The sequence below is a fragment of the Streptomyces phaeoluteigriseus genome (genome assembly GCF_001896135.2).
GTDB classification, from domain to species: Bacteria; Actinomycetota; Actinomycetes; order Streptomycetales; family Streptomycetaceae; genus Streptomyces; species Streptomyces phaeoluteigriseus.
On sequence record NZ_MPOH02000017.1, the window covers coordinates 296,385 to 341,074 of the forward strand.

At 70.3% G+C, this 44,690-nt stretch carries 45 protein-coding genes and 4 pseudogenes; 20 read left to right on the forward strand and 29 right to left on the reverse strand.

Annotation, left to right across the window (positions count from 1 at the left end; genetic code table 11):
* Positions 1-255 precede the first annotated feature (255 nt).
* Both BM536_RS28800 and BM536_RS28805 read left to right on the forward strand, forming a co-directional pair.
* Positions 256-459, forward strand: a complete 204-nt coding sequence (locus BM536_RS28800; protein ID WP_073497059.1) for a cold-shock protein — start codon at positions 256-258, stop codon at positions 457-459.
* Between the two features lie 285 nt (positions 460-744).
* The gene (locus BM536_RS28805; RefSeq protein ID WP_045563097.1) at positions 745-915 is read left to right on the forward strand and encodes a DUF5670 family protein; all 171 of its coding nucleotides are present in this window, start codon (positions 745-747) and stop codon (positions 913-915) included.
* A 98-nt stretch (positions 916-1,013) separates the two neighbouring features.
* Here the strand turns inward: BM536_RS28805 and BM536_RS28810 are convergent, their stop codons facing one another.
* Entirely contained in the window at positions 1,014-1,532 is a 519-nt protein-coding gene (locus BM536_RS28810) for an ATP-binding protein (RefSeq protein ID WP_073497067.1), read from the reverse strand.
* Between the two features lie 174 nt (positions 1,533-1,706).
* Here BM536_RS28810 and BM536_RS28815 point away from each other — a divergent pair, with 174 nt between their 5' ends.
* A complete protein-coding gene (locus BM536_RS28815) occupies positions 1,707-2,078 on the forward strand; it encodes an STAS domain-containing protein (RefSeq protein ID WP_073497057.1) in 372 nt (123 codons plus the stop codon).
* A 264-nt stretch (positions 2,079-2,342) separates the two neighbouring features.
* Here BM536_RS28815 and BM536_RS28820 read toward each other — a convergent pair whose 3' ends face one another.
* Both BM536_RS28820 and BM536_RS28825 read right to left on the reverse strand, forming a co-directional pair.
* Positions 2,343-2,837 (reverse strand): ATP-binding protein, encoded by a 495-nt coding sequence (locus BM536_RS28820; protein ID WP_073497055.1) that lies wholly within the window; start codon positions 2,835-2,837, stop codon positions 2,343-2,345.
* A 240-nt stretch (positions 2,838-3,077) separates the two neighbouring features.
* A complete protein-coding gene (locus tag BM536_RS28825; protein ID WP_425444694.1) occupies positions 3,078-3,359 on the reverse strand; it encodes a MarR family winged helix-turn-helix transcriptional regulator in 282 nt (93 codons plus the stop codon).
* On the opposite strand from BM536_RS28825, the gene BM536_RS44995 reads away from it, so the two are divergent.
* Both BM536_RS44995 and BM536_RS28835 read left to right on the forward strand, forming a co-directional pair.
* A complete protein-coding gene (locus BM536_RS44995; RefSeq protein ID WP_425444695.1) occupies positions 3,240-3,797 on the forward strand; it encodes an MBL fold metallo-hydrolase in 558 nt (185 codons plus the stop codon). The genes BM536_RS28825 and BM536_RS44995 overlap by 120 nt on opposite strands.
* Before the next feature lie 135 nt (positions 3,798-3,932).
* Positions 3,933-4,823, forward strand: coding sequence for a GlxA family transcriptional regulator (locus tag BM536_RS28835; protein WP_425444690.1), 891 nt, complete (start codon positions 3,933-3,935; stop codon positions 4,821-4,823).
* 191 nt (positions 4,824-5,014) lie between these two features.
* Here BM536_RS28835 and BM536_RS28840 read toward each other — a convergent pair whose 3' ends face one another.
* Positions 5,015-6,004, reverse strand: a complete 990-nt coding sequence (locus BM536_RS28840; RefSeq protein ID WP_094103683.1) for an ornithine cyclodeaminase family protein — start codon at positions 6,002-6,004, stop codon at positions 5,015-5,017.
* A gap of 730 nt (positions 6,005-6,734) precedes the next feature.
* Here BM536_RS28840 and BM536_RS28845 point away from each other — a divergent pair.
* Positions 6,735-7,055, forward strand: coding sequence for a hypothetical protein (locus BM536_RS28845; RefSeq protein WP_073497049.1), 321 nt, complete (start codon positions 6,735-6,737; stop codon positions 7,053-7,055).
* Between the two features lie 248 nt (positions 7,056-7,303).
* Here BM536_RS28845 and BM536_RS28850 read toward each other — a convergent pair whose 3' ends face one another.
* Positions 7,304-8,266 (reverse strand): alpha/beta hydrolase family protein, encoded by a 963-nt coding sequence (locus tag BM536_RS28850; protein ID WP_211362966.1) that lies wholly within the window; start codon positions 8,264-8,266, stop codon positions 7,304-7,306.
* Positions 8,267-8,431: 165 nt separating this feature from the next.
* Here BM536_RS28850 and BM536_RS28855 point away from each other — a divergent pair, with 165 nt between their 5' ends.
* Entirely contained in the window at positions 8,432-8,737 is a 306-nt protein-coding gene (locus BM536_RS28855; RefSeq protein ID WP_073497047.1) for a hypothetical protein, read from the forward strand.
* A 604-nt stretch (positions 8,738-9,341) separates the two neighbouring features.
* On the opposite strand, the pseudogene BM536_RS43290 reads toward BM536_RS28855, so the two are convergent.
* The 8 genes and pseudogenes from BM536_RS43290 to BM536_RS28890 form a co-directional block, all read right to left on the reverse strand.
* Positions 9,342-9,509 (reverse strand): annotated as a pseudogene (locus BM536_RS43290) (fibronectin type III-like domain-contianing protein); the annotation flags it as partial.
* A 296-nt stretch (positions 9,510-9,805) separates the two neighbouring features.
* Positions 9,806-11,770: pseudogene (locus BM536_RS28860) on the reverse strand (glycoside hydrolase family 3 C-terminal domain-containing protein); the annotation flags it as partial.
* Between the two features lie 228 nt (positions 11,771-11,998).
* Positions 11,999-12,619, reverse strand: coding sequence for an MBL fold metallo-hydrolase (locus BM536_RS28865; protein ID WP_094103684.1), 621 nt, complete (start codon positions 12,617-12,619; stop codon positions 11,999-12,001).
* A complete protein-coding gene (locus BM536_RS28870) occupies positions 12,619-13,704 on the reverse strand; it encodes an S-(hydroxymethyl)mycothiol dehydrogenase (protein WP_094103685.1) in 1,086 nt (361 codons plus the stop codon). The genes BM536_RS28865 and BM536_RS28870 overlap by 1 nt, the downstream gene beginning before the upstream one ends.
* Positions 13,705-13,771: 67 nt before the next feature.
* Positions 13,772-14,989, reverse strand: a complete 1,218-nt coding sequence (locus BM536_RS28875; RefSeq protein WP_094103686.1) for a cytochrome P450 — start codon at positions 14,987-14,989, stop codon at positions 13,772-13,774.
* A 100-nt stretch (positions 14,990-15,089) separates the two neighbouring features.
* Positions 15,090-16,076: a PDR/VanB family oxidoreductase gene (locus BM536_RS28880; RefSeq protein ID WP_425444691.1), complete on the reverse strand. Its 987-nt coding sequence runs from the start codon at positions 16,074-16,076 to the stop codon at positions 15,090-15,092.
* A gap of 68 nt (positions 16,077-16,144) precedes the next feature.
* The gene (locus tag BM536_RS28885) at positions 16,145-16,957 is read right to left on the reverse strand and encodes an IclR family transcriptional regulator (protein WP_094103700.1); all 813 of its coding nucleotides are present in this window, start codon (positions 16,955-16,957) and stop codon (positions 16,145-16,147) included.
* A 30-nt stretch (positions 16,958-16,987) separates the two neighbouring features.
* Positions 16,988-17,210: pseudogene (locus tag BM536_RS28890) on the reverse strand (hypothetical protein); the annotation flags it as partial.
* A 318-nt stretch (positions 17,211-17,528) separates the two neighbouring features.
* Between BM536_RS28890 and BM536_RS40880 the strand changes: the two are divergent.
* Both BM536_RS40880 and BM536_RS28895 read left to right on the forward strand, forming a co-directional pair.
* Complete coding sequence (locus tag BM536_RS40880) at positions 17,529-17,699, forward strand: hypothetical protein (protein WP_158086551.1); 171 nt, start codon at positions 17,529-17,531, stop codon at positions 17,697-17,699.
* 147 nt (positions 17,700-17,846) lie between these two features.
* Positions 17,847-18,725 carry an alpha/beta fold hydrolase gene (locus BM536_RS28895; protein WP_073497038.1) on the forward strand — a complete coding sequence of 293 codons (879 nt, stop codon included), beginning with the start codon at positions 17,847-17,849 and terminating at the stop codon, positions 18,723-18,725.
* 164 nt (positions 18,726-18,889) lie between these two features.
* On the opposite strand, the gene BM536_RS28900 is transcribed toward BM536_RS28895, so the two are convergent.
* Together BM536_RS28900 and BM536_RS28905 are read right to left on the reverse strand one after the other, a co-directional pair.
* Positions 18,890-19,255 (reverse strand): VOC family protein, encoded by a 366-nt coding sequence (locus tag BM536_RS28900; RefSeq protein ID WP_245873851.1) that lies wholly within the window; start codon positions 19,253-19,255, stop codon positions 18,890-18,892.
* Between the two features lie 200 nt (positions 19,256-19,455).
* Positions 19,456-19,908 carry an ATP-binding protein gene (locus tag BM536_RS28905; RefSeq protein ID WP_094103687.1) on the reverse strand — a complete coding sequence of 151 codons (453 nt, stop codon included), beginning with the start codon at positions 19,906-19,908 and terminating at the stop codon, positions 19,456-19,458.
* A 211-nt stretch (positions 19,909-20,119) separates the two neighbouring features.
* On the opposite strand from BM536_RS28905, the gene BM536_RS28910 reads away from it, so the two are divergent.
* Positions 20,120-20,482, forward strand: coding sequence for an STAS domain-containing protein (locus BM536_RS28910; protein ID WP_073495949.1), 363 nt, complete (start codon positions 20,120-20,122; stop codon positions 20,480-20,482).
* Between the two features lie 250 nt (positions 20,483-20,732).
* Here BM536_RS28910 and BM536_RS40405 read toward each other — a convergent pair whose 3' ends face one another.
* Both BM536_RS40405 and BM536_RS28915 read right to left on the reverse strand, forming a co-directional pair.
* On the reverse strand, positions 20,733-20,885 hold the full coding sequence (locus BM536_RS40405) for a hypothetical protein (protein ID WP_158086552.1): 153 nt from the start codon (positions 20,883-20,885) through the stop codon (positions 20,733-20,735).
* 125 nt (positions 20,886-21,010) lie between these two features.
* A complete protein-coding gene (locus BM536_RS28915; protein WP_073495950.1) occupies positions 21,011-21,484 on the reverse strand; it encodes a nuclear transport factor 2 family protein in 474 nt (157 codons plus the stop codon).
* A 144-nt stretch (positions 21,485-21,628) separates the two neighbouring features.
* Between BM536_RS28915 and BM536_RS28920 the strand changes: the two genes are divergently transcribed.
* The 3 genes from BM536_RS28920 (at position 21,629) to BM536_RS28930 (ending at position 24,079) form a co-directional block, all read left to right on the forward strand.
* A complete protein-coding gene (locus BM536_RS28920; protein ID WP_073495951.1) occupies positions 21,629-22,237 on the forward strand; it encodes a TetR/AcrR family transcriptional regulator in 609 nt (202 codons plus the stop codon).
* A gap of 256 nt (positions 22,238-22,493) precedes the next feature.
* Entirely contained in the window at positions 22,494-23,087 is a 594-nt protein-coding gene (locus BM536_RS28925; protein ID WP_211362967.1) for a helix-turn-helix domain-containing protein, read from the forward strand.
* 119 nt (positions 23,088-23,206) lie between these two features.
* Positions 23,207-24,079: a class I SAM-dependent methyltransferase gene (locus BM536_RS28930; protein ID WP_094103688.1), complete on the forward strand. Its 873-nt coding sequence runs from the start codon at positions 23,207-23,209 to the stop codon at positions 24,077-24,079.
* A 604-nt stretch (positions 24,080-24,683) separates the two neighbouring features.
* On the opposite strand, the gene BM536_RS28935 is transcribed toward BM536_RS28930, so the two are convergent.
* Positions 24,684-24,926 (reverse strand): DUF6411 family protein, encoded by a 243-nt coding sequence (locus BM536_RS28935; protein WP_073495977.1) that lies wholly within the window; start codon positions 24,924-24,926, stop codon positions 24,684-24,686.
* 172 nt (positions 24,927-25,098) lie between these two features.
* Between BM536_RS28935 and BM536_RS28940 the strand changes: the two genes are divergently transcribed.
* The gene (locus tag BM536_RS28940; RefSeq protein ID WP_073495953.1) at positions 25,099-26,322 is read left to right on the forward strand and encodes a phospholipase D-like domain-containing protein; all 1,224 of its coding nucleotides are present in this window, start codon (positions 25,099-25,101) and stop codon (positions 26,320-26,322) included.
* Between the two features lie 67 nt (positions 26,323-26,389).
* Here the strand turns inward: BM536_RS28940 and BM536_RS28945 are convergent, their stop codons facing one another.
* Positions 26,390-27,349 (reverse strand): helix-turn-helix transcriptional regulator, encoded by a 960-nt coding sequence (locus BM536_RS28945; protein ID WP_094103689.1) that lies wholly within the window; start codon positions 27,347-27,349, stop codon positions 26,390-26,392.
* Between the two features lie 223 nt (positions 27,350-27,572).
* On the opposite strand from BM536_RS28945, the gene BM536_RS28950 reads away from it, so the two are divergent.
* Together BM536_RS28950 and BM536_RS28955 are read left to right on the forward strand one after the other, a co-directional pair.
* Positions 27,573-28,259 carry an alpha/beta fold hydrolase gene (locus tag BM536_RS28950; RefSeq protein ID WP_073495957.1) on the forward strand — a complete coding sequence of 229 codons (687 nt, stop codon included), beginning with the start codon at positions 27,573-27,575 and terminating at the stop codon, positions 28,257-28,259.
* Between the two features lie 507 nt (positions 28,260-28,766).
* Positions 28,767-29,216, forward strand: a complete 450-nt coding sequence (locus BM536_RS28955) for a spore-associated protein (protein ID WP_073495959.1) — start codon at positions 28,767-28,769, stop codon at positions 29,214-29,216.
* 417 nt (positions 29,217-29,633) lie between these two features.
* Here the strand turns inward: BM536_RS28955 and BM536_RS28965 are convergent, their stop codons facing one another.
* Complete coding sequence (locus BM536_RS28965) at positions 29,634-31,439, reverse strand: serine/threonine-protein kinase (RefSeq protein WP_094103690.1); 1,806 nt, start codon at positions 31,437-31,439, stop codon at positions 29,634-29,636.
* A 774-nt stretch (positions 31,440-32,213) separates the two neighbouring features.
* Between BM536_RS28965 and leuE the strand changes: the two genes are divergently transcribed.
* Entirely contained in the window at positions 32,214-32,864 is a 651-nt protein-coding gene (gene leuE / locus BM536_RS28970; RefSeq protein ID WP_073495965.1) for a leucine efflux protein LeuE, read from the forward strand.
* Between the two features lie 715 nt (positions 32,865-33,579).
* On the opposite strand, the pseudogene BM536_RS28975 reads toward leuE, so the two are convergent.
* The 5 genes and pseudogenes from BM536_RS28975 to BM536_RS29000 form a co-directional block, all read right to left on the reverse strand.
* Positions 33,580-33,909 (reverse strand): annotated as a pseudogene (locus BM536_RS28975) (MFS transporter); the annotation flags it as partial.
* An 818-nt stretch (positions 33,910-34,727) separates the two neighbouring features.
* Positions 34,728-35,399 (reverse strand): DUF3618 domain-containing protein, encoded by a 672-nt coding sequence (locus tag BM536_RS28985; protein ID WP_073495967.1) that lies wholly within the window; start codon positions 35,397-35,399, stop codon positions 34,728-34,730.
* Positions 35,375-36,496 carry a phage holin family protein gene (locus tag BM536_RS43295; protein WP_245873852.1) on the reverse strand — a complete coding sequence of 374 codons (1,122 nt, stop codon included), beginning with the start codon at positions 36,494-36,496 and terminating at the stop codon, positions 35,375-35,377. Before BM536_RS43295 ends, BM536_RS28985 begins: the two co-directional genes overlap by 25 nt.
* A gap of 810 nt (positions 36,497-37,306) precedes the next feature.
* On the reverse strand, positions 37,307-37,516 hold the full coding sequence (locus BM536_RS43300) for a hypothetical protein (RefSeq protein ID WP_245873853.1): 210 nt from the start codon (positions 37,514-37,516) through the stop codon (positions 37,307-37,309).
* Complete coding sequence (locus BM536_RS29000; protein WP_245873854.1) at positions 37,513-38,163, reverse strand: hypothetical protein; 651 nt, start codon at positions 38,161-38,163, stop codon at positions 37,513-37,515. The genes BM536_RS43300 and BM536_RS29000 overlap by 4 nt, the downstream gene beginning before the upstream one ends.
* A gap of 687 nt (positions 38,164-38,850) precedes the next feature.
* On the opposite strand from BM536_RS29000, the gene BM536_RS29005 reads away from it, so the two are divergent.
* Together BM536_RS29005 and BM536_RS29010 are read left to right on the forward strand one after the other, a co-directional pair.
* On the forward strand, positions 38,851-39,084 hold the full coding sequence (locus tag BM536_RS29005; protein ID WP_073495981.1) for a hypervirulence associated TUDOR domain-containing protein: 234 nt from the start codon (positions 38,851-38,853) through the stop codon (positions 39,082-39,084).
* Positions 39,085-39,091: 7 nt separating this feature from the next.
* The gene (locus BM536_RS29010) at positions 39,092-39,439 is read left to right on the forward strand and encodes a DUF3140 domain-containing protein (RefSeq protein ID WP_281258601.1); all 348 of its coding nucleotides are present in this window, start codon (positions 39,092-39,094) and stop codon (positions 39,437-39,439) included.
* A 167-nt stretch (positions 39,440-39,606) separates the two neighbouring features.
* Here BM536_RS29010 and ppk2 read toward each other — a convergent pair whose 3' ends face one another.
* Together ppk2 and BM536_RS29020 are read right to left on the reverse strand one after the other, a co-directional pair.
* Positions 39,607-40,596, reverse strand: coding sequence for a polyphosphate kinase 2 (ppk2, locus tag BM536_RS29015; RefSeq protein WP_073495969.1), 990 nt, complete (start codon positions 40,594-40,596; stop codon positions 39,607-39,609).
* 308 nt (positions 40,597-40,904) lie between these two features.
* Positions 40,905-41,405 carry a hypothetical protein gene (locus tag BM536_RS29020; protein WP_079275103.1) on the reverse strand — a complete coding sequence of 167 codons (501 nt, stop codon included), beginning with the start codon at positions 41,403-41,405 and terminating at the stop codon, positions 40,905-40,907.
* 97 nt (positions 41,406-41,502) lie between these two features.
* Between BM536_RS29020 and BM536_RS29025 the strand changes: the two genes are divergently transcribed.
* Positions 41,503-41,748: a hypothetical protein gene (locus tag BM536_RS29025; RefSeq protein ID WP_073495970.1), complete on the forward strand. Its 246-nt coding sequence runs from the start codon at positions 41,503-41,505 to the stop codon at positions 41,746-41,748.
* On the opposite strand, the gene BM536_RS29030 is transcribed toward BM536_RS29025, so the two are convergent.
* A complete protein-coding gene (locus tag BM536_RS29030; RefSeq protein ID WP_073495972.1) occupies positions 41,735-43,435 on the reverse strand; it encodes an alpha-amylase family protein in 1,701 nt (566 codons plus the stop codon). The two genes, BM536_RS29025 and BM536_RS29030, sit on opposite strands and share 14 nt — an antisense overlap.
* Positions 43,426-44,430 (reverse strand): TIGR03885 family FMN-dependent LLM class oxidoreductase, encoded by a 1,005-nt coding sequence (locus tag BM536_RS29035; protein ID WP_073495974.1) that lies wholly within the window; start codon positions 44,428-44,430, stop codon positions 43,426-43,428. Before BM536_RS29035 ends, BM536_RS29030 begins: the two co-directional genes overlap by 10 nt.
* Positions 44,431-44,690: the final 260 nt, after the last annotated feature.

Below are 44,690 nucleotides of genomic sequence, written 5' to 3' on the forward strand. Positions count from 1 at the left end.
CCACCGCCAGACTGAGCCAGCCACCCCCGCAGGCAGGCCGTGAAGAGACCCGTACATCGGCTGTATGGCGTAGTCACTGGTGGTCGACGCGCATGACGTGTAGCGTCACCAACAGCTGTCGTGGTTCCGAAGTACCTTCCGCCCGTGAGCAATCGCACGGGCGGTTTTGCTGTGTAGCACCGCTGAGGACCCGTCGATCACCTTCGGCTTCCGCGCTGTGCGGAAGCCCCCTTCGAGTCCCCATGGAGGACACACATGGCCACCGGAACCGTGAAGTGGTTCAACGCCGAAAAGGGCTTCGGCTTCATCGAGCAGGACGGTGGAGGCCCGGACGTCTTCGCCCACTACTCCAACATCGAAGGCCACGGATTCCGTGAGCTTCAGGAGGGCCAGAAGGTGTCGTTCAACGTCACCCAGGGGCAGAAGGGCCCCCAGGCGGAGAACATCACCCCGGCCTGACACCCGTAGAAAAGCCGTGCCCCGTCTCGTCTCCTACCGCGCGGCGAGACGGGCACCGAAGCTTTCCCGCAGGCCCCGAAGCGGCCGCCACCTCGTGTCGCCGCATCACGCTCGCCGCAGAGGCGGCACGCTCTGTCGAATTTCCTCCCGGCTGCAAAGGTCCGGTGGGCAGAGCAGCAGTGGACAAAATGAGGTCACTTCCCGCGATATCGGTGAAGAAACCATGTGGATCAACCGTGTGTTCCTCCATTCCGCGGGCACAAGGAGCCACGGAGGTTGATATCTATGGTTCCCCTGCTTCTCGTTCTACTGCTGGCTCTGATCCTCTTCGGCGCGGGCTTCGCGTTGAAGGCCCTGTGGTGGATCGCGGTGATCGTGCTGGTCGTCTGGCTGCTGGGCTTCGTCATGCGCTCCGCGGACACCGGCGGCCGCAGGGGTCGCTGGTACCGCTGGTGACCCGCTGAGGCAGCAGCAGGCCTGCGGGCTCCGGGTGCTTCCGGAGCCCGCAGGCCTTCTTGTCCCCTGTCAGGACACGATCCTGGCCGGCACGAGCCTTACGGCGGCGGGTGAGGGAACCCGGTCCTGGACGGGGTTCTCCCGTCACGCCCGGGCGCGGTACCACTGGTGGGCGCGTCGGCGAGGGCGATGCGGGCCGTGATGCGCTTGCCCAACGGCTCCTGGCGCACGGAGAGGTCCTCGCTCACCGCTTTGACGATTTCCAGGCCGTGCTGGCCGATTCTGCCGGGATCCACGGCTCGGGCCGAGGGAACGGTGGGGTCGCTGTCCCACACGATCACCTCCACGCTGTCGACGGTGACGCGTAACTCCATCAATACGGGACCAGGGGCGTACTTGCGGGCATTGGTGACCAGTTCGCTGACCACCAACCGGGTGACATCCATCGCGCGGGCGGACACGGGCAGGCGATGACCGCTACGGGCCTGTTCGAGGAAGGCGGTGGCGTGGTGCCGGGCATCGGCGATACACCCGTCGTGGCCGCCCAGAGCGAAGCCGGCGCGCAGAGGATGGTCGCCGGACCCCGTACAGTCGCCGTCCTCGGCTTCGAGTCCCACCGGCATCGCCTCATTCCCCGTCCACGCGAGCCTGCATCTCCCACCGGATGCCTACGGGTGCCCCGGATCCACCGTCCGATACAGCCGATCGCGTGCACCCTGCGCAGGCGGTGAGGCAGAATCGCCCACGCATGCTCCTGACTCGGTGCAAGCGTAAAGGCAGTCGAGGAGACAGTGAACGACATCCCGAAAGCAGACCGGCCGAACGGGCTCTCCGTCGAACAACAAGTGGTCGAAGGCGTCCGTGTCGTCGCCGTGCGCGGCGAGATCGACCACGACGTCAAGGACGTGTTCAGAGAGGCCCTGCTGCCGCAGAACGAGGCGGTTCCGCCCTCGCGGATCGTGCTCGACCTCAGCGACGTCACCTTCATGGACTCCAGCGGCATCAACGTCCTCGTCGCCGCCCATCGGGCCGTCGCCGGCGACGGGTGGCTGCGCATCGCCGGAGCACAGCCGTCCGTTCTACGGGTCCTGCTCGTCGTCGGGATCGATGAGGTCATCTCCTGCCATGCCACCGTCCGGCAGGCCATGAACCCCGGTTCGTGACACGTCGCCCGCCGCTCGAGCTGTCGTCAGTCCGCAGCCGCGGTCGCACGCATCGCCCCAGTCCAGGCGGAGGCGGCTCAGCGCGCGGCGTCTTGGCAGCCCAGTTCACCGATCTGCGTGCTTTCGGCGGCCGATCGCGACGGGGAGCGCGGATGATCCGGCTGGGTACCGGGTTTCCGGCACGGCACGGTCGCACGCGAAGGCCCCTGACATCGGTGTTCGCCGGGTTCCCGCGGTCGGCGAGGCGGTGCTCAGCCCTCACGATCAAGCCGGAACAGCGGTGCCGCCGAGGACGCTGGTCGTCGGGTTCGGCGCCAGAGACAGATGAGCAGTGATCCGTTTCCCTGTGGCACGAAGGGCGACGACCACTCGGTCGCTGACCGTGTGCACCATGCGCAGTCCGTGACCGCCGATCCGGCGCGGATCGGCCGGCTTGACCGCCGGCTCATCGGTCGAGCTGTCCCACACCGTGATCGTCAGTTCTTCGCGGGACAGCTGCAAAGTCATCCCGCAGGGCCCCGGAGCGTGCCGGACGGCGTTGGTGACCAGTTCACTGGCGGCCAGTTCGGCGTCCATGGCCAGGGTCGGCGGCGTCGACGGGAACCCCGTTCGCGGGGCATGGCCCAGGAAGGCGCGCAGGTCCTGGCGGGCGTTCGCAGCGCAGGCCGCGCCATCTCCCCAGATGGTTCCATAGCGCAGTGCGGTGTCCTCCTCCGTGCTCTGCTGATCGGGCGTGTGCTGCCTCTGCGGGATGGTCATGTGGACTCCTCCGTCGAGTTGCCCCTCGGCGCTTGCATGTCCTACGCGTACCCGGGTGACGAGCCGACACGCCGTGCGGGCTCTGGATGCCGCCGTCGGGGTGACGCCCCGCGCGTGGCTCAGGCCGTCCGAGCCCTCGCCAACGCCTCGGCCCCGTCCCGCGAGCAGCCGCCGCGCGCTGCCGTCAGGCCAGGCTCGCCCGGTGCGGGGGTGGCGGCGCGATGCCGTGCGTCCGAAGGCTCACTTCTCCTTGAGGTGGGCGTTGAGGCGGGCCAGCAGGTCGACGCCGTCGCGCAGTCGCCGCCGTTCGTCCGGGCTGAGCGCCCCACCGATGGCGGTGTCGAGCCGGCCGGAGCGTTGATCCCGTTCGGTGCCGAGACGGGCCCGTCCGGCGTCGGTGATGTGCACCAGGAGTTTGCGCCCGTCGGTGGGGGGAGGTTCGGTGCGGACGAGACCGTCGGCGAGAAGCTCCTTGACCGTCTTGGCCGCCGACTGGTGCGTGACTCCTCGACGGTGTGCCAGCTCGGCCGTGGTCTGCGGCCCGCCTCGGTCGAGGTGCCCCAGAACGGCGGCCTCTTCGACGCGGAGCTGATCGCCGCGGCCCTGGACGCCAGGCCCGAGCTGCGGGTCTACGGCACCGCCTCCGTCGCGGCCACGCTCGGGAGCCATGGCGGCCGCGTCCGCACCGTCACCGCGGACTATGCCTTCGCGGTCGGCTCCTTCTCCGTGACCGTCCATGGCCGACGCCACGCCCTGATCCACCCCGACATTCCCTGCCCCGACAACGTCGGATACCTCGTCGACGCCGCTCTCTACCACCCGGGCGACGCCTACTTCGTCCCGGACGCATCGGTCCGCACGCTTCTGCTGCCCACCAGCGGGCCCTGGACCAAGCTCGGCGAAGCCGCCGACTTCGTCCGCGCCGTCCAACCCGACCGGATCGTCCAGACACACGACTGATGCTGAGTGAGCTGGGTCGGAACTCCACGGCCACCCTTCTCGGCGAGAATGGCCTGACCGGCACCCCTCTGACTCGCCTGAGCCCCGGTACCACCATCGAGCTGTAACGGACGAGACAAGCAGCGGAAGAGTCAAGTGGACCCGAAGAAGGCACACCATGTGGGCGTCCTCGTCTTCGACGAGATGAAGATGCTCGATCTGTCCGGACCGGCGGAGGTCTTCAGCGAGGCCAACCGGTACGGAGCGAACTACCGGCTGAGCATCGTCTCGGTCGACGGCACCCCGGTACGCACCTCCATCGGCCTCCAGGTGCCGGTGGACACGGATGCCGCGTCGGCCCCCGCCTTCGACACCCTGCTGGTCACGGGCGGCGACCTGCTACCGGGCCGCCTCGTCGACCCGAACCTCAGCGCCGCAGCGAGCCGGCTCGCTGCCACGGCCGGACGGGTGGCGTCGATCTGCACCGGTGCCTTCATCCTGGCCGCGGCGGGACTGCTCGACGGCAGACGGGCGACGACGCACTGGCAGCACACGGCTTCGCTGGCCCGCGGCTATCCGTCGACACGCGTGGAGCCAGATGCCCTCTATGTCAAGGACGGCACGCTCTACACGTCGGCAGGCGTCACCGCGGGGATCGACCTGGCGCTGGCTCTGCTGGAGGAGGACCACGGCCCCGGACTAACCCGCGACGTCGCCCGCTCGCTCGTGGTGTACATGCAACGGCCCGGCGGACAGTCGCAGTTCTCCGCCTCGCTCCAGGGCCCCGCCCCACGGACCCCCGTCCTGCGACAGATCCAGGACATGGTGCAGACGGAGCCGACCGCCGACCACAGCCTGAACGCGCTCGCCACACGGGCCCGGGTCAGTCCCCGGCACCTGACCCGCATGTTCCGCACCGAGGTGGGCACCACACCGATGAAGTACGTGGAAAGGTCATCCAGAACTCCGCCTGGCCGGAGTAGACCGTGCCGAGGAACCGCGCCGGACCGGCCGCGGTCCGCTCCGGCACGCTGGTGGCGTTCGTGAAGTGGTGCCGACAGCAGCCCGCCCGGTGGCCGCAGCCTGGTCGAGTGCACCATCCTGTGGTGCGCGGAGCAGTTGGCCTCCGTCTCGCAGGCCCGCGCCCACTCCCCCGCGCCCGCGCCCGCGCCCACTCCCGCGAGAATCGTCCCCAGCCGATCCTGGGCGAGGACCGGGAGCGCCACCTGCGTAGCGGCTCACCGCAGCGTGATCTCCTCGCCGATCGACTGCTCGCGGGCGGCGGCGACGACCAGAGCCGTGGCCGCGGCGTCCTGCGCTGCCACGCCGACCGACTTGTAGAGGGTGATCTGGTCCGGTGTGGTGCGCCCCGGTCTGCTGCCGGCAATGAGTTCGCCCAGCTCGGCGTGCACGTGATCGGCGGTGATGAGGCCGTCGCGGATGGGCATGAGCAGGTCGTTGCTGCCCGCGGGGGGTGGGGCAAGCACTGCCTGGCGCGATTCGACGCACACCAGTGCCTCGATGACCGTGGCGTCGTCGATCTCGCGGCCGGTCGGGTTGTATCCGACGGACGTGACGTGCACCCCGGGTGTCAGCCAGGCACGCCGGATCACGGGTTCGACGGCATGCGTCGTCGCGGCGGCGATGTCCGCGCCGTCGAGTGCTTCGGCGTAGCTGGACACTGCGCGGACGTCGCCCTCCAGCACTGCGGAGAGTTCCTCGGCCAGGGCAGCGGCTTTCGCCGGATCGCGGCCGGCGATGCGGATCTGGCGGATCGGGCGGACCCGACAGAGGGCGCGGGCGTGGGACCGGGCCTGCACGCCGGTGCCCAGCACTGCCAGCACGGTCGCGTCCTCGCGGGCCAGCAGCCGCGCCGACAGCGCGGAGCAGGCGCCGGTCCGCGCTGCGGTGATGGCCGTACCGTCCAACAGCGCAACGGGCTCGCCGGTGTCCGGATCGAACGCCACGACCAGCGCCTGGTGTGTGGGCAGCCGTGCCCCGTCGTTGTGCGGGAAGAGTGACACCAGCTTGGTCATGAGCACTCCGGCCGACGGCAGGAAGCCCGGCATGGCAGCCAGGAACGCGTCGCGTTCGGGCACCAGAGCGGCGACGCGGTCGGGTACCGAGGCGCGGCCCGCACTGAGGTCCGCCATCGCCGGGGCGAGCACATCGATCAGCGCGTCCACGTCGAGCAGGGCCTCGACCTGCGAGCGGCCCAGAAGCAGCATCCGCCTCGACCTCCTGACGCCGGTCGTCCGGCCGGCCACACAGTCACATTGTCAGCCGCGGCACCTGTTGTTCCGACGGTGACACACAGCCCTTCCCGAGCACATTCATCCGTACGCGCCTGAGCACTCCGGCCACCGGCGCCTACGTCGACGGTCGCGACCACAGGCCCGTCCGTCGCAGGTCACGGCGTTGCACAGAACGCCCCGGCGATTGCACAGGGCCCTCGCAGAGGACTGGTCGCCGGCCGTCGGACGGATCAGCGTCAGCGGCTTCCTCATCTCCTTCGCCCTCGCCCCCACCTGACCACCGTGCCCGGTTCACCGATGGGAGAGCCAGGCACCGAGGCCGTACCGACCTCAAGCACGCGCGGCCCCCGGTCCGCTGGAAGCCGAGGCACCCGCGTGCCGCGTTCGCGACGCCGGGCGCTCAGCAGACCGGACGGGATTCGAAGGGTGCAGCTGGACAGATCGAGCCCCGCTGGGTAGACAGGCACACGATGCTCCGGGTGGAGGCCGCAGATGGATCTGGTCGGCCGCTCATCAACCAGGAGCTTCCCCCCTCCTTCCGCACTCGGCTCAGCACCAACTCGGCCCGCGGGCAAGCAGGTCGAAAGACCGCTCGCGCCTCACCGATCCCCTGAGAAAGGGCTCCGATGAAGGTCTCGTGGCCCGTGATGGTCACCTTCGCTGCGATCACCGTCGTCAGCCCGGCGGCCGGAATGGCCGGCTCATGAGCACCCGTCGGCCGATCATCGTCGCCTGGGCGGGACTGTGCCTGGTCGGTATCGCCGCCACCTCCGCACTCAACGCCGCGCCGTACACGGACAATCCGGTGTCCCCCGTCGAGGAGCCGACACCTACAGACATGTACGCCGTCGACTGCCAGGAGATCGCCGACGAGATGGAACAGGCCCGCGCCGACGCCAAGCGCGAGCAGCAGGAAGCGCTCGACCCGTCCGCGACTCCTCGGCACCAGGTGACAGTCAGGGACTGGGCGGTGCCGGAGGAATGCGCGGACGTACTCGACGACCGTGGCCTGAGGGAACGCTGACGACGGCGCATGCTGCGACCGCGTACGACCACGGAGTCCACCCGTCGACGAGAGGGTGGCACGAAGACAAGAGCCACGAGAGGACCGAGGCGATGGTCGGCGCGGTCACCGGCGCCCTGGCCGCTCCCGATGCCCTCCTGCGCAGCAGACCGCCGGACCGCCGGCGACAAGTTCCTCGGGCCTCACGCGTGCGGCCCCCGAAGTAGCCCTGCATGCGCGCGAATGGGGACGTGGCCGCCTGTGAGGGACTACTTGAATTCGACTCGCCCTATCGGATCGGGGTCGGTCGTCAGTGCCTGGCATGCGTCCTGCCAGGTGGGAGCCCCGAGACGAAGCTGGTTGCGGAGGTAGGCCGCGGTGAGCTGGGCGAGGCCGGCGACTCGTTCGGGGTTCTCGTCCGTGGTCTCGGCGGCGTCGAATCCGGCGATCCCGCCGAGACCGTGCTCCGCGCCGAACAGGGTGAGCAGGGTCTTGGGTCCGGGGGCGAGGGTGTAGGGGTCGGCGTGCCAGTCCGGCCCCATGTCCGTGAAGTGGCGGGAGTCGTCCTTGTCGCCGACGACAACCAGCGTGGGTGTGGTCATCGTGGAGAAGTCGATGGTCCGGAAGACCGGCAGTGCGTCAGCCATCGGCCCGTTGAGTACGTCACCCCTGCCGGGTGCGGCGAGCAGCACGCCCGCCTTGATCCGGGGTTCGAGAAGACTCACCTCTCCCCCTTCGTCGGGGTCGGTGACCCGGGCCCCGAGCAGGAGGCTGGAGGTGAAGCCACCGAACGAGTGGCCGGCGACGGCAATCCTGGTGTGGTCGATCCGTCCGGAGAGCAGCGGTACGGCCTCCTCGATCATGTCGAGTCGGTCGATGATGTGCGACATGTCCTCGGAGCGCGAACGCCAGAAGAAGGGCGCTCCGGGGGCGTCGGCGACCAGGTGGCTCAGCGTCCTGGAGGTGAGGTGGGTCGGCTGGATGACCACGAATCCTTGGGCGGCCCAGGAGTTGACGAGCGGCCCGTAGCCGTTGAGCGAGGAGAGGTTGTTCGAGGGGCCCTGCCCGTGGGAGAGGAGGACGACGGCAAGTCCGGTTCCGGTCGCGGGTGCGGAGACGCGCAGTTGGAGGTCGACGGGACGTCCGGGCACGGAGAGGGTCACGGGGCTGTAGGACTGGACCGGGACGGGCGTGTTGAAGGCGTCGGCACTGGTGACGATGGATGTGCTCACGATGTGGGTTCCCTTTCGGTGCACCTGCTGCCCGCAGGTCTCCTGCGACCGACAACGGACACGGTGGTCAGGGGCATTCCGTTCGACCAACCCGAAACGGAACGCCGCTCCGTTTAGTATCCGGAACGGCGCTCCGTTTTGTCAATCGCGTGGGAGGGATGTGCGATGGCCATCGGCAGGGCTGAAGAGCAGTCGCCGTCCCAGGGCAAGCTGGCCGACGCACCGCGCGACCGGCCGACGGTACTCACTGCCGCCGCCGAGGTGTTCGCCATCTCCGGCGCCGACGCACCGATCCGCCGGCTGCACACCTACTTCCTCGACCGCCTGCTGCCCGTCTGCACCCGGCTGCTCGACGCCGCGGTCGAGGCCGGCGGCATGAGGCCCGGCACGCAGCCGTACAAGCTGACGCACGGTATCGGCAACCTCTCCATCGGAGATGACGATGACCCCCGCTACGACCCCGACACCTGATCGCTCTCCCTCTCCACCGACTGCAGCGACCTCTCACGCGTCCTGATGCCGATGAAATGAGGGGCCGTCCCGCACCGAGTTGGACTTCACGAGGCATGCGCGGCAAGCCGGTTGGCCGTTCCCGCGGCGACCTTCCTCCTTCGACCAACCAGATGACGCGGCCACCAGGTACGCGCAGGGTGTGGTCTCACGCCGCAGCGCAGGCCGAGCGCGATCGGGTGCGCATCCGAGCCTTGGACTGCACCATTACTGCAACCGACCCGCGGCTGGGCTGCACCACCAGCCTCACCACAGGCGCCGACCGCCGGATACTGACGGCTCGGGCGAGCGGGCGGGCGGGCGACCGCAGGACCGACGTATGCGAGATGGTGGCGACCGTCCGCCGAAGTCATCCCTACCGGCCGTGACGCCCATTTGACGCTCCGGACGTTCGGGCGGTCGCCCAGCTGCGTGCGAGGACGGAGCCGGGCAGGCGCTCGGTGACTGGCACGGCCGGGCTCCGGAAGTGAGAGCGTGGCTCACCACCGGCGTGAGCCGATGAGGGCACGACTGCTGCTCACGCCCCCAGGCGAGTGGGGACGTGAGCGCAGACACTGAACCGAGGTCAGCTGATGGTGAGGGTCCGCTGTGCCGTCAGGCTCCGGGACGAACGTGCGGTCGCGAAGGTGTAGGAACCGGGTACGAGCGTCCAGGCGCCCGCATTCCAGACGGTGAGGTCCTGCGTGGGGACGGTGAGGGTGAGCCGCTTGGACCCCGCAGCGGGAAGGGTGACCTTCTGGAAGGCGACGAGGCGGCGCGGTTCGCCGCCGCCGCCGTCGGCAGGGTGGCGTACACCTGGACGACGTCGGTGCCCTGGCGTCGGCCCGTGTTGGTGACCGTGACGCTGAGGGTGATGCGCGCGGCCCTCTGGTCGTAGGCGGCTTCGACGGAGCCGTGGGCGAAGGTCGTGTAGGACAGACCGTGGCCGAAGGCGAAGCGGGGCTGCCGGCCGTTGGCGTCGTAGTAGCGGTAGCCGACGGCGATGCCCTCGTCGTAGGAGACGGTGCCGTTCGTGCCGGGGTAGGTGGCGGTCGTGGTGCCCGGTCCCTGGCCGGCGTCGGCGGGGAAGGTGACCGGCAGGCGGCCGGAGGGGTCGCTGTCGCCGAAGAGGACGGCTGCGAGGGCGGTGCCCATGCCGCGGCCTCCGTACCACGCCTGGATCACGGCTTCCACGTCGTCCAGCCAGGGGGTGGCGACGGGTCCGTCGGTGTTGAGGACGACGATCGTGCGGGGGTTGGCCGCTGCGACGGCGGAGATCAGCTGGTTCTGGTCGCCGGGGAGTTCGAACCGTTCGTGGTCCATGGCTTCACCGGCGACCCGGTTGACGACGACGACCGCGGCGTCGGCCGCGCGGGCCGCCGTCACCGCGGAGGGGATGAGCGAGTCGGGCTGCCAGCCGAGGGTGAGGCCGCAGGTGCCGGGTTCCGCGGTGGCGTTGGTGTAGGTCAGCTCGACGGTGACGGGGCGACCGGCGGCCAGTTCCGCGATGCCCTGGAGGGGGTAGTCGTAGGGGCCGAGGAAGAAGCGGCGCATCTGCCGGGTACCGGAGACGACCGTCCTGCCGTTGATCTTGAGCGCGGTGGTCCCTGCGGGCAACAGGGAGAAGCGATGCAGGCCCGTGACGGTCGGCGTGAGGGTGCCGGTCCACTTCGCGGACCAGACGCCGGGCAGCGCGTCGACGGGAGCGGTGGTGAAGTCGACCGTCGCGTCGGTGCGGGTGGCGAGGGGGGTGCCGGTGGTGTCGGCACCCGCGTAGTAGGTTCCGGTCAGACCGGCCGTCCCGGCGCTAGTGCGCAGGACTGCCGAGGGGACCGTGGTGAGGGGGACGTCACCCTTGGTGCCCTGCGCGTGCGTGACCTCGAGTGAACCGCCCGCGCGGGCGCGGATGGCCTGGAGCGGCGTCGTCCAGGCGCCGGGGTCGACGTACGTGGATCCGGAGACGCCTGGAAGGACGTCCTCGCCGGCGGGGCCGATGATCGCCAGCGACTTCAGCGACGCGGGCAGCGGCAGTGCCGCGGAGCGGTTGTGGAGCAGCACCGTGGAGGCGACCGCGGCCTCGTGGGCGAGGCTCTGGTGTTCCGGCGTACTGACGTCGTCGGCCGGGGCGGGGACGGCGTGGTCGAAGAGACCGTTCGCGAACATCGTGACGAGGATGCGGCGGGCCGCGTCGTCGAGACGTGAGCCGGGGATCGCGCCGCCGGTGAGGGCGCCCGCCGGGATCTTGACGGCGCCGGGCCCGAGTCCGGCGAGGTCCATGCCGGCGCGGGCGGCGGCGATCTGGTCGGAGCCCGCCCAGAAGTCCGGCACCGTGTAGCCCTGGAGACCGATCCGGTTCTTCAAGTCGTTGAACAGGGACGGGTGCTCGGTCGCGAAGGTGCCGTTGATCTTCGGATAGGCCATCATCACGGAGGTGGCCGGTGCGGCGGCGACGACGCGGCGGAAGGGCGCCTGGTAGATCTCGTGCAGGGCGCGGTCGGAGACCCTGGTGTCGGTGAAGAAGCGGTTGGTCTCCTGGGTGTAGGCGGCGAAGTGCTTGACGGTGGCCGCCACGTTCTGGCTCTGCATGCCGACGGTGAGGGCCGCGCCGAGACGGCCGGCCAGCAGCGGGTCCTCCCCCATGGCTTCGGCCTGGCGGCCGAAGTGCCAGGTGCGGATCAGGTCGACGGTGGGCCCGAGGAGGTTGTTGTAGCCCTTGCCGCGGCCTTCCGCGCCGATGGCGCGACCGATGCGGCCGGCCAGGTCCTCGTCGAAGGACGCGCTTTGAGCGACGGGCACGGGGAAGGCGGTGACGCCCTTCTCGCCCCGGAGCCCGGCCGAGGCGTCGACCATGGCCAGCGCCGGAACGCCCAGGTGGGCGACGCCCGCGAAGTCGCACCGGACCAGCGCCTCCTTTTCGGCGGCTGTCATCCGGGCGAGCAGGGCGTCCGCTCGCTGCTGTGGGGTGGTGCGGGAGGCGGCGGCCGCCTGGTCACTCACGGCCGGGGCCATGCTCATGGCCAGGGCGGTGAAGGTGGCGGCCGAGAGGAAGGTGCGTCTGTTCACAGCGGCTCTCCGAGCGGACAGGGCGGCTACCGACGGGGTGCCGCGGGGTGGGGAGGGGGCCGAGAGGGGTCAGCTTCACGGTCGGCCCGAATGACTTACATCCAGGCGATGGATGCCACGACCGAAAAACCGGACGACAGAGAAGTCCGGCGTGTTCATTCACAAGGGAATACATCGGGCTCAGGGAATTTCCTGCGCCACGCTTTCCAGAAGGCACCGGCGGCCTGTTTCGCCAAGTCCGGCACTGCGGCTCGCACGATCAGTCCCCGTGCCGGTCATCTCCCATGCCGACGAGACAGTCCCGTAGGGGGTGTCCCTCCGGCCGGAACCGGTCGTACGACGATCCACGACGAGGGTGTCGCCGGTGAAGACGGCGCCGAGATCCGGGAGGTGGAGACGGATCGCTCCCGGCGTGTGCCCGGGGGTGTGGAGCACCCGCAGCCGCGTGCCGGCGACCTCGACGCGCTGGCTGTCGGAGAGGTAGCCGTGGGGGGCGCGGTCCGAGCGGGTGTGCTTCCACAGCAACCGGTCGTCAAGGTGCAGCAGGATGGGCGCGCCGGTCGCCGCGGCGAGCGCCGGGGCCGCGTTGACATGGTCGTCGTGGGTATGGGTGCACACGACGGCGGTCAGCCGCCGGTCGCCGACCGCGGCGACGATGGCGTCGGCGTCGTGGGCGGCGTCGACGACGAGCGCCTCGTGGTCGTCGCCGACGCTCCAGACGTTGTTGTCGACGTCCCGGATGCCGTCGTCCGGCGTGAAGACGCCCGAGGTGACGAACCGTTCGATGCGCACGCCGGTCATCAGAGGATCACCACAGAGCGCAGGACGTCGCCCTTGTGCATGCGGGCGAAGGCGTCCTCCACCTCGTCCAGGGCGATGGTCTCGCTGACGAAGGCGTCGAGGTCCAGGCGGCCCTGGAGGTGGAGGTCGATGAGCATGGGAAAGTCACGGGACGGGAGGCAATCGCCGTACCAGGAGGACTTGAGCGCCCCGCCGCGACCGAACACGTCCAGCAGCGGCAGTTCGAGTCGCATCTCCGGGGTGGGCACGCCGACCAGGACGACGGTGCCGGCCAGGTCGCGGGCGTAGAACGCCTGCCGGTAGGTCTCCGGTCGGCCGACGGCCTCGATCACGACGTCGGCACCGAAGCCACCGGTCAGGTCACGGACGGCCTCGACCGGGTCGGTCGTGCCGGAGTTGACCGTGTGCGTGGCGCCCAGGGACCTGGCGGTGGCCAGCTTGCGGTCGTCGATGTCGACGGCGATGAGCTTCGCCGCCCCGGCCAGCCGTGCGCCGACCACGGCCGCGTCACCCACACCACCGCAGCCGATGACCGCCACGGTGTCGCCCCTGCCGACGCCCCCGGTGTTGATCGCGGCACCGATGCCCGCCATCACCCCGCAGCCGAGCAGCCCGGCGGCGGCCGGGGACGCGGCCGGGTCGACCTTGGTGCACTGACCGGCGGCGACGAGCGTCTTCTCGGCGAAGGCACCGATGCCGAGGGCCGGCGACAGCTCGGTGCCGTCGATGAGGGTCATCCTCTGGCGCGCGTTGCGGGTGTCGAAGCAGTACTGCGGGCGCCCGCGCCGACAGGCCCGGCAACGGCCGCACACCGCACGCCAGTTGAGGATCACGAAGTCGCCCAGAGCCACGTCGGTCACGTCGGGTCCGACCTGCTCGACGACACCTGCCGCCTCGTGGCCGAGGAGGAAGGGGAAGTCGTCGTTGATGCCGCCCTCACGGTAGTGCAGGTCGGTGTGGCAGACGCCGCACGCCTGCACCCTCACCACCGCCTCCCCGGGACCGGGGTCGGGTACGACGACCGTCTCGACGCGTACCGGTTCGCCTTTCGCGCGGGCGACGACGCCATGTACGTGCTGGGGCATGGGGACAGGTCCTCTCGGTGGGGTGGTGCCTGCGGGTGGGTCGGGGGATCCGGATGCCCCGTGGTGGTCAGCCGGCAGGACGGATGCGCACGGGAAGGGAGGCCCAGGAGCGCAAGGTGTTGTTGAGGTGTCGCCTCGGCTCGCCGACCAGTTCCAGGTGTGTGACGCGGCGGGCGAGGGCGGTCAGCAGGGACTCGGCCTCCAGGCGGGCGACGTGCTGGCCGACGCACTGGTGGATGCCCATGCCGAAGCCGACGTGACCCGAGGGGTCGCGGGTGAGGTCGAAGCGGTCGGGGTCCGGCCAGCGCTCCGGGTCGCGGTTGGCGGAGCCGAGGAACATGAGGATCTTGCCGCCCTCGCGGATGCGGGTACCGGCGATGTCGACGTCGGTGGTGGCGGTGCGGAAGAAGGTCTGCACCGGGGACTGCCAGCGCACCGCCTCGTCGAACGCCGTCCGCGCCAGGTCGGGACGGGCGCGCAGCCTCTGCCACTGCTCCGGATGCGTCGCGAAGGCGTACAGGGCGGCAGCCAGGCCGTGCACGGTGGTGTCGACGCCGGCGGTCAGCAGCGAGCGCACCACCAGGGGCGCCTGCGCACGGGTGAGGTCGCCGCGGTCGGCGGCGGCCCAGATCCGGGCACCGAAGCCGTCCTCACTCAGCGCCTCGCGGGCGCACTGGGCGTTCACCCAGGCCGACAGGTCCCCGACCCGGTGCGCGTCGGATTCGACGAGGGCGTTGCGCGGTCCGAAGGCGTTGAAGGCCATGTTCCCGTAGGGCAGCAGGTTCTCCCGCCCGTGCGGGCCGAGACCGACCGCGTCGGGGAAGACCCGCAGGGGGAATGCCTGCGCCAGGGCTGCGAAGGCGTCGAACTCCCGCCCCCGCTCGGCGAGTACCGTCTCGACGAGTTCCTCGGCGACCGCCTGCCACGTCTCGCACAGCCGGCGCAGGGCGAGCGGGGCGAGGATCTCGCGCAGCACGCGGCGCGGCGCATCGTGGTGGGGCGGGTCCGCCTCCAGCAGCAGGCTCGGCGGGCGCCACGGCTTCTCGTGGCGGAAGTTGGCCAGTCCCACTCCGGCACCGGACTGGAAGGTCTGCCAGTCGACGAGGGCGGCGTGCACCTCCTGATGGCGGGCCAGGGCGTGTACGTCGTAACGGGACAGGCGGACGACGGGGCCGGCTTCGCGCAACCGCCGGTGCAGTGGCTCGGGGCGTTCCAGGTTTTCGGCGGCGAACGGGTCGGCGTCACTGATCGGCGGCGACGCGGGAACGGCGGCTGTCTCGGTCATGGCGGCTCCACGAAAGGCGGCTCGGGGCAGGAGGGTTCGAGGCAACGGTGGCCGGAAGCCCCGCGGCGCGCGGCTCAGGTCGGCCGGAGGTTCGGAACGCTCAGAGGTCCAGGACCAGGCGGTCGGAGTGTGAGCGGGACACACAGGGCATCATGCAGTCGCTTGCCGCGCGTTCGTGGTCGGCCAGGACCGCGTCCCGGTGGTCGGGGGTTCCCTCCAGCACCGGGACGAGACAGGTGCCGCAGGTTCCCTGCTCGCAGGAGGACAGCACCTCGGCGCCGGCCCGGCGCACGGCGTGCAGCACGGAGACGTCCGGGGTGACGGTCACGGTACGGCCGGTGCGCCGCAGTTCCACCTCGAAGGGTGTCCGGCGCACGGACTCGGACCGGTCGGCGGCGGCGGCGAACCGTTCGGTGCGCAGGCTGTGGTCCGGCCAGTGGGCGCACGCCTCCTGGACGGCGGCCAGGAGGGGGGTCGGTCCGCAGCAGTACACCTTGGTTCCGGGCAACGGCTCGCTCAGCCAGGCCGCCAGGTCCAGCAGGCCGAACTCATCCTGGGGCCTGACGTGGACACGCTCGCCGTAGGCGTGCGTGAGGTCCGCGCGGAAGGCCATCGATGCGCGGGTGCGGCCGCCGTAGAGCAACTGCCATTCGGTGCCGGCCAGTTCGGCCTGCTGGATCATCGGCAGCAGCGGGGTGATGCCGATGCCGCCCGCGATGAACAGGTACCGGTCGGCCGGCACCATGGGGAAGTGGTTGTGCGCCCCGCCGACGCCCACCCGGTCACCGGGCATCAGCCGGTCGTGCACGTCGGCCGAGCCTCCGCGCCCGGCGGGCTCGCGCAGGACGGCGATGCGGTAGGTGTAGGGGTCCCATCGGTCGCCGCACAGGGAGTACTGCCGAGTCGTCCCGTTCGGCAGCATGAGATCGATGTGCGCCCCGGGCGACCAGTCCGGCAGCCGCCCGCCGTCGGGGTGGTCGAGGGCGAGGGACACGACGCCGTCCGCGACGACGTCCTTGGCACGGACCCGCAGGGACAGGCCGGGGGTGGGCCGGGGAGTCGCGGGCAGCAGATTGTGTACGACCACGTTGTCGCCTCCTGTCCGGGGATTGCAGGAAGGATGCGCGTGGCCGCCGTCACAGTGCGACGGCATTCTCACTCAATGAGAGACGAAGTTCGCGCCGATGTCACACCCCCGTGCACACCGGCCCCCTCACGCCCGGTGGGCGCCCCGAGCGCGCGGGACACACCTCGGGCGGCCGTGCGCACGACGGGAACGACCGCCTTGGCGCCCGCGTCGTTGGGGACGATGACCGACAGCGCCGCCACCACCTGGCCGTCCGCGCCACGAACCGGGGCGGCCACACCGAGGGCCTCCTCGTGGACGTAGCCGGGGCAGTAGGCGTAGCCCCGCTGCCGGACTTCGGCCAAGGCCGCGCGCAGCCGGGTGGGCGTGGCCGGGGTCTTTGGCGTGTGTGCGGTGAGCGGGCCGGCCAGCAGCCGTTCCTTGAGATCTGCCGGGCCGTGGGCCAGGAGTACCAGGCCGCTGGACGAGGCGTACAGGGACAGGCGTCCGGCGATCCGGGTGTAGTTGACCACCGCGTTCGGCGCCGAGAGGCGTTCGAGGAACAGCACCTCCTCGCCGTCGAGGACCCCCAGCTGCACATGGTGGCCCACCACGTCGTGCACGCCCTCCATGAACGGCATCGCGGCGTCCCGCAGGGACAGTGCGGGCGAGGCCCGGACGGCGAGTTCCCAGAGACGGACACCGATACGCACCCGGCGATCGTCGTCCCGGCCCAGGAAACCGTGGGCGACCAGTTCGCCCACGAGCCGGGAAGCTGTGGCCACGTGCAACCCGGTGCGGCGGGCGATCTCGGAGACGGTCAGCGCCGGCTCCTCCGGGCCGAACGCCTCCAGGATGCGAGCGGCACGGGACAGGACCGACTCCTGGTGAGGCGCCTTCATCGTGTCACTCCTCGTCCGTACGGCGCGTTGTGCCCCGACGCGTGCGGCCGTCTCGCGCAGCCGGGTGTGGGGCCGAGGCGTGGGTGTGGGCGGGGTGCCACCACAGGGCCTCGCGCTGGGGTACCGTCTCGCGCACGAGTACCACGTCGCGCACGGGTACCGCCTCGTAGGGCGGCTCCACCACGCGTACGGCGGAGAGCGGCGCGAGGAGCCGGGCGAGGCGGCCCTGGACGAGGGCGACGCGGCGGGTGCCGGGCTCGTCGTAGAGGTGGGTGGCGGGGAAGTCGCTGATGACACCGTGCGGCATGAGCAGGGCGACGACGGGCTTGAGGTCGAGGCGGGCGAGGTTCACGGATCGGCGGTCCCTTGGGGTGGGGCGACGAACGGTGGAATAAACGCGGTGGATGCCGATCATCCACGCAATCTATATCCGTGATCATGGGCAGCGGGTCCAGATTAGTCCCACCACGATCAGGAGGACATGTTCGTGCAGCCGACGCCGGTCGACGGCGGCCTCACCGCACCACGGCGGGCTCAAGTCGGTCTCCGACGCGCTACGCAAGGACGTCTCGTGAAGCGGCTGGAGGGCACGGTCGTGCTGCCCTTCGGCACGGCCCACGTAAGGACCGGGCCGCCGCTGCGGTTCGCGGCCGAGGGCGCGCTCGTGGGCGGCGGCGACGCGTATCGCATCAAGCTGCCCTACCGCATCCGGTGGCCTGCTGCAGACCTGCTGCACGAGTAGACCCTTGAGACGCAGCGGCTGATCGCCCGCGAGGGCGGCACGGCTGTCACTCCCGGTCGATCGACCTCATGTACACCCTTGCCCTCCCCATGGCATGCACAGCGCGCTCCGGGGCACGGGACAGGGACGTGCGAGTGGGGAGTCTGCGTGTTCGACGGCTTTGAGCTGACACGATGCGAGGGAAACGGCGCTTACCTGAGAGTGCGTCACGGCGGCAGCGGTCCCGCGGTGCTGCTCCTGCACGGCCATCCGCGCACCCACGCGACCTGGCATCGCGTCGCCCCGCTGCTGGTTGAGGCCGGCCGCACGGTTGTCTGCCCCGACCTGCGCGGCTACGGCCAGTCCGACAAGCCACCGACCGACGCGCAGCACCGTCCGTACTCCAAGCGCGCCATGGCCGACGACTGCCTGGCGGTCATGCGCCGCCTCGGACACGAGCGGTTCGCCGTCGTCGGGCACGACCGAGGCGCGTACGTGGCCACCCGCCTCGCCCTGGACCACCCCGAGGCCGTGTCCGCCGTGAGCGTGCTGGACGCCGTCCCCATCGGGGAGGCGCTACGGCGCTGCGACGCGACCTTCGCCGCAAGCTGGTGGCACTGGTTCTTCCTCGGACAGACCGACAAGCCTGCCGAACGCATCATCAACGCCGACCCCGACGCCTGGTACAGGGCCACCCCCGAAGAGATGGGCGTCGACGCCTATGAGGACTACCGGCGCGCGATCCACGATCCGGCCACCGTGCACGCCATGTGCGAGGACTACCGGGCCGGCCTCGGAATCGATCGGGAACACGACGAGGCCGACCGGAGGGCCGGTCGACGCATCGGCGGTCCGCTACAGGTGCTGTGGGCCACCCGCGACGACATGGTCGACCTCTACGGCGACGTGCTGAGCGTCTGGCGCGAGTGGGCGGGCGACCGGCTGGACGGTGGCCCGATCGCCTCCGGACACCACATCGCCGAAGAAGCGCCCGAGGCGCTCGTCACCGCCCTCCGCGAGTTCTGGCGCGGCGCCGAAAGGACGTGATCCTCGCGCGAACACTCGACCGACCACTCGAACGCTGTACTGGCCGCTGGCCGACTGGCCGACTGGCCGACTGGGGCAGCTGTCATCGGCTGCGACTCCCTCCCGGTCGGACGAGCGCGCCCTTCGGCTCCACCAGGGCAGCAGACGAGGGAGCGCCGGACAACTCACATCCAGGTCCGCGCGGTCGCCGCGAAGAGATCCGGATCGCTGTGGACGGGAATGACGCACAGCAGGTGTCCGCCCGGTGCCCGCAGCACATGGCACTGGAGCCAACGAGACACCTCGGTGGCACCGAGCCCCAGAAGGCGGTCGACTTCGGCGTCGACGTCGTCGGTTTCGATATCGATGTGCATGCGCGGCGCATCGGCAACCGACTGGACCACGGTGGCCAGCCCGTCCACAGCGCCGACCAGCGACGTGAACTGGGGTTCTGCCGGGTCGACACGGGCGGGCACGCCCAGGGCCGCCGACCAGAACCGGGCGGCTGCGGAAGCCTCCCGCTCAGGAGCGTCCACGATCAGCGCGTACATTCTTGATCGGTGCATGAATGCCACTGTAGGGATCGCAGAGCAGGCCCGAGACTCCCGAAGGCGTTCTGGCAGCATCCTGCGTCAGCGGAGCTGACCGGTCGGTGTCGCGGTGGGTTGTCGCGGTGGGTTGTCGCGGTGACAGGCGCCGGCGGACGACGTATTGCGGACGGGGTAGCAGCAGGACAGCTGGAGATCGTCTGCTACTGGGGGCGGCGTCCGGTGACGTCCCCGCCCGGATCGTCGGGCAGGGCGATGCGGGCGGTGACCCGTTTGCCGACCGGCTCGCGCTGGACCTCGAAGCCCTGCGCGACGGCCATGACGATCTCCAGGCCGTGCTGCCCGACCCTGCCCGCGTCGGCGGCCCGCGCCACCGGCAGCACCGGATCGCTGTCCCACACGACCACCTCCACCAGCGAGCCGACGATACGCAGCTCCAGCAGCACCGGCCCGGGAGCGTACTTGCGGGCGTTGGTGACCAGCTCGCTGACCACCAGCTGGGTCAGGTCCATCGCGCGAGCGGACACCGGCAGGCCGTGCTCGGCCTGGACGCGGGCGAGGAAGTCGACCGCGCGATGACGTGCCTCGGCGATACAGGACCCGTCACCGTCCAGGGTGATGGTGTCCTGTATCTGTATCGGAGGGGCGCCAGGCATGACGCTGTCCTCACCCTCGGGGACTGATTCCGCCGGATCCAACCTCGTTCCCCCGTTCACCTGCCTGCACATACCCCGAACTCTGCCTCACATGCCCGTGAACTCGATACGCACGGGAGAGAACCGGTGTTCACCGTAGTATCGGGGCAGGCTGCCAACGCACATCGTGCCGGGGCCGCGAGCCCCACCAGCGAGCGCATTCGAGGAAATAGTGACAGACACCCATGGAGCAGCCCGGCCCGGCCTGTCGATCGACCGCACCACCGTCGACGACATCCGGGTGCTCACCCTGCGTGGCGAGATCGACCACGCCGTCGCGAACCAGCTCACCGAGGCCCTGCTGTCCTCAAGCGGCGCCACACCACCGAGGACCGTGGTCGACCTCAACGGCGTGACCTTCATGGACTCCAGCGGTGTGAACGCCCTCATCACCGCCCACCACGCCATGAGCGAAGCTCAGGGATGGCTGCGTATCGCCGCCGCCCAGGCACCGGTGTTGCGGGTCCTTGAACTGGTCTGCGTCGACCAGGTCATCGGCTGCCATTCCAGCGTCGAACAGGCCCTGGCCGTCTGACCCACGCCCTGCCGGACCCTGCGCCCTACCCGGCTTCCGCGTCCGGGCATCCCGTCGGCGTGAGCGCCGCCGCACGGCCACAGGGGCAGGCCTCCGGTACGCCTGCCCCCTGCGACGACAGCATGACACCCTCACGCGCGCCGTGGAGATCACACAACAGGACCGCCCTCCGCCGTCCAACGGACGGCGAAGAGCTGCCAAGGGCTGTGGTCCCAACCCTTGTTCTGCCGGGTGACCCGCGCCCCCACACTCACACCTGGCAGGTCCGGCCGGTCAGGAAAGGCAGCCAGATCGGCGCCCGTCGACTCTGGATGACTGCGGCACCCGCCCCGCGGAGCGCCCAGCGGCGCAGCACGAACACGGCGCTGGAGAGGCTGCGCTCCCCGCTCCGCCCCCGCGTCATGGACGGCACCGGACCCGCCGGAGCCGAGAGCCGGATCAGTGCCGCGCGCACGGGTGGACTGCCGGCGGTACGGCGCACAGTGGCTGCTCCCCCGGGCCGGCCGACGCGCAGATCGACGGCGCCGGTCAGAGGCCGAGATCGCTGAGGCCGGGGTGCTCGTCGGGACGCCGACCCAGCGGCCAGAAGTACTGACGCTCCGACTCGTCGATCGGCAGGGTGTTGATGGACGCGTGGCGGGTGTGCATCAGCCCGTGCTCGCCGAACTCCCAGTTCTCGTTGCCGTAGGAGCGGTACCAGTGGCCGGCGTCGTCGCGGTGCTCGTACGCGAAGCGCACCGCGATGCGGTTGCCGTCGTAGGCCCACAACTCCTTGATCAGGCGATACTCGTGTTCGGTGTTCCACTTGCGCTTCAGGAGCGCCCGGATCTCTTCCCGGCCGGTGGCGAACTCCGAGCGGTTGCGCCAGCGCGAGTCGTCCGTGTAGCCCAGCGACACCCTCTGCGGGTCGCGGGAGTTCCACGCGTCCTCGGCCAGGCGGACCTTCTCGGTCGCGGTCGCCCGCGTGAACGGCGGCACCGGCGGGCGAATCGCGTCGGTCATGTCAGCTCGAATCGCGTCGGTCATGTCAGCTCCTCGATCGGGACTCACGGCTGAGGCGGCAAGCCCCACTCCCGGGGGAGAACGTCCGTTCTCCCCCGTGTTCTGTACAGTAGAGAACGACGGTTCTCCACACAAGGGGCAGACATGCTGGACCGTGAGACGGCACGGGAGCAGGTATTGCAGGCAGCCGAGGCGCTCTTCTACGCCCAGGGCGTCCAGGCCGTGGGAATGGACGCGGTACGCGGCACCTCCGGCGTCTCACTCAAGCGCCTCTACCAGCTGTTCCCCTCCAAAGAGGCACTCGTGCTGCAGTTCCTGGAGCGGCGGGACACCTCGTGGCGCCAGGCCCTCGCCCGCTACGTCGACACGCACGCCACACCGGACGAGCAGGTCCTCGCCGTGTACGACTGGCTGCACCAGTGGTTCTCGGAGCCCGACTACCGTGGGTGCGCCTTCATCAACTCCTTCGGCGAACTCGGCGGCATCTCAACCGCTGTCGCCGATCAGGCACGGCACCACAAGCAGGCCTTCCGCGACTACCTCGCCGGCCTCGTCGAAGCCACTGGACTGCCGCAGGAACTCGCCGACCAGCTCAACCTGTTGGCCGAAGGCGCCATCACCACCTCCGCCATCACCGGCACCCCCGAGCCGGCACACCAGGCACGCGAGGCGGCTCGCCTGCTCATGCAGGCACACAGACAGACCGAGAAGGTCGACACCCAGGACGCTCAGGACACTCAGCTCACTCACTGAGCCCTGGCGCCGTACAAGTATGCGAAAGCAGCGCCGAGACAGTGCCGTCGCCGTGAAGGTGGGGCCGGTCGCCGCGCGCGGCGCCGACTGCGCTCCCACCTCAGGGTCCAGTCGAAGAAGAACAGAGAGGCTCGGGCATACGGGGAAGCCGTCTCAGCCATGGCCCCTGCCCTTCCTTCGTGTGCGATCCGCGACGTTCGGACCCTCGGTACTGGAAGCTGACCCCGCATTGCGTTCAAGGCATATGATGTTGCCCATGACGCAAGAAGGTGGAGAGCTGGACAGCCTGGTACGCAAACGCATCCGCGCGCTGCGGGTGGCGCAGGGCTGGTCGCTGGAGGAGTTGGCCCGCCGGGCGAACCTCAGCCAGTCCTCGCTCAGCCGCATCGAGAACGGCCAGCGCCGCCTCGCGCTGGATCAGCTCGTCACCCTCGCGCGCGCCCTGGACACCACCCTCGACCAGCTCGTCGAGAACGCCGCCGACGATGTCGTCACCAGCCCGACGATCGACGCCGCCCACGGCCGGATGCGCTGGCCCGTCAAGGGTGACCCCGGCATGAGCGTCGTACGCCAGCGCATGACCGAACCACCGCCCGAGAACCCGGCCCGCATGCGTGCCCACCCGGGACGCGAGTGGCTCGTCGTCCTGTCCGGCACCGCGATCCTCATGCTCGGCCACCGCCGCTTCCGCATCGAGACCAACCAGGCCGCCGAGTTCCCCACGATGATGCCGCACGCCATCGGCGCCGAAGGCGGGCCCTGCGAGATCCTGGGCATCTTCGACCGCGACGCCCGCCGCGGCCACCAGAACGAGGGCCCCGACCGCGACGCACAGGACACTCTCGAATGACGCGCGGCGCGACGGCCCCAGCGGCCACATCTTGCGCGCCCGGCAGCAGAACCGCCCATCATCTTGCGTAATACGGAAGTTGATGTGCCGCAGAGGCATGACCGTCCTAGCGTGAAGGCATGACCCAGACACACCCGCGGAGCCATCACGGCGTTACTCCGCACGCACACCACCAGCAGCACGGAACCGTCGGCCAGGCGGAGATCCTCGACCTGGACGCCGAGGTCCTCGCCGAGCACACGGCCGCCATCACCGCGTGGCTGCCACTGCGTACAGCCCCGCACCACATCGTGGACCTGGGCTGTGGCACGGGCGCGGGCACCTTCCCCCTCCTCGACCGCTTCCCCGACTCGCACGTCACCGCCGTCGACGCATCCGCCGATCACCTTCGGCGCCTGCGCACGAAGGCGTGTGCCCGCGGCGTCGAGGAGCGCGTGCGCACCGTGCAGGCCGACCTCGATGAAGCCGCCTGGCCCGACCTCGGCTCGCCGGACCTGGTATGGGCGTCGGCCTCGATGCACCACATGACCCACCCCGCTCGCGCACTGCGCACCGTCCACGACGCGCTCGCCCCCGGCGGCCTGTTGGTTGTCGTCGAACTGGCCGGCCACCCCCGCTTCCTGCCCGAAAGCGCCCCCGAGGACCGGCCCGGCCTGGAAGAGCGCGTCCACGCCGCGGCCGACCGCCTCCAAGCCGAACACATGCCCCACCGCGGCGCCGACTGGGGCCCGATGCTGACCGCCGCCGGATTCACGATCGAGGACGAACGCACCATCGCCGTGAACATCGAAGGCTCCCGCAGCGATGCGATCGGCCGCTATGCCGACGGCATCCTGCGGCGCATCCGCAGCGTCATCGCCGAAAGGCTCTCCCCCGAGGACCTCACAGCGCTCGACCAGCTCCTCGACACCAGCAGCCCGCACAGCATCCTGCGCCGCGACGACCTGATGGTGCGCACCGAGCGCACCGTCTGGGCCGCCCGCCGCATTTGATTCCCCACACCCCGGCCACCCTCGGGGCAGCCAGCGCGGTGTTCTGGGGTGCGAAGGGGGCGCGGGTGACGAAGAAGGTGCCGTCGTGATGCCGCAGCGTGGGCGCGAAGTTGACGAACAGGCCGTACTCCCGGTTGCGCCGGTACTGCTGGGGGTGGGTGGCCGCGTAGCCGATCAGGTCCCGGTCGGCCGGTCGGTGGAGTGGCGGACGGCGATGCCGGGCCAGAAGTCGCAGGTGCTGCCGGCCAGGAAGCAGTCGCTCCGACCCGGCGGACGGGACGTGCGGGATCGGCGGAAGGAGCGCGAGGAAGATCTGGATCGCCTGGGGCGGCCCCTGGCACCCACATCTACACGGTCCGGTGGCCCGGCCGATCCGGCACCGCAGGCGGGCCACACCTGGTCGACAGGTCCTGATCCGGCTGTGCTCCGTCGGTTGCGCGCCCGCCACTCCGGGGACGGGCGTCCGCACCGCGTGGGCGTGAACGGCCGCTGCCCGCCTGCGGGTGAGCCGTCAGACCGCGCCGCCGGTTCACAGGCGCGGACGGCGGGCCCTGCGGGCCGGGAGAGCGTCCTCACTCGCCGCAGGCACGCTCCAGAGCGTGGGTCAGAACGGCATGCGGCCTCGGGCACGTCGGCCGGCGGAGCCACTGTGGCCCACCGCCTTGGAGCTGCTGCGGAAGGGCTTGCTGAAGATCCGGCCCAGAACTCCGGGGGCCTTGCCTCCGGCGCGTGAACCGACCCCCAGGGTGCGCTGGGTGCCTCGTTCGGGGTGTCGGGACAGGCGAGGAACGAAGAAGGCGAGGAAGGCCAGAACTATACAGACCGCAATGATTCCGACAATCATCATGAAGGGCTCCTTGAGGTGAAGTGTCTCTGCCTCCTGCCCTGACAACCACACGTCATGCACCGGCCACCAGTAGTCCAGGCGCCCAGGGGTACAGTCTGCTCGCCGCTACGCCCGCGCCGGACCGGGCACCGCGGCCTGACGTTTCCTCATCGTGTGCCGGCCAGGGAATGCCATGACCAGTACACAGGAGCCGACCGAGCTGCCGCTGCACGCCACCCAGGCACCGGGTGAGCCCTCCGCGGAGGACCGCGTCGCGCGGATACGACGGCGCCTGGAGCGATTGATAGGCATCGCCGCGACCGAGGGCAATGCGCTGACCGTCCTGCGCAACGGGGACGAGATCTTCGCCGCGATGCTGGCCGCGATCCGATCGGCCGAGCACACGGTGGACATGATGACGTTCGTCTACTGGAAGGGCGACATCGCCCGCCGGTTCGCCCAGGCCCTCGCCGAGCGCGCCCGCGCCGGGCTGCGCGTGCGGCTGCTGCTGGACGGCTTCGGCAGTCGGCTGATCGAGACCGAGCAGCTGCAGACGATGGAGCGGGCCGGGGTGCAGGTGGCATGGTTCCGCAAGCCGCTGTATCTCTCCCCCCTCAAGCAGAACCACCGCTGCCACCGCAAGGTCCTGGTCGTCGACGAGGAGACCGCCTTCACCGGTGGGGTGGGGATCGCCGAGGAGTGGTGCGGCAACGCCCGTAACCCGCAGGAGTGGCGCGACACCCACGTCGAGGTCCGAGGCCCCGCCGTGGACGGCATCGCCGCGGCGTTCGCGCAGAACTGGGCCGAGTGTCACGACGAACTCTTCGACGAGCGCGACCGGTTCGTCGAACACCGCCCCCAAGGCGACGCCATCGTGCAGGTGGTGCGCGGTTCGGCGAGTTTCGGCTGGCAGGACATGCAGACCCTGCTCCGCGTGATGCTGGAGTCGGCCGAGGAGCGCGTCCGGCTGGCCACCGCCTACTTCTCGCCGGACGCGTACTTCATCGAGCTGTTGTGCGCCACCGCGCGGCGCGGGGTCGAGGTGGAGATCGTCCTGCCCGGGCCGCACACCGACAAGCGGGTCTGCCAACTGGGCGGCCAGCACTACTACGAGGACCTCACGGCGTGCGGCGTGAAGATATACCAGTACCAGCCGACGATGATGCACGCCAAGGTCGTCACCGTCGACCACGTCGCGGCACTGGTCGGTTCGACCAACTTCAACCGCCGCTCCCTCGATCACGACGAGGAGGTCATGCTCGCCGTCCTGGACCCGAGGTTCACCGCGACACTTGATGAGCACTTCGACGACGACGTGGCTTCCAGTGAACTGATCCAGGCGGACAGGTGGAAGAGACGCTCGATCGTCCAGCGGGCCCGTGAACTGTCTGTCCAGCCCATCCGCCGGTTCCTGTGACGCACCCGCGGGCCTTTGTGTCGTCCGGGCGGGCCGTCGGCCCTCGTTCACGACGACGGGAGGAAGGTCAGGGCTGGTCCGCCACCGCCGCGGCGGTGAGCCGCGCCCCGAGCGCCGCCACCGCGGTTCGCAACTCCTGTCCGCCCTCGATGCGGAAGGCGAGCGGCACCCGCGCCAGCCATTCCTGTGCGTACATGGTCGGGTTGCGCGTGCTGCCGATGAGAGCGCAGCCGTTTCCCCGGGGCTCAAGTCGTCCCATGGGTGGCTGGATCCACGGAGCCACCTCGGTCGCAGGGGCGTCGAACACCACGTGCGTGGGGTACTGCCACCCCAGGCCCAGGTTCTCCTCCAGCACGGCGACCGGATCGAGGCCCTTGGGTGGTCGGAACTCCTGACCGGTCGGCCGTACCGCGCGAACCCGGTCGACCCGGTAGCTGCGGACGGCGTCCGCGCGATGGGAGTGGCAGAGCAGGTACCAGCGCCCGTGGCGGACGACGATGGACCAGGGATCCACCGCCGCCTCCCATTCGTTGCCGGCCTCGCTGCAGTAGGTGACCCACACGCGGCGCCGGGCCGCGACGGCCTCCACGAGCTGGCCGGTGACGGCCGGTTCCGGGCGGACCGAGTACGGGTCCGGCGCCGCCGACGCGTACTCGCGCAACAGGGCAGCCTGCTGGCCGACACTCTCCGGCAGGGCGTTGACGACCTTCTCCAGGGCGCTGCCGACCAGGTCGTCGGCCGCGGCCGACCGGCCGTCGAGCACCGCCATCACCAGGCCGAGGGCTTCGGGCTGCGTGAAGTGCACGGGTGGCAGTCGCGTGCCGCGCCCCAGCCGGTATCCGCCGTGCGGACCCCGGGCCGACTGCACCGGAATGCCCGCCTCACGGAGGATCGCGACATACCGGCGTGCGGCTCGCTCCGTGACATCCAGCCGCACGGCGAGTTCTCCGGCCGTCGTGCCGGGGCGGGCCTGGAGGATCCCCAGGGCGCGCAGTGCCCGGGCTGTGGGGCTGAGATCGTTCGGCACGGCAGCAGGCTAGTCCGCTCGGCTCAGCCCTTCCAGATCCGCGGAGCAGGCTCGGTCGTGCGGTGAGTCGCGGGCCTCTCGCCACGACCAGCCACCGGTTCGCCCGGGGCGTTGATGGGCTCGCCGGACTGACCGGCAATGGGCTCGCCGGACCAACCGGCAGTGGAGTGTCCGGATCTCCTCCTACGGTGGCGTCCGTGAAGCTGACGAAGGGAAACTGACCATGGACATCCTGCTCATCGGCGGCTTGTGGCTGAACGGATCCGTGTGGGGCCGCGTCGCCTCCGCGGTGGAGTCGCTCGGCCATCGCCCCGTGCCGCTCACTCTCCCGGGCCAGGGTGACGGCTCCGTGTCCGCCACGCTCGACGACCAGGTCGCGGCGGTGCTCGCCGCGGTGGACGCGGCGCCGGGCGAGCTCATGGTGGTGGGGCATTCAGCGGCCTGCACGCTCGCGTGGCTGGCCGCGGACCGGCGGCCGGAGCGGCTGGCGAAGGTTGCCCTCATCGGGGGTTTCCCGTCCGCCGACGGTGCACCCTATGCCGACTTCTTCGAGGTGCGAGACGGCGTCATGCCCTTCCCGGGCTGGAGCCCCTTCGAGGGGCCGGACGCCTCCGATCTCGACGAGAGGACCAGAGGGGAGCTGGCAGCCGCCGCGATCCCCGTGCCCGCGGGCGTCGCACGGGGGGTGGTGCGGCTGGGAGATGTTCGCCGGTTCGACGTCCCGGTCCTGCTCGTGTGCCCGGAGTTCACTCCCGCCCAGGCGCGCGAGTGGATCAACGCCGGTGACATCCCGGAGCTTGCCCGCGCCAAGCACGTCGACTTCGCCGACATCGACTCGGGCCACTGGCCCATGGTGACCAAGCCTGTCGAGCTGGCCCGGATCCTGGCCGCGGCGGCCGACACGCTCTGAGGGGTTTGACGACAGCTGCCAGACGGCAGCGGTGGGGCGCCGGGCACGGCCCGTCCCGCTTCGCCGGTCAGGCGTGGCGCGAGCCCGTCGCTGCCGCGGTGCGGACGAGAACGTCTTCGTGGATGCGGTGCGCTACCGCGTACACGGTAGGAACGGCCGGGCACATCAGCCGGCGCAACGGCGGGCACGGGTGCTGCGGACGTCGTACCGCCCGGTGCCGGAACCGGCTCACCACCCCGGCCTGGGCGCCTGGTCAGCAACGGCCTACAGCGGTTCCGGCGCGGTGCGTCGACGCCTTCACACGACTTCCCGCGTGGCCGGGAGAGGGTGAGCCCACGCAGCCCGAACCCGCACGCACCGCTCATGGCCCTCCGGTTGCGTCACAACTCAGCCAACCACGACGCCGGTTACGGCTGAAAATGCCAGTAACTCCGGCACAACCATCCGAAGGCCCCGCCCGTCACATAAGGCAGGAGCAACCAACTCCTACACGTACAAGGGGGAAATATGCGCTTCATTCATTCCATGCTGGGCGCCACCGCACTGGCCGCTCTGTCGGTGGGGGCCACCACCGCACTGGCGGCGCCCGCCTCGGCGGTACCCAACACCACCCCGGGAAAGGTCTGCGGAAGCGGCTACAAGACCGTGAACTCCGCCCCCGTCGGCTCGTTGGGCACCGTCTACCTGGCGTACAACGCCAGCAACGGCAACAACTGCGTCGTCACCATCCGGAACAACCCGGGCACCGCCGTGGACATGTCCGCCTGGATCTACGTCCCCGACACCAACGAAGGTGACGACGACTACGGGCGCTACACCTCGTACGCAGGGCCCTCCTACGTCATCGGCAAGGGCTACTGCGTCGACTGGGGTGGCAGCATCGCCAACACCCACGTGCAGGTGACCGGCTCCAACTGCGCCTCTCTCAAGGAACACCGGACCACCTCGACCCGCTGACCCACCGCAGACGGCCGTAGCGGTCCGGCCCGCCCTGGCGGCACCCATCGGGTTCCGCCAGGGCAACCGAGCAGAGTCCGCAGGCTGTGGTCGGGAGGGCCGGCGCACCGGCGCACACCCCGGTCCTCGGCCGAGGCGCTCCACCTTGTGGCCATGCACCAGGGCCGTTCCGAAGGCGGGCGCACGCGTGCGTTCCAAACCTTCCCGTCTCAGCCCACTGTCCTCAGCTGACGGCCGGGCCCGCTTCCTCGGTACCGGACAGCCCGGTCAGGAACTGGTGGCACCTGGCCGCGCGTTCCGAGTCCTGCCCCATGACGGTGCGGAAGAACTCGGCGATTTCCTTCTTGACGGCACCAGCGCCGTTCCCGAGATCCGTTTGCGGGCGGACCCCCACCGAAGGGCACCGGGCGACGTGACCTACTCGGTCGTGACGAACCGGAGGCGGCGGCGCGGACGTGGCGGGCTGTTTCTGCGGGCGCGGATCCCCTGGACGACGGCGACGATCACGAGGGCGCCCCAGGCAACGCAGAACACGCCGATCTGCTCCTCCGAGCCGAAGGCCAGCCAACCGATCCCCAGCCCGCCCAGAGTGACACCGGACGCCGCCGCGAGAGGTGAAGGGCGTCGGTGGCTCAGCGCCCGCACGAGGCACAGCATGCCCAGGACGAGCACAGGAGCGGCGAGGATCTCAATGCTGTCGTGAGCGGTGAAGTCGTGGCTGACCTCGGCCTCCGCGGAGGCGTACCCTCCGCTGTAGTCGTCCTCGAACAGTGTGTAGCCGGAGGAGTCGGCCTCCAACTCGGTGTAGCCGCCGGAGGCGGAGTCGTAGCGGTAGAGGGTGCCGAAGTCGGACTCCGACACGGAGTGGTAGTCGTAGTCGTCGACCGCGCCGCCGACGGCGACGCTCGCGAGCACCAGAGCCCCCGCTCCCCACCACACGAGAGTCGACGCGAGGGGAAGCCACCGGAAGAGACAGAGACCGAGCACGACGGAACCCACCCACACGCCGACGAGGACGTCGGCCTCATCCGGGGACACCTCCTGGTGGCCGAGGCTGACGATGCCGGAGACGACGATGCCCAGGAGGGCGACCATCCTGCCGACGGCGTTCGTGAACCGCGCCTCGTCCGGCGGGGAGGCGGTGCCGGCGTTCACGGGCAGGGCGGACGGCATCCCGACGCCGTTCGGTTCGCCGGAGGGGGGTGTACCGGGGGCCGGGACGACGGGACAGGGCGGCGGCGACGCCGTACGAGTCTCCTGCCGGGGCGCCCGCGCGGTGTGCCCTGGGCCCGCCTGCGACTCGAAGGTCATCCGTGCGGGCGGCACGGCGGGGGCGGGTGGCACGAACGGACTCGAGGCGGCGCCGTGTGACGGCCGTACGGCCGCCGGAACACTCAGCGCGGTGACGGTCGTGGCCAACGCCTCCCGGAGGTCCGCAGTGCCGGCCCACCGCTGCTCGCGATCCTTGGCCAGGGTCCGGAGCACGAGTTCGTCCACCATCAAGGGGATCTGGGGGCGCAGCCGGGAGGGGGCGACCGGCTCCTGACTGATGTGCTGGTGCATCACCGCGAAGGGTGAGTCGCCGACGAACGGCGGGCGGCCCGTCAACAACTCGTACAGCAGGCAGCCCATGGAGTACTGGTCGGAACGCCCGTCCACCGGCTGTCCGGTGAGCTGCTCGGGAGAGAGGTAGGCGGGGGTGCCCACGGTCATGCCCGTGGCCGTGAGCCGGGTGGTCGTCTCCGCGACCACCTTCGCGATGCCGAAGTCGAGAACCTTGATGCCGCCCTCGTTCGTCAGCATGACGTTGGAGGGCTTGATGTCGCGGTGGATCAGGCCCTGGGCATGGCTGTGGGCGAGGGCGTCGGCGATGTCCCTGCCGATGGACATGGCCCGTTCGACCGTGAACAGCCCGTCGGCGAGCACACCGGTAAGCGTGCGGCCCTGGATGAACTCCATGACCAGGAACGGCGTCGCTTCCCCCTCCGTGACATCCTCGCCGACATCGTGCAGCACGGCGACGTTGCGGTGGTTGAGTGAGGCGACGGTGCGGGCCTCCCGGCGGAACCGGACACGGAAATCCTCGTGCCCGGTGAGTTCCTGCGGCAGCACCTTCACCGCCACTGTGCGGCCGAGTTCCCGATCCATGGCACGCCAGACCTCTCCCATTCCGCCGCGCCCGACCGTCTCGACCAGCTCGTAGCGTTCCGCAAGCACCCGCACGGTTGCGCCCCCCGGTGACTTGGGGCAACCCGACGACAACCGGGCTGCCGGAGGTCTTCTCTTCTCCCACGGCTACGGACGACGTGCGGCAGCTCCGAAACTCCCCAGCGCGGTGCCTTTCCGTCAGTCGCCCGCCAACCATACTGGCGAAAATACGCCCATGGGATATCAGGTGAATTACTGCGCAAATGTGCGACCCTTCGCACGCCCTTCACGCCCCCGACCAAGCGACCAGGTGTCACCAATTCGCCTGGATCTCGTCGAAAGTCGACCCAGAACAGTCAGTTCCTGACACGCCGTGAAACGAGTACGGCTGTGAACACGAAGGCCGAATCGAGGCCTTTCCGCAACACATTGACGCAGGACGCGGCCCGCGCCGTCACTCCTTCCCCAATGGCGGAGGACCACAGAACATGCCGGGCCACAGGTTCGTTGCCCGCCGCGGAACAGCCGAGCGATCCTGCGTGGAGGGCCGACTGCGTGACGCTGCCGCCCCGAGCACCCGCGCGCCGTCCCCATCGGCCGCACGGCGAGCCGACACCCCCGCATCGCCCCTCGGAACCGCTCCCGCACGGGAGTCGTGCGCCCTGCTGCGTGACTTGACGCCGCACTCGACCAAATGACGCGGAAAGGGACCCTTGCGGCGGGGACGGCGTGTCCCCTGGCAGGCGCTTCACGGTCCGCCCTCGGCAACCCGCGTTCTCGCGAATCCGTCGAGAACACTTGGCGCAGCACCCCTGGGAGCTTCCCGTACCGGCGTGCGACACTCCTGCCATGTTCGGCGTCAACGACCTCCCCACCTACCTGGCGGGCCTCGCCCTGATCATTCTGCTGCCCGGGCCCAACTCGCTGTACGTCCTCTCCGTGGCCGCCCGGCGAGGGGTGCGGCCGGGCTACACCGCCGCAGCCGGCGTATGGTGCGGCGACGCCGTGCTCATGACGCTCTCCGCCGCCGGTGTCGCCTCGCTGCTCCAGGGCAACGCCCTGGTCTTCGGCATCGTGAAATACGTGGGCGCCGGCTACCTGACGTGGCTCGCCGTCGGGATGCTCCGGGCCGCGCGGGGGATGTGGCGCAGCCGGCGGGAGCGGAGCACGCCCAGCGTCCCGTCCGCCGCCGTCACCGACGAGCGGCCCTTCCTGCGGGCTCTCGTCATCAGCCTCTTCAACCCGAAAGCGATCTTGTTCTTCGTCGCGTTCTTCGTGCAGTTCGTCGACCCCGGCTACGCGCACCCGGCCCTGTCGTTCGTCTTCCTCGGGATGTTCGCGCAGTTGGCGAGCGTGCTGTACCTCAGCGCGCTGATCTTCAGCGGGACGCGCCTTGCGGCAGCGTTCCGGCGGCGCAAGCGGCTGGCCGCGGGCGCCACATCGGCCGCGGGGGCACTTTTCCTCGGGTTCGCCCTCAAACTGTCGCTGGCCAACGCCTGACCTGTGAAGCGCGTGACTGCCACTGTGGCGGCGGGCGCCGGGGTCGTACAGGAACCGGCCGGCGGTCGCGCACGGAACGCGATGGGGAGCCCCCTGACGGCGGCCCGTGGGAGCAGTAGGCAACCGGGGCCGGCGGTGCCACCCCGGTTCTCACCCACCAGCGTTCCCACACGGCCGCTGGTCGTCCGGGACGACACCGGACCCACCGGTGTGAAGTCCCGGATCAGCGACCCGCGTTCGGCCGCCAGGCAGTTGGCACCATCCGGCTTCTCGCACGACGCTCCGGTCCTCGCGGTGCCGCGGGCTACCTGCTCCGAACGGTCCGTCAGGTTGCCCGCGGAGATCACCAGGCGCTCGCCCGCAAAGCGCCCGGAGACCGCGGCACGGAGGGCACGGCGCGCGGAGCGGGGGTCTCGGTGGCCTCCCGTACCCGTATGACGCCCCGTCGCGGTCCCGACCAGGCGAGTGTGCTGGGTGCGGCGGCCTGCTGCGGGCCGTCCGGAGAACGCGTCGAGCAGGTGCGGAGGTGCCGGGAGGGCTGGTCGGCGTCCATAGGACCGTGGACCGTGTGCCCTTCTGTGCCTGCGCACCGGAGGGGCGTCGTCGTGGCCGCTGCCCCGCCCCGTGCCCCGTCGGTACGCGCCGTACGCGGGGCGGCGCCCGTGGCCCGGCCCCGCCGGAACGAGGTCGGGCGGGCTCCCGAAGGTTCGCCGGGTCACCGGACCGAGTCGGCGTACTCCCCGTCCTGGTCGGCTTCCGGTGCCGCCGGCTTCTCCTGATGGTGCTTGCCGTCGGCCTTTCGGCCGGGCAGGACCACGAGGACGACCACGGTTCCCACGGCCATGACGATGCCGCCGACGAGGCTCGCGTGGGCGATGGCGTGGGCGAAGGACTCGTGGACCGCGTCGACCAGGGTCTGGGCCTGCTGAGGGCCGCCCTGGGGGTTCTTCGCGACCTGTTCGGCGACGGCGAGGCCGCCGCCCACCGAGTCCTTGGCCGTGTCCAGGACGGCGGCCGGGAGGTTGCCGCCGACCAGGTCCGTCAGCACACCTTCCTGCGGCCCCGGCCCCGGCCCCGGGCGGTCGTTGGGTGGTCGTCGGGTGCGCAGGTACGCGGGCTCGCGGCCATCAGAATCCATGCGCGTGGCCCCCGATGATCTGCGCTCTGGACCCGGGTATGGCGACCGGACTTCGGAAAGGGCCGGACATCACCCGGCCGATGGTCCTGCTCAATCTGCCGCGCTTCGCGCCCGGCGGCCGCGCCTCCTCCCAGGAGGACTCACGACGGGCGGGCGCCTTCGTGAAACGGTACGGAGCGAGGTGCTCTACGCCGGCGACGGCCACGCCCCCTGGTCGCCGAGCAGAGGCAGTGCTACGACGGGGTACTCGCGGTTCGCTACCCCGACCGCGAAGCGTTCAGCCGTATGGTCGCCGACCCCATACCAGCCGATCACGAGCCTGCGCTCCTTGGCCTCTCGGAGGCCGTGCTCCAGCCGACCAGCCCCTGGCCTTCACCCCGGCCGAGGGACTCGTCCCGTTGCCGGGCGGTGGCGGCTGGTACGCGGGCTCGGGCAGGACCCACTTCGCCGGGGTGCCGATGGTCGCGCCGCTCCCGCCCTCCCGGCCCGGCGGACCAAGGACGCCAGTACCGGTATGAGCGGTGGTGCCGCTGGTGCTGCCGGCAGCACCACTCCGCATTGGTGTGGGGGCGGCTCCGCGGGCCCATGCACGGCGACAGCCCCCGTTCCGCTCTCATCAGCCGGTACGGGGGCGGCGGCGCCGACGGGCGGCGGCCTTCTCGCAGTGCACCCTTGCGTCGGCGTGCCTGCGCGGCCACCGCCCCTGCGGCTTCTCGACGCGGGCCTCAGCCCGGTCCGGAGCTTTGGCGCGCCTCGTCCGCGAGGTTTCGGCCCGAGTCGCGTGCCTGTTCCGTGACCTGCCCCGCCTGGTCGCGCGCCTCTTCCTGTGTGGTGCGGGCGGCCTGTGCGGCACTGTCCTTCACCTCGGCGGCGGCACTCTGGGTCACCTCCTTGGCACCTTCCTTCAGGTGCTGCGCGGACTCGCCGACGGCCTGCTTGACCGGCTCCAGCGCATCACTCTCCATGAGCTGGGAGGCCTTTTGTTGCTCAGCCTCGGAGGCGGGCAGCAGGGAGGAGGCCAGCACCCCGACGCCGAAGGCGACCAGGCCGGCCGCCAGCGGGTTGCCGCGCGTCTGACGGCGGGCCAGGTCGGGCGCCTGCTGTACGGCCTGGCCGGCCTGGCCGGCGGTGGCGCGCACCGAGTCGGCCGCCCGTCCGGTGCCTTCCTGGAGGGAACCGGCCGCGGACTGCGCCGTGCCGGTCACTCCATGTGCGGTGTCCGACGCCGTGCCCATGACCCGCTCACGGATGCCCGACACGGCGCCGCGCATCCTCTCCTTGCGGCGGTGTACCGCCCGTCGAGGGCTGGTTCGATCGGCGAGCTGGTCCACGTCCGCGGACAGCCGGCCGCGGGTGGCCTCGATCTCGGCCCTCATTTGGTCGGGTGACGTGCCCATTCCGCGTTCTCCTTCATGGTTTCGACGGTTCGCTCGGGCTTCGGGGAGACGGTGCTCATTCGTTGGCGGCCCTTCTGGTACAGCACGGCCGCCACGACGGCCCACACGGCGGTGACGATCAGGGCGGCCCAGCCCCCGTCCATCACGTTGGCCAGACCGAGTACGGCGGCCAGCGACAGGAACAGCAGGACCATGTAGCCGGCGAAACCCGCACCGCCGAACATCCCGGCGGCCTTGCCCGCCTTCGTCGCCTCTTCCTTGATCTCCGTCTTGGCCAGTTCGACCTCCTGACGGAGGAGCGTCTGGAGGTCCGCAGTCACCACGGACACCAGTTGCCCCATGGATCGGTCCTGCCCCTGCGGCTCGGCCGAGCCGGGCGGCATGGGGGAGATCGAAGCCATGTCACACCTCCGGGTACGGACGACCCGGTGTGCCGTCGGGCGGCGTACCGGTGACCGGGGGGACCGGCGGAACGGACGGCGCCTGCGGAGGGGCGTGACGGACGGCCCCGGTGGGGGGACCGGTCGGCAGGAGCGGGGCGGCGGGGCGGCGAGAGTGCCTTGGTCCGGTGCCGGGGCGGCTTGTTGCTGCCCGTCTCCACCGGTTCTGGCGGATCCCGCCACCCGCGCCAGGCGCCCGACAGCCAGTCCTGCCAGCACGGCACCCCCGAGGAAGGCCCCGGGTCGGCGGCGGGCGAACCCCTGGAGGTTGGAGACAAGGCCGTCAACGCCCTGCTCGTCCAGGTAGTCGGCCGCCCGGTGACCCTTGTCGGCCGCCTTGGTGGCGAGACTGCGGGCGGGCGAGTCACCCTGGGCGTTCTCGGCCATGCCGGAGAGATCACTCGCCCACTGCCGCAGCGTGTCGGCAGCCCACTTGGCCTGGTCCTCGGCCTCGCTCTTCGCGCGGTGTCGCAGTTCCTCGATGACCGTGCCCGCCTGCTGCCGTGCTTCGCCGACTACGCTCTGGACCTGTTCTGCCGCGGTTCCCGCCACCTGGGTCGCGGCCTCTTTGGCCTGGCCGGCCGTTGCCGAGGTCTCCGCCTTGGCCTTTTCCCGGGTGGTCCCGGTCCCCGTTCCGGTCTGTATGGACTCAGTCATCGGCGGCTTCTCCTCATCGGATGTCGCGTGTCTTCCGGAGGCGGTATGCCAGACATCATGCACAACCGTCCTTTCTCGTTCCGAGTGGCCCTTTATCCACATATGACACTTCTTGAGGCAGATAAAGGAAGGTGGTCCGGGTGGTCCGCGCTCACCACGCGCGCGGCGACGGGCGCGGCGGCCCACACCCCGGACGACGATCGGAGTGGTGGGCGGCCAGCCAGCGGCGGTGGCCGAGCCGCGCGTCGGCGCCACGCATGCCGTCCGAGCCGGACGGACCGCCAGCGTCAACGGTGAACAGCGCGGCGGGTGCTTCCGCCGGCTCAGGGGTTCGACGGCCGTCACGCCGCCGCGGCCGGCCGTGAACGGTCTGCTGCGGTCGGTGCCGCCCGCGCCGAACGGGGGAGGCGATCGACTACCTACCGCGGGTCGGGTACACGAATCTGCCACGTGATCATGACCGTCCGCATCCCGCTAGGCCTCAGCCGTACAACCACGAGACGTACCGCCGTGTCCTGTCGCCGCGTCCGCGTCCTGGAGAAGCTGGCCGGTCTGTCGCCGGTGGTGTGGGCGCTGCCTGCCGACGGCGCGGTCCTGGTATCGCGGTGCCCCTTGTTCTTCCGGGGCGATCACGGCCCTGCCCGCGGGTGAGCAGTTGCACGCCGTCGGCGTCGGGGCGGGACACCGTTTCCGGCTGGCCGCATCCGGGGCACTCCCGAGACGGTGCGGGCCCCGCAGCAAGCACTCCCGAGTCGGTGGCGGGCCCCGCAGCAAGGCGCGGGCCCGCCACGACTCGCCGCGACGCGTGGCTCAGTGGTCGTCGCGGATGGTGGTCGCGATGCCTTTGCTGCTCACGACCTCGGCGCTGAAGCCCTTCTTGGCGGCATCCTCCAGTTCGATCTCGGTGCACTCGGTGCCGCCCTGGCCTCCTTCATCCGTGCTCGTGTCACCGCAGATGTCGCCGTAGCCCCAGATCTCGGTGTCCTCGGCGAGGAGGAACTGCTGCTCGACGCCCTTCATGTCGGAGACGGTGTACTTGCCCGGCGCCAGATAGGAGACGTGGCCGAACCAGGTTCCGTCGACGCCCTTGCCCTTGTCCATGCCCTCGATGACGGTGTCGCCGGAGCCGGACGACGAGCCGGAGTCCGAACCCCAACCTGAGGACCCGGAACCCGTCCCGGAACCGGCGTCCTGCTGGGCGGCTCGCCGCTCGGTCCGAGGGTCGCGATACCGTTCCTCATCTCCACGTCGGCACTCACGGCGTCGTTCCTCATCTCCACGTCGGCACTCACGGCGTCCTCCTTGGTGGCCGCCTCCAGCTGGTCGAGCGTGCACGGCGCGTCCACCCCGGCACCCGCCGTGCCGCAGATCGTGCCGGCGCCGTAGACCTCTGTGTCGTCGGCGACCAGGAACTGCTGGTCGCCCTTGCCCGGTACGGACACGATGTACTTGCCCGGGGCGCGGTAGGTGACCTCTCCGTTCTTGAACGAAGCGCTGACGCCCTTCGAGTTCGTGGATCCCGTCTCCTTCTCGGTGACCCCTGCCACCCCTGTACCGGTTATGCCGGACGCGCTGTCGTCGGTGCCGTTCTGGCACGCCGTCATCAGCAGTCCGGCGGTGATCGCGGCGGTGGCGACGACGGCACTGCGCAGGTGGCGGTTCAACACGGGAGGTTCCTTCCGGGGCGGGGTAGCGGGGAACCGGCGGCGTACTCCGCCGGTTCCCCGCTACGTGCCGACTCCGAGGGACCCCACAACCCGCAGGTCGCATGCGTCTCTCCTTCAGGAAGCCGTCATGACATAGCTGCGACACGTCAACATGTCGACTGCCAGGGGTTGTTCGCCGACGCTCCGCCTCGCGCCACACGGCACGTACGGCGCGCCGACCGGTCCGCCGAGGCCGTTCGCCGCCGCCGAGACCCGGAGCATCGCGTCGACCCGGCGAGAGCATCGCGTTGACCCGACGCGGGGACGCCGCCGCCCGGACATCCGGCGGGCCGTGACCGGGCAGCCCGAAGCAAGTAGGGCTGATTCCCCGCTTACCGCCGTCGCGCTTTGCCCACCGTCGTCTCGGAGGTGCCGCTGATCGTCCGCGAGCCGGTCACCGACAGCCCGCGCCACACAGGTGCGGGGTGCTTGTCCAACCTCACGATCGACGGCTCAGCCGTCGACGTCGCCTTCACCGCCGCCGGTGAGGAACCACCCCGGGGACAAGGCACCGGACGCCGCACCCGGGGGCCATCGTCGGGAGCGTCCGGGATGCGGTCCGTCCGGCCGCCCTCCAAGGTGAACACACAGGCCGCAGCCCCGGCACGGAACACCCGGGGCCGCGCCTCGACATCAGGAGGTGCACGCGTGACCAAGGACGACGGCCAGGACAAGGCCCCACGCAAAGGCGACAACGTGGCCTGGAACAGCCACGGCAGCGAAACGACGGGGAAGGTCGAAAAGAAGATCACCAAGCGGACCAAGGCTGCCGGACGCACCGTGGACGCCTCACCCGAAGAACCGCAGTACGAGGTACGCAGCGACAAGTCAGGACGCTCGGCCGTCCACAAGCCGTCCGCCCTCAAGAAGCGCAAGAAGTGAGCCTCAGGTGGACGAGCAGCAACAGCAGACGTGGAACGAGTTCCGTGAACTGGTCAACATGAAGCCGTCGCAACTGGCGAAGTGGCTGGAGACAGCAGAATCCCTCGACGCGGGACAGCACAAGGACGGCGGCGAGTCCACCGGACATGCCTCGGGCCGCCGTATCCTCAGCATCCTCCACACCCGCAAGGACGACCTGACGGACGCCGACCATCAGCACATGCGCAAAGTCGTCGGCTACATCCGCCGCCATCTCGCGCAGCGCCCCGCCGGAGACGTACGCGACACCCGCTGGCGCCACTCCCTCATGAACTGGGGCCACGATCCGCTGACGGGCGAAGACCACCCGTCGTAGGACGACGCCACATCGGGCAGCGAGCCGGTGCCGCAGCGTCGACCTGGCACAGGAAGGGCCCGAGGCCTCGTCGGCAAGGCGCAGGAAGGGCGCGCGTCCTCGCCGCCGAGGGCGCGGGCCGTCGGCGCCGCTCCGGCGGCGAGGGTGGCACGCCCGGCGACACCTCGCTATCGCGCGCCTTCGTCCCGCGCAGCGGTGGTCGCCGTGTCGGGGTGGTTCCCAGGGCCTCCGGCCTGGGCGGCGAGCGGGGTCGGGGAGAGGGCCGTGTCCTCCTCCCCCGGTTCGAGGAGGGTGGCCGCGGCGCCGACGATGAGCGGGTCCGGCTTGCCGACCACTTCCGCGTCCTTGGCCGCATAGTCGATGCGGTGGAGCAGACTGCTCATGGCTTCGAGGCGGGCACGTCGCTTGTCGTTGCTCTTGACGACGGTCCACGGGGCGTGTTCCGTGTCAGTGGCCCGGAACATCTCCACCTTGGCGGTGGTGTACTCGTCCCAGAGATCAAGGGACTGGACGTCGGTGGGTGAGAGCTTCCACTGTCGGACCGGGTCGACCTGGCGGATCGCGAAGCGCGTCCGCTGCTCCGCCTGTGACACGGAGAACCAGAATTTCACGAGAACAATCCCGTCGTCCACCAGCATTTTCTCGAACGCCGGGCACTGTTCGAGGAAAAGTTCGTATTCCCGCTGCGTACAAAAACCCATAACGCGTTCGACTCCCGCGCGGTTGTACCAGGAGCGATCGAAGAAGACGATTTCTCCTGGTCCAGGGAGATGGTTGACGTAGCGCTGGAAGTACCACTGTCCCTTTTCGCGTTCAGTGGGCTTGTCCAGAGCCACGATGTTGGCGCCGCGCGGATTGAGGCGCTCGGTGAAGCGCTGGATGGTGCCGCCCTTTCCTGCCGCGTCACGGCCCTCGAATATCAGGACCATGCGACTGCCGGTCTCCTTGACCCAGCGCTGAAGTTTGAGCATTTCGATTTGCAGGACCCGCTTACGCCGCTCGTACGCCTTGCGCGTCACTTTCCGGTCGTAGGGGTAGTTCTCCCGCCAGGTAGTGATCGGTTCGCGACCGCTGTCCAGCAGTATCGGTTGTTCCGGTCTGCGGTTGTCGACCGTCAGGCCCTCCAGCAAGCGTGCCTCAGTCTCATCGCGGTCCATGTGTCCCACTCCCTGCGCGGCCGGTCGTGCCCTCTGGGTTTCATGGGAGCGATTGCCCTAAACGCCGTACTTATCACCTGGGCAAATGCGGTCGGTTTCGTACGGCAGAGCGTCCCGCCGGCGCGCGATGCGCCGATTCAGTGCTCGCCGAAGATCGGGAAGCGGTGTCGGTGCCGGGCGGTGCCCATGGGTCGACCCGGATGACGACGACCAGCTGGGCGCGTTCACCGTCCGTACACGGTCCTGGGCGGGTATCGACGGAGGTGTCAGACGATGCCGATCAAGCGCACCTCGGCTCTCCAGCGCCGTCAGGCCCGTGCCTCCGAAGCGCCTGACCTCCCCGCCTTCGTCTCCGCACGCGCCCGGTACTCATCGAGAAACCCCACCGCGAGCAGCAAGAGCACCGCGGCGAAGGCGAAGGCAGCGGCCAGCGCGTTGAGCGAGGTGTAGGGGCCGTCGGCCGCGACGACGCGACCGCCGTCCAGCAGACAGTCGAAACCCAGCGGGAAGTAGGACGGTTCGTGCCCGGCGAGTCGGTCGAGTGTGCCGGGCGGGAGGGAGCGGCAGGGATCGGCGGGGGCGGACCCCGCCCCGGACTCGGCTTCGCTCGCGTCCCACTGGACCGAACCGAGCCCGATCGCGTAGACCATGACGGCCGCAATCGCCGCCATGCCCGCGCTCCAACGCAGCAGGTCCCTGGCCCAGTCCGGTCGGCGCCCGGGAACGGCGACCGATATCAGCTTCACCACGACCGCGATGGCCCAGAGCGGTATGGCAAGCACGGCGGCATACATCAACAGGACGAACACGTCGCAGCCACCTCTCGGACGTTCCCGGACTCCCCCGACGACATGGTCGCGCTGTGCCAGACGTCACGGCGTGCCAGTCGGTTCCGCCACTCCGCCGATGTCCGCGCAGATCTTCCCTTCCATCGGCAACGCGGTTGGTGCTTGGTGGTCTTTGGTCCGCCTTTCCGTGCCGGCGGACACCGTGTCCGGCGGGAACGAGGACCTTGTGTGCTTCGACGGCCAGGCTTTCCGGATGGTGGCCCACGAGCTGCCGGCCGCGCCCCGGTCGCCCGCGGGCCTGTGCGACCCGCTCGTCACCTGGGCGGTCACCAGCCCGCGCTGGGGGCAGGTCAGTCGGAAGTGATTCTTGCGGGGTCGTCCGCCGGGGTGCCGAGGCGGAGCCACCGGTAGCCGTAGGCGGGCAGGTCGACGTGCCACATGCCGTCGTCGGACGCCTTGAGACCGGCGTGTGCCTCGTCGAGCAGGTCCGTCAGCCGCCCTCCCGCTCGGGCCTCGCGCATCTCCAGCCGCACGGTGACAGGCTGGTCCGCGAAGTTGTGCACGGCCAACACGGTGCCGTCTCCGGCGCTGCAGACGTGCGCCAGGACCGAGCGCTCCCCCGTCTCCACCAGGCGGTAGTCGCCCCAGGCCAGTTCGGGGGCCTCCCGGTAGCGTTCTATGAACAGACGCATGCGGCTGAGGAGGGAGCCGGGGTCGCGGCTCTGCTCGTACACGTTGATCTTCCGGGGGCCGAACTCGGAGTCCACCAGGGGGTTGGGAAAGGTGTCCGGGTCGGCGGTGGAGAACCCGGCGCCCTTCTCCGGGGTCCATTGCATCGGTGTGCGTACGGCCTGGCGTCCCTCGGCGGCCAGGTTCTCGCCCATGCCGAGTTCCTCTCCGTAGAAGAGCACAGGGGTACCCGGCAGGGTGAACAGCAGGCTGTAGGCGAGTTCGATGCGGCGTTGGTCGCCGTCGACCATGGGTGGCAGCCTGCGGCGCAGCCCTCGGCCGTACAGTTGCATGTCCTTGTCCGGACCGAAAGCCGCGAACACCTCGCTCCGTTCGTCGTCGCTGAGTTTGTCGAGAGTGAGTTCGTCGTGGTTGCGCACGAACATGGCCCAGTGGGCGTCGCGCGGCGCGGCGGGGCGGTCGCGCAGGGCGGCGGCCAGCGGCCTGGCGTCCTTGCGCGCCATCGACAGGTACATCTGCTGCATCGCGACGAAGTCGAAGCACATGGTGAGTTCGTCCCCGCGGTCCGACGAGGGATCGCCGAAGAAACGGGTGGTGCCGTCGTAGGGGAGGTTGACCTCGCCCAGCAGGATCGACTCGCCGTTCCGGCGGCCGAGGAAGGCGCGCAGATCGGCGAGGAACTCGTGCGGGTCGGGGAGTGCTCCCGCGTCGCTCTGCCCGTCGGTCTCCAGGAGGAAGGGCACGGCGTCGACCCGGAACCCGGACAGTCCCAGCTGCGTCCAGTAGCCCATGATGCGGGCGATCTCGTCGCGGACCAAGGGGTTGGCGACGTTGAGGTCGGGCTGCTGCTTGTAGAAGCGATGCAGGTAGTACTGTCCGCTGGCCTCGTCGTACTCCCACAGACTGTCCTCCGCGTCGGGGAAGACCACGCCCTCGGGACCGTCCTTGGGGGGCTCGTCCTTCCAGACGTACCAGTCGCGGTGTGCGGAGTCCCGGCCGGAGCGGGCGTCCCGGAACCAGGGGTGGTCCTCGGAGGTGTGGTTGACGACGAGATCGGCGATCACGCGGATGCCACGGTCCCGTGCGGTGCGGACGAACTCGGTGAAGTCCCCGAGGGTTCCCAGGCGCGGGTCCACCCCGTAGAAGTCCGTGATGTCGTAGCCGTCGTCGCGCTCCCGCGTCGGATAGAACGGCATCAGCCACACGCAGGTCACACCGAGCCGCACCAGGTGGTCGATGCGCTGCGTGAGCCCCGCGAAGTCGCCGATGCCGTCGCCGTTGCCGTCCTGGTACGTCTCGACGTCCAGGCAGTACACCACCGCGTTCTTCCACCACAGGTCGGACGTGCGCGTCAGACGCATCGGTACTCCTTCGCCGTGGCGGGGATCGGGCGGGTCACGTCGAGTTGCGGCAGGACCTCGGCACCGAACGCATCGATGAACGCGCTCTGTTCGCGGCCCACGTGGTGCAGCATGACCGCGTCGAAGCCGAGGTCGGCGTACTCCTGCAGCCGGGCGGTGTGCCGGCCGAGGTCGGAAGAGACGTCGACGGTGCGGGCCACCTGCTCGGGAGTGACGTGCTCACTGACGATGTCGAAGAGTTCCGCGGAGTCCAGGTCCCAACTGACCGGCGGGGCGTGGACGTTGGTACGCCACTGATCGTGGGCCAGCGCGAGGGCTTCCTCCTCGTCGGGTGCCCAGCTCAGGTGTACCTGAAGGTGGAGGGGCCCGCGGCCGCCCGCGTCACGGTACGCACCGACGATCTCGCGCAGCCGTTCCGGCGGGGCGTTGACCGTGATCAGTCCGTCCGCCCACTCGGCGCACCAGGCAGCGGTGGCGGTGCTGCAAGCGGCTCCGATCAGCGGCGGTACGTCGGGGGGCAGCGTCCACAGCCTGGCCCGGTCCACGCTCACCAGGCCGTCGTGGCTGACCTCCTCTCCTCGCAGCAGCGCCCGGATGACGTCGACACACTCGCGCAGTCGCGCGGTACGCGTGTCCTTGCGCGGCCAACCCGTGCCCGTGATGTGCTCGTTGGAGGCCTCGCCGGTGCCCAGTGCGGCCCAGAACCGGCCCGGGTTCATGGATGCGAGGGTGGCGATCGCCTGGGCGACGACCGCGGGGTGGTAGCGCTGACCGGGGGCGTTCACCACACCGAACGGCACCTGGTCGGTGGCCTGGAGGGCGGCACCCAGCCATGACCAGGCGAAGCCGGACTCCCCTTGGCGTACGCTCCACGGCGAGAAGTGGTCCGAGCACATGGCGGCGGTGAAGCCCGCCTGTTCCGCACGAACCACGGCGTCGAGGAGATCAGCGGGCGGGATCTGTTCGTGCGAGGCGTGCAATCCGTAGACAGTCATGGCAAGCGACTACCCCTGGAACGGCCCCTCACCGTGGGCCGACCCCACGGACGTCGACGCCATGACGACGTCCGAGGCGCACGATGCGTGTGGTGAAGGTGCAGGGCCGCCAGGCCGCGTCGTGAAGGTGCAGGGCCGCCAGGCGCCTTCGGATCGGCGTGGGCCGATGCGGGCGCGGGCCGATGCGGGCGCGGGCCGATGCGGGCGCGGGCCGGTGCGGGCGCGGGCCGGTGCGGGCGCGGGTGAGCCGCGTCGGGCAC

Coding starts and splice junctions, on each gene's coding strand:
- BM536_RS28985 (WP_073495967.1), bottom strand. CDS start 35,399: ATGGGCACGTCACCCGACCAAATGAGGGCCGAGATCGAGGCCACCCGC.
- BM536_RS28930 (WP_094103688.1), top strand. CDS start 23,207: ATGACCCAGACACACCCGCGGAGCCATCACGGCGTTACTCCGCACGCA.
- BM536_RS28840 (WP_094103683.1), bottom strand. CDS start 6,004: ATGCTGCTTCTGGGCCGCTCGCAGGTCGAGGCCCTGCTCGACGTGGAC.
- BM536_RS28800 (WP_073497059.1), top strand. CDS start 256: ATGGCCACCGGAACCGTGAAGTGGTTCAACGCCGAAAAGGGCTTCGGC.
- BM536_RS28865 (WP_094103684.1), bottom strand. CDS start 12,619: ATGACCGGCGTGCGCATCGAACGGTTCGTCACCTCGGGCGTCTTCACG.
- BM536_RS28935 (WP_073495977.1), bottom strand. CDS start 24,926: ATGATGATTGTCGGAATCATTGCGGTCTGTATAGTTCTGGCCTTCCTC.
- BM536_RS28900 (WP_245873851.1), bottom strand. CDS start 19,255: ATGTACGCGCTGATCGTGGACGCTCCTGAGCGGGAGGCTTCCGCAGCC.
- leuE (WP_073495965.1), top strand. CDS start 32,214: ATGTTCGGCGTCAACGACCTCCCCACCTACCTGGCGGGCCTCGCCCTG.
- BM536_RS28915 (WP_073495950.1), bottom strand. CDS start 21,484: ATGACCGACGCGATTCGCCCGCCGGTGCCGCCGTTCACGCGGGCGACC.
- BM536_RS28920 (WP_073495951.1), top strand. CDS start 21,629: ATGCTGGACCGTGAGACGGCACGGGAGCAGGTATTGCAGGCAGCCGAG.
- BM536_RS28845 (WP_073497049.1), top strand. CDS start 6,735: ATGAGCACCCGTCGGCCGATCATCGTCGCCTGGGCGGGACTGTGCCTG.
- BM536_RS29030 (WP_073495972.1), bottom strand. CDS start 43,435: ATGCGTCTGACGCGCACGTCCGACCTGTGGTGGAAGAACGCGGTGGTG.
- BM536_RS28820 (WP_073497055.1), bottom strand. CDS start 2,837: ATGACCATCCCGCAGAGGCAGCACACGCCCGATCAGCAGAGCACGGAG.
- BM536_RS28855 (WP_073497047.1), top strand. CDS start 8,432: ATGGCCATCGGCAGGGCTGAAGAGCAGTCGCCGTCCCAGGGCAAGCTG.
- BM536_RS28805 (WP_045563097.1), top strand. CDS start 745: ATGGTTCCCCTGCTTCTCGTTCTACTGCTGGCTCTGATCCTCTTCGGC.
- BM536_RS28905 (WP_094103687.1), bottom strand. CDS start 19,908: ATGCCTGGCGCCCCTCCGATACAGATACAGGACACCATCACCCTGGAC.
- BM536_RS28955 (WP_073495959.1), top strand. CDS start 28,767: ATGCGCTTCATTCATTCCATGCTGGGCGCCACCGCACTGGCCGCTCTG.
- BM536_RS28925 (WP_211362967.1), top strand. CDS start 22,494: ATGACGCAAGAAGGTGGAGAGCTGGACAGCCTGGTACGCAAACGCATC.
- BM536_RS29035 (WP_073495974.1), bottom strand. CDS start 44,430: ATGACTGTCTACGGATTGCACGCCTCGCACGAACAGATCCCGCCCGCT.
- BM536_RS43300 (WP_245873853.1), bottom strand. CDS start 37,516: ATGAAGGGCGTCGAGCAGCAGTTCCTCCTCGCCGAGGACACCGAGATC.
- ppk2 (WP_073495969.1), bottom strand. CDS start 40,596: ATGGACCGCGATGAGACTGAGGCACGCTTGCTGGAGGGCCTGACGGTC.
- BM536_RS40405 (WP_158086552.1), bottom strand. CDS start 20,885: ATGACGCGGGGGCGGAGCGGGGAGCGCAGCCTCTCCAGCGCCGTGTTC.
- BM536_RS28940 (WP_073495953.1), top strand. CDS start 25,099: ATGACCAGTACACAGGAGCCGACCGAGCTGCCGCTGCACGCCACCCAG.
- BM536_RS28950 (WP_073495957.1), top strand. CDS start 27,573: ATGGACATCCTGCTCATCGGCGGCTTGTGGCTGAACGGATCCGTGTGG.
- BM536_RS28875 (WP_094103686.1), bottom strand. CDS start 14,989: ATGACCGAGACAGCCGCCGTTCCCGCGTCGCCGCCGATCAGTGACGCC.
- BM536_RS28870 (WP_094103685.1), bottom strand. CDS start 13,704: ATGCCCCAGCACGTACATGGCGTCGTCGCCCGCGCGAAAGGCGAACCG.
- BM536_RS43295 (WP_245873852.1), bottom strand. CDS start 36,496: ATGACTGAGTCCATACAGACCGGAACGGGGACCGGGACCACCCGGGAA.
- BM536_RS28885 (WP_094103700.1), bottom strand. CDS start 16,957: ATGAAGGCGCCTCACCAGGAGTCGGTCCTGTCCCGTGCCGCTCGCATC.
- BM536_RS29025 (WP_073495970.1), top strand. CDS start 41,503: ATGTCCGCGCAGATCTTCCCTTCCATCGGCAACGCGGTTGGTGCTTGG.